Annotated in this window: 58 protein-coding genes and 1 pseudogene (1 of these 59 only partly in view); 51 read left to right on the top strand and 8 right to left on the bottom strand. The window is 43.2% G+C overall.

Going from position 1 to position 57671, the window contains the following annotated elements; all coding sequences use genetic code 11:
- Window positions 1-420 precede the first annotated feature (420 nt).
- The 5 genes from CVV21_01490 to CVV21_01470 all read left to right on the top strand — a co-directional run bounded on the left by CVV21_01490 (window position 421) and on the right by CVV21_01470 (window position 3610).
- On the top strand, window positions 421-1410 hold the full coding sequence (locus tag CVV21_01490) for a hypothetical protein (GenBank protein ID PKL93046.1): 990 nt from the start codon (window positions 421-423) through the stop codon (window positions 1408-1410).
- A gap of 106 nt (window positions 1411-1516) precedes the next feature.
- Window positions 1517-2176 (top strand): hypothetical protein, encoded by a 660-nt coding sequence (locus CVV21_01485; protein ID PKL93045.1) that lies wholly within the window; start codon window positions 1517-1519, stop codon window positions 2174-2176.
- The gene (locus CVV21_01480) at window positions 2118-2573 is read left to right on the top strand and encodes a hypothetical protein (protein PKL93044.1); all 456 of its coding nucleotides are present in this window, start codon (window positions 2118-2120) and stop codon (window positions 2571-2573) included. The genes CVV21_01485 and CVV21_01480 overlap by 59 nt, the downstream gene beginning before the upstream one ends.
- A 57-nt stretch (window positions 2574-2630) precedes the next feature.
- Window positions 2631-3140, top strand: coding sequence for a hypothetical protein (locus CVV21_01475; protein PKL93043.1), 510 nt, complete (start codon window positions 2631-2633; stop codon window positions 3138-3140).
- Window positions 3141-3142: 2 nt separating this feature from the next.
- Entirely contained in the window at window positions 3143-3610 is a 468-nt protein-coding gene (locus CVV21_01470) for a hypothetical protein (GenBank protein ID PKL93042.1), read from the top strand.
- Window positions 3611-3665: 55 nt separating this feature from the next.
- Here the strand turns inward: CVV21_01470 and CVV21_01465 are convergent, their stop codons facing one another.
- On the bottom strand, window positions 3666-4412 hold the full coding sequence (locus CVV21_01465; GenBank protein PKL93041.1) for a hypothetical protein: 747 nt from the start codon (window positions 4410-4412) through the stop codon (window positions 3666-3668).
- 1 nt (window position 4413) lies between these two features.
- Here CVV21_01465 and CVV21_01460 point away from each other — a divergent pair, with 1 nt between their 5' ends.
- The 13 genes from CVV21_01460 to CVV21_01400 all read left to right on the top strand — a co-directional run bounded on the left by CVV21_01460 (window position 4414) and on the right by CVV21_01400 (window position 20050).
- Window positions 4414-4977, top strand: coding sequence for a hypothetical protein (locus tag CVV21_01460; GenBank protein PKL93040.1), 564 nt, complete (start codon window positions 4414-4416; stop codon window positions 4975-4977).
- Window positions 4978-5713: 736 nt separating this feature from the next.
- Complete coding sequence (gcvT, locus tag CVV21_01455; protein PKL93039.1) at window positions 5714-6811, top strand: glycine cleavage system protein T; 1098 nt, start codon at window positions 5714-5716, stop codon at window positions 6809-6811.
- Between the two features lie 24 nt (window positions 6812-6835).
- Entirely contained in the window at window positions 6836-7222 is a 387-nt protein-coding gene (gene gcvH, locus CVV21_01450; GenBank protein PKL93038.1) for a glycine cleavage system protein H, read from the top strand.
- The gene (locus CVV21_01445) at window positions 7222-8553 is read left to right on the top strand and encodes an aminomethyl-transferring glycine dehydrogenase (GenBank protein PKL93037.1); all 1332 of its coding nucleotides are present in this window, start codon (window positions 7222-7224) and stop codon (window positions 8551-8553) included. The genes gcvH and CVV21_01445 overlap by 1 nt, the downstream gene beginning before the upstream one ends.
- Before the next feature lie 31 nt (window positions 8554-8584).
- Window positions 8585-10024 (top strand): glycine dehydrogenase (aminomethyl-transferring), encoded by a 1440-nt coding sequence (locus tag CVV21_01440; GenBank protein ID PKL93036.1) that lies wholly within the window; start codon window positions 8585-8587, stop codon window positions 10022-10024.
- Window positions 10015-10812 carry a lipoate--protein ligase family protein gene (locus tag CVV21_01435; protein PKL93035.1) on the top strand — a complete coding sequence of 266 codons (798 nt, stop codon included), beginning with the start codon at window positions 10015-10017 and terminating at the stop codon, window positions 10810-10812. The genes CVV21_01440 and CVV21_01435 overlap by 10 nt, the downstream gene beginning before the upstream one ends.
- Before the next feature lie 13 nt (window positions 10813-10825).
- Window positions 10826-11656, top strand: a complete 831-nt coding sequence (gene lipA / locus CVV21_01430) for a lipoyl synthase (GenBank protein PKL93057.1) — start codon at window positions 10826-10828, stop codon at window positions 11654-11656.
- Window positions 11657-12515: 859 nt separating this feature from the next.
- Entirely contained in the window at window positions 12516-13475 is a 960-nt protein-coding gene (locus CVV21_01425; protein PKL93034.1) for a hypothetical protein, read from the top strand.
- 278 nt (window positions 13476-13753) lie between these two features.
- On the top strand, window positions 13754-15565 hold the full coding sequence (locus CVV21_01420) for an ABC transporter ATP-binding protein (protein ID PKL93033.1): 1812 nt from the start codon (window positions 13754-13756) through the stop codon (window positions 15563-15565).
- A gap of 440 nt (window positions 15566-16005) precedes the next feature.
- Window positions 16006-17442, top strand: coding sequence for a hypothetical protein (locus CVV21_01415; protein ID PKL93032.1), 1437 nt, complete (start codon window positions 16006-16008; stop codon window positions 17440-17442).
- Window positions 17443-17458: 16 nt separating this feature from the next.
- The gene (locus CVV21_01410; protein ID PKL93031.1) at window positions 17459-18124 is read left to right on the top strand and encodes a hypothetical protein; all 666 of its coding nucleotides are present in this window, start codon (window positions 17459-17461) and stop codon (window positions 18122-18124) included.
- A gap of 62 nt (window positions 18125-18186) precedes the next feature.
- The gene (locus CVV21_01405; GenBank protein PKL93030.1) at window positions 18187-19029 is read left to right on the top strand and encodes a hypothetical protein; all 843 of its coding nucleotides are present in this window, start codon (window positions 18187-18189) and stop codon (window positions 19027-19029) included.
- 16 nt (window positions 19030-19045) lie between these two features.
- Window positions 19046-20050 (top strand): hypothetical protein, encoded by a 1005-nt coding sequence (locus tag CVV21_01400; protein PKL93029.1) that lies wholly within the window; start codon window positions 19046-19048, stop codon window positions 20048-20050.
- 200 nt (window positions 20051-20250) lie between these two features.
- On the opposite strand, the gene CVV21_01395 is transcribed toward CVV21_01400, so the two are convergent.
- From CVV21_01395 to CVV21_01370, 6 genes are all read right to left on the bottom strand, one after another.
- A complete protein-coding gene (locus CVV21_01395) occupies window positions 20251-20631 on the bottom strand; it encodes a molybdopterin oxidoreductase (protein ID PKL93028.1) in 381 nt (126 codons plus the stop codon).
- The gene (locus CVV21_01390; protein ID PKL93027.1) at window positions 20628-21893 is read right to left on the bottom strand and encodes a pyridine nucleotide-disulfide oxidoreductase; all 1266 of its coding nucleotides are present in this window, start codon (window positions 21891-21893) and stop codon (window positions 20628-20630) included. The genes CVV21_01395 and CVV21_01390 overlap by 4 nt, the downstream gene beginning before the upstream one ends.
- A gap of 128 nt (window positions 21894-22021) precedes the next feature.
- Window positions 22022-22960 (bottom strand): hypothetical protein, encoded by a 939-nt coding sequence (locus tag CVV21_01385; protein PKL93026.1) that lies wholly within the window; start codon window positions 22958-22960, stop codon window positions 22022-22024.
- Entirely contained in the window at window positions 22953-24413 is a 1461-nt protein-coding gene (locus CVV21_01380) for an FAD/NAD(P)-binding oxidoreductase (protein PKL93025.1), read from the bottom strand. The genes CVV21_01385 and CVV21_01380 overlap by 8 nt, the downstream gene beginning before the upstream one ends.
- A 35-nt stretch (window positions 24414-24448) precedes the next feature.
- On the bottom strand, window positions 24449-25981 hold the full coding sequence (gene glpK / locus CVV21_01375; GenBank protein ID PKL93024.1) for a glycerol kinase: 1533 nt from the start codon (window positions 25979-25981) through the stop codon (window positions 24449-24451).
- A gap of 298 nt (window positions 25982-26279) precedes the next feature.
- Window positions 26280-26807 (bottom strand): hypothetical protein, encoded by a 528-nt coding sequence (locus CVV21_01370; GenBank protein PKL93023.1) that lies wholly within the window; start codon window positions 26805-26807, stop codon window positions 26280-26282.
- Between the two features lie 223 nt (window positions 26808-27030).
- On the opposite strand from CVV21_01370, the gene CVV21_01365 reads away from it, so the two are divergent.
- Window positions 27031-27426 (top strand): hypothetical protein, encoded by a 396-nt coding sequence (locus CVV21_01365; protein PKL93022.1) that lies wholly within the window; start codon window positions 27031-27033, stop codon window positions 27424-27426.
- On the opposite strand, the gene CVV21_01360 is transcribed toward CVV21_01365, so the two are convergent.
- Window positions 27416-29344 (bottom strand): hypothetical protein, encoded by a 1929-nt coding sequence (locus tag CVV21_01360; protein PKL93021.1) that lies wholly within the window; start codon window positions 29342-29344, stop codon window positions 27416-27418. The genes CVV21_01365 and CVV21_01360 overlap by 11 nt on opposite strands.
- A 223-nt stretch (window positions 29345-29567) precedes the next feature.
- Here CVV21_01360 and CVV21_01355 point away from each other — a divergent pair, with 223 nt between their 5' ends.
- The 32 genes and pseudogenes from CVV21_01355 to zwf all read left to right on the top strand — a co-directional run.
- A complete protein-coding gene (locus CVV21_01355) occupies window positions 29568-31253 on the top strand; it encodes a hypothetical protein (protein ID PKL93020.1) in 1686 nt (561 codons plus the stop codon).
- Window positions 31246-31665: a hypothetical protein gene (locus CVV21_01350; GenBank protein PKL93019.1), complete on the top strand. Its 420-nt coding sequence runs from the start codon at window positions 31246-31248 to the stop codon at window positions 31663-31665. The genes CVV21_01355 and CVV21_01350 overlap by 8 nt, the downstream gene beginning before the upstream one ends.
- A gap of 287 nt (window positions 31666-31952) precedes the next feature.
- Window positions 31953-32474 (top strand): hypothetical protein, encoded by a 522-nt coding sequence (locus CVV21_01345; GenBank protein PKL93018.1) that lies wholly within the window; start codon window positions 31953-31955, stop codon window positions 32472-32474.
- Entirely contained in the window at window positions 32467-32727 is a 261-nt protein-coding gene (locus tag CVV21_01340; protein ID PKL93017.1) for a hypothetical protein, read from the top strand. The genes CVV21_01345 and CVV21_01340 overlap by 8 nt, the downstream gene beginning before the upstream one ends.
- Window positions 32728-32752: 25 nt before the next feature.
- Window positions 32753-33973, top strand: a complete 1221-nt coding sequence (locus CVV21_01335; GenBank protein PKL93016.1) for a hypothetical protein — start codon at window positions 32753-32755, stop codon at window positions 33971-33973.
- Window positions 33970-34974 (top strand): hypothetical protein, encoded by a 1005-nt coding sequence (locus tag CVV21_01330; GenBank protein PKL93015.1) that lies wholly within the window; start codon window positions 33970-33972, stop codon window positions 34972-34974. Before CVV21_01335 ends, CVV21_01330 begins: the two co-directional genes overlap by 4 nt.
- Complete coding sequence (locus CVV21_01325) at window positions 34964-38224, top strand: CusA/CzcA family heavy metal efflux RND transporter (protein PKL93014.1); 3261 nt, start codon at window positions 34964-34966, stop codon at window positions 38222-38224. Before CVV21_01330 ends, CVV21_01325 begins: the two co-directional genes overlap by 11 nt.
- Window positions 38225-38556: 332 nt before the next feature.
- Window positions 38557-38742, top strand: a complete 186-nt coding sequence (locus CVV21_01320; protein ID PKL93056.1) for a YHS domain-containing protein — start codon at window positions 38557-38559, stop codon at window positions 38740-38742.
- Window positions 38743-38798: 56 nt separating this feature from the next.
- Window positions 38799-39005: a hypothetical protein gene (locus CVV21_01315; protein ID PKL93013.1), complete on the top strand. Its 207-nt coding sequence runs from the start codon at window positions 38799-38801 to the stop codon at window positions 39003-39005.
- 155 nt (window positions 39006-39160) lie between these two features.
- Window positions 39161-41395: a copper-translocating P-type ATPase gene (locus tag CVV21_01310; protein PKL93012.1), complete on the top strand. Its 2235-nt coding sequence runs from the start codon at window positions 39161-39163 to the stop codon at window positions 41393-41395.
- 85 nt (window positions 41396-41480) lie between these two features.
- Window positions 41481-41999 carry a hypothetical protein gene (locus tag CVV21_01305; protein ID PKL93011.1) on the top strand — a complete coding sequence of 173 codons (519 nt, stop codon included), beginning with the start codon at window positions 41481-41483 and terminating at the stop codon, window positions 41997-41999.
- Between the two features lies 1 nt (window position 42000).
- Window positions 42001-42507 (top strand): hypothetical protein, encoded by a 507-nt coding sequence (locus CVV21_01300; protein PKL93010.1) that lies wholly within the window; start codon window positions 42001-42003, stop codon window positions 42505-42507.
- Window positions 42508-42555: 48 nt separating this feature from the next.
- Window positions 42556-43695 (top strand): ATPase, encoded by a 1140-nt coding sequence (locus tag CVV21_01295; protein ID PKL93009.1) that lies wholly within the window; start codon window positions 42556-42558, stop codon window positions 43693-43695.
- Between the two features lie 149 nt (window positions 43696-43844).
- Window positions 43845-44006, top strand: coding sequence for a rubredoxin (locus tag CVV21_01290; protein PKL93008.1), 162 nt, complete (start codon window positions 43845-43847; stop codon window positions 44004-44006).
- A 3-nt stretch (window positions 44007-44009) separates the two neighbouring features.
- Window positions 44010-45158, top strand: a complete 1149-nt coding sequence (locus CVV21_01285; protein ID PKL93007.1) for an NAD(P)/FAD-dependent oxidoreductase — start codon at window positions 44010-44012, stop codon at window positions 45156-45158.
- Window positions 45159-45241: 83 nt separating this feature from the next.
- Window positions 45242-45760 (top strand): ferritin, encoded by a 519-nt coding sequence (locus CVV21_01280; GenBank protein ID PKL93006.1) that lies wholly within the window; start codon window positions 45242-45244, stop codon window positions 45758-45760.
- A 15-nt stretch (window positions 45761-45775) separates the two neighbouring features.
- Window positions 45776-46210, top strand: coding sequence for a transcriptional repressor (locus CVV21_01275; protein PKL93005.1), 435 nt, complete (start codon window positions 45776-45778; stop codon window positions 46208-46210).
- 50 nt (window positions 46211-46260) lie between these two features.
- Window positions 46261-46767 (top strand): thioredoxin-dependent thiol peroxidase, encoded by a 507-nt coding sequence (locus tag CVV21_01270; protein ID PKL93055.1) that lies wholly within the window; start codon window positions 46261-46263, stop codon window positions 46765-46767.
- A 19-nt stretch (window positions 46768-46786) separates the two neighbouring features.
- Window positions 46787-47968: an MBL fold hydrolase gene (locus tag CVV21_01265; GenBank protein ID PKL93004.1), complete on the top strand. Its 1182-nt coding sequence runs from the start codon at window positions 46787-46789 to the stop codon at window positions 47966-47968.
- Window positions 47969-47984: 16 nt separating this feature from the next.
- Window positions 47985-48473, top strand: coding sequence for a hypothetical protein (locus tag CVV21_01260; GenBank protein PKL93003.1), 489 nt, complete (start codon window positions 47985-47987; stop codon window positions 48471-48473).
- Window positions 48474-48488: 15 nt separating this feature from the next.
- A complete protein-coding gene (locus CVV21_01255) occupies window positions 48489-48869 on the top strand; it encodes a desulfoferrodoxin (protein PKL93002.1) in 381 nt (126 codons plus the stop codon).
- 47 nt (window positions 48870-48916) lie between these two features.
- Window positions 48917-49126 (top strand): annotated as a pseudogene (locus CVV21_01250) (hypothetical protein).
- A 114-nt stretch (window positions 49127-49240) separates the two neighbouring features.
- The gene (locus CVV21_01245; protein PKL93001.1) at window positions 49241-49816 is read left to right on the top strand and encodes a rubrerythrin family protein; all 576 of its coding nucleotides are present in this window, start codon (window positions 49241-49243) and stop codon (window positions 49814-49816) included.
- Window positions 49817-49909: 93 nt separating this feature from the next.
- Window positions 49910-51667, top strand: a complete 1758-nt coding sequence (locus CVV21_01240; GenBank protein ID PKL93000.1) for a 2-oxoacid:acceptor oxidoreductase subunit alpha — start codon at window positions 49910-49912, stop codon at window positions 51665-51667.
- A gap of 1 nt (window position 51668) precedes the next feature.
- A complete protein-coding gene (locus tag CVV21_01235) occupies window positions 51669-52529 on the top strand; it encodes a 2-oxoacid ferredoxin oxidoreductase (protein PKL92999.1) in 861 nt (286 codons plus the stop codon).
- Between the two features lie 24 nt (window positions 52530-52553).
- Window positions 52554-53012 (top strand): peroxiredoxin, encoded by a 459-nt coding sequence (locus CVV21_01230; protein ID PKL92998.1) that lies wholly within the window; start codon window positions 52554-52556, stop codon window positions 53010-53012.
- Window positions 53013-53025: 13 nt separating this feature from the next.
- Window positions 53026-53217, top strand: a complete 192-nt coding sequence (locus CVV21_01225; GenBank protein PKL92997.1) for a hypothetical protein — start codon at window positions 53026-53028, stop codon at window positions 53215-53217.
- A 12-nt stretch (window positions 53218-53229) separates the two neighbouring features.
- Window positions 53230-53574: a hypothetical protein gene (locus CVV21_01220; GenBank protein PKL92996.1), complete on the top strand. Its 345-nt coding sequence runs from the start codon at window positions 53230-53232 to the stop codon at window positions 53572-53574.
- A gap of 25 nt (window positions 53575-53599) precedes the next feature.
- Window positions 53600-54178, top strand: a complete 579-nt coding sequence (locus CVV21_01215) for a nitroreductase (GenBank protein ID PKL92995.1) — start codon at window positions 53600-53602, stop codon at window positions 54176-54178.
- 22 nt (window positions 54179-54200) lie between these two features.
- A complete protein-coding gene (gene tkt, locus CVV21_01210) occupies window positions 54201-56195 on the top strand; it encodes a transketolase (GenBank protein PKL92994.1) in 1995 nt (664 codons plus the stop codon).
- Window positions 56196-56210: 15 nt separating this feature from the next.
- Window positions 56211-57191: a 6-phosphogluconate dehydrogenase (decarboxylating) gene (gene gnd, locus CVV21_01205; GenBank protein PKL92993.1), complete on the top strand. Its 981-nt coding sequence runs from the start codon at window positions 56211-56213 to the stop codon at window positions 57189-57191.
- Window positions 57175-57671: the beginning of a glucose-6-phosphate dehydrogenase gene (gene zwf, locus CVV21_01200; protein ID PKL92992.1), read on the top strand. The gene runs 1066 nt beyond the window's last position; 497 of the gene's 1563 nt are visible here — the first part of the coding sequence; it begins with the start codon at window positions 57175-57177; the stop codon falls past the right edge of the window. Before gnd ends, zwf begins: the two co-directional genes overlap by 17 nt.

The raw sequence follows: 57671 nt of genomic DNA, 5'->3' as shown, positions 1-57671 counted from the left end.
CAGTTAATACAAATACTGTAAACGTTTTTATTAATCAAATAATTTTAAACACCTTGTTCTAAACGCCCTATCTGGGGTCTGGCCCCAGACAGGGCGTTTGTATTTCAGTAATTTCCACTTGCTGAATACCGTAGGAGGGTATAAAATAAAAAAGTGTTAAGCAATTGCCTGAATATGACCGGGAGGGAATCGGTGCAGGAAAAGGGTACGGGGAGAATAATACAAAATCCACGGAATAATAATATTTTTGTGAATGATAAATTTATGCTCCTGTACTTTCAACTCTCATGTATCAACTAAAATAATACGTTGGAGAAAAGTATCGGTTTCTTTTTGTTTATAATATAACAGCTATATGTAAGGTATTGCACAGGACCTGCCATATTTAAAGGTTGGTAGACATGCTTAAAAGGAGAAAAAATGAAAAAAAAGACTAAATATTTATTTTTGATTTGTTTTTTTGTATTAGCTCTGCCCCTGTTTCTTCTTGCCAACGGCGAAGCTGAGACATTTGAGGTTAAATCGAAGCATTTTGGATATTTAACATCTGTAGAATACAAGAAATTTAGTAAACAATTAATGGTATATTTTGAAGAGAAAGGTGATGCTTATAGGGTATCATTTAAAGAAGGGTGTGTTTATGGTCCTGGATCTATGGTTTATGGATTGGAAAATGTTGCACAAATATATCATCAGGCGGATGAAAATGAAAAGGACATTATAATTGCCGGACATTTTGATAAAATTTTTACTTCTGAAAAGGAAGAAAAAATAATTAAAAAAAATATAAGCGATTATGAAAAAATAAAGTCGTATTTGGCTGTCAGAATAGTTCCGAATGATTATTTAGAACGGATTGGAAAAGAGAACGCGATTTTCAGGGAAGATTTGACAGGTACGTATACGATGTTAGTTTTTGATTTACCGTCCAAATCAATGTCAATCAAACCTGAAAGTGCAAAAAAGTGGAAAAAGGATACTTCCGAATTGATAAAATCGGGAATAGAAAATACTATAATTAAATATCCGGCAGAAGTTTCAAAGCGGATAATATTAAATGATCTAGTGATGTGGTATTTACTTGGTGGTGAAATATTTACAACAACCAATATATTCAAATTAGACAGATACAAGGGTTGTGTAGGTAAGCATGGTGCGTTGGTTATTGTTCCGAACAGGCATGCAATAATCACATATCCTATTAATAATAAAGGTGTTTTAAAAGCGGTCAACGTATTAATTCCTATGGCTAAAAAAATGTATGATGAAGGTCCGGGTTCTATATCGTCTGAGTTGTATTGGTATTATAATAAGAAATTTGTAAGTCTGCCATTTGACACAGAAAAATCTGCATTTTATCCGCCGGCAGAATTTACAGCAATGCTGAATAAAATAACAGAAAATAAATAGTAGAAATTTGAAGAGAGATTAAAAAAACTCACATTGGGTCTAGACATAAGCAGGGTTTTTATATGTGAGGTATTGAACAAGACCTGTAATTAGACTGTTAAAAAACATGTTGACCAGAATATACAAAATGCATATAATTGTATGCAATAAGCATACAAAGGGGCGTTTTATGATAAAAGGAACGAAAGCTGAAATTTTAGGGTTGTTTTTTACCAATGAACAGCGGGAATTTTATATGGGCGAAATAGCACTGGCAGTTGGGAAAAAACCCGGCATGATTCGGCGTGACCTTGAAAATATGGTTAAAGAAGGCGTGCTGACAAGCGAATACAGGGCTAACGCAAGATATTTCAGACTGGACGCGGGTTACCCTTTTTATGCAGAAATGAAAAGTATAATATTAAAAACAACAGCCGCGCCGGGGGCTATAAAGCGGGTTATAAAAGGTATTAAAGGAATACGGTTTGCTTTTATATATGGCTCTTTTGCTTCGGGAAAAGAAAATATTATGTCTGATGTAGATCTTTTTATAATAGGGGATCCGGATGAGGATGAATTATTAAGGTCCATTGACGGGCTTGAAAAGAGGCTTAAAAGGGAGGTAAATTATAAATTAATGACTTATGATGCATTTATAAAAGATATCCGAAAAAAAGACGCTTTTTTGATGAATGTATACGAAGGGAAAAAGATAATCATAGAGGGGGATGAACATGAATTTAGAGAGGCTGTTGAAGGAAAACCTGGTAAAAAAGCAAAAACCTGATTTTAAGCAGATAACACAGCAGGTATTACGGGCGGAAAAAGATGTACAGACAGCGCAGGCAACAATAAAAACGGACAAAACATGGGCAATTACAATTGCTTATCACTCCATGATTCGCGCGGGAAGGGCGCTTATGTATTCCAAAGGGTATCTTCCCACTGCAAAATTTACGCATAAAACCATAGTGGAGTTTACAAAAGACGCTTTGGGGCAGGAACTTGATACTCTTGTGATTCGTTTTGAAAGGCTTAGAAAACGCAGGCATGAATTTATTTATGAATCAAAGAATCACGTAACTGATGAAGAGGCAAATGCGGCTATAGACACCGCCAATAAGATAACGGCAGAAGTAAAACGCCTGATAAGGGCGGCAAATCCACAGGCGGAGTTGTTTTAAAAAATATTAAGCCGGGAAGTGAAGTATTGTTTTATTTAAATTTTAAAAGGACCAAACATGAAACTTATAAAAGAATATTCTTACGGACAGAATGCGGGGACGATGATAATGATAGCTGTATTATTATTCGGGTTTGCGGCCGGCGCGGCGTGGCTGGGGTACACCGTTAAATCGGAGCTTGTTATACGCGTTGTAATTAAACTTAGCCCTTCCCAGGCAAGGGTGTTATATTACACCGCGGCGTCTGTCTGCGGACTTTTCGCGCTGCTTTCTTTAATCTCCGCGAAAGCGGGAATGGATGAAAAGAAAAAACTGATAGTATATGATGACAGGATTATTATAAGCGGAATTACTAAACCTGTTTCAATGTTTTTCAGGGAAATGGTGTCGGTGAATGAACGCAAAGTATCATCTACAAGGTTTATTGACATTGATATGGAAGACGGATATAAGGCCCTGATTTCAAATGTGAACTTTAAAAACACAGCTGAATTTGAAGATGCCATTGAATTAATTAAGACAACTTACAGAAATACCGTGAAAAAATCACTTCCTCCGACGTTTTAAAAATGAAAAAATCGGTTATGGTGAAAATACAGTTATATAAAGACATATTAAAACTTATAAATAAAACAGATAAGAAAATTGTAGTTGCCTGGGGATGTGATTGTGCTGCCAGGGTGCTCCCGTATTTTGAAAAACAATACCCAAATGACAGCCGCCCGCGGCTTGCAATTAAAGCCGGGCGCAGATGGGTGAAAACCGGTGTATTTAAAATGGCGGACATTCGCGGGGCATCGCTTGCATCACACGCGGCGGCACGTGAAGTAAAAGATAATGACCCTGCTCGCTGTGCTGCGCGCGCGGCAGGGCAGGCGGCAGCTGCCGCCCATGTTAAAACCCACGCAGTTGCCGCTGCAATGTATGCCGCTACTGCTAAAAGGGACGCGGCAAAACCGGATAATGGCGACAAAGCCGCCATAAAAGAACGTGACAGGCAGTATAAACATCTGCTGGATTTAAAAAAACATAAATAATATGAACCATTTTACCAAACAGAATAAATCTAATATTTAAAACCTCAACTGCGGTTTACAGCCCCTTCCACTGGCGGTACCACGCGTTAAGCAGCGGAACGAACTCGGACGTGGCTTTTTGCTGGCCCTCAACTGACGGATGGTCATCACCGGAATTTGTAGGGTAATAAAGGGTGTTCTGCGCGTTGTTAACTTCATGGGTTTCAACGCCGTTTACCAGCCTGTGGTGATTATCCGGATGTGTCAGCACATTATAATAATCGTAAACATAAACATTTCCGGCGGTATAATTTTTAAGCCATCCGTATTGTTTGTCAAAGAGCCAGCTTGAAAGCTGCCTTGTTGCGGCAGGGTCTGAAATAATCTGCATAGGCGGCGGCACTATCAGAATAAATAGTTTATCGGTATGCGCGGCCATGTAAGCAAGCAGCCCGTTATAAATTGCCTGTTCATCTGTTATATCGCTGCCAACTTCGCTGTTTGGATAGCATGATTTAAACATTATCACTTCATTTTCCCCTGCCGGTTCGGATATCGTGTTTGTATAGCAGGAATTCGTGTTCTCGGCAAATACAAAAGGCATAACTTCATTTCTGAACCAATCCGGCCAGTTAACTGTATCGGTTGAACTTCCCTGGTCATAGCCCGGGTCTGACCATCCGTAATTTGTATCGCTTACAAAATAATTATTCGCGTTTAGGGCTGTGCCAAGATCCCCGTATCCTGTCTCCAGCCAGTACTCTCCGGTACTGTGATGGATGAAAATCAGCTTAACCGTAGATGCGGGCGGGGTTGCATTCATTGTGGGTGAAACCGATATGCTGATTGTAGCGGTTGCAGTCTGTGTTACTGTGGCGGTTGATGTAATGGTTACGGTATTAGTGGCGGTAATAATTTTTGTTGTAGTAGCAGTAGCTGTAACAGTAAAAGTAACTGTAACAGTTGGTGATGGGGTATTAGTTACAGTAATAATTTTTGTCGTGGTAGCGGTAGAGGTAATGAAATTTGTTGCAGTGATAGTGGCGGTAATAATCTTTGTCGTAGTAGCAGTAGAGGTAATGATCTTTGTTGAGGTAACAGTTGGTGTTGAGGTGATAGTGGCAGTAACAACAGGTGATGAAGTGTTAGTAGAAGTAACGATTGGTGATGATGTATTTGTTGCAGTAACGACAGGTGACGAAGTATTAGTGGCAGTAATAATTGGTGTTGCAGTATATGTGCCGGCCGCAATTGTAGGTTGTTCAATTGAAGGTGCTGATGGATTTCTTTTTCCGGTACACGAAAAAACAAATACTGAAATTACAATAGCTAAAATAACAAATCTTATATGGTTCATAAATCCCCCTATATTTTTTTATCAATTTTAACTGCATCGGTTAAATTAATATGTGATTTACATCACCTGTATTTTATACCGTAATATATAGACTTAAATGAAACAATAAGTATTTTGTTTTTACGCGGTATGCGCGGTATCACATCCCTGCAAAAATAAAGAGATTAACCGGTTAAAGTATAAAATAACATAAAGAAAAATGTTAATACTGACAAACTACTTTCAAAACCAATAAAACCCTTTAAAATAAAGGGATAATTTTTGTAATTAATACAAAATAATTGATAAAAAATAAAAACCTAACAAAAAAACTTGATTTTTATTGCCAAATAAGTATAATTATTATAATCACTTTCAAATTTTCAAAAGTTCTTTAAAAGCAGAGCATTATATTCACAGGAACAATAAGTGTCGTCGCCTCACTCCTCTAAGATATACCCCCTTATATCAATGCCGCGAAAGCGGCACACGCCTTAGAATTGGGCGGCGACACTTATTGTTTCTTGATTAAACAAACTGAACACAGGGCTATATAATAGAATAGCGGCTTTTGAATTTTCCTGCAGCATATAGTGTCGCCGTCTCTTTCTAACTATAACCCCCTTATATCAATGTTGCCCGCGCAAGCGGGTACACGCCAAAAAAGAACGGCGACACCTAAAAAACCCGTTAATACATAACTGTATTAACGGGTTTTTTATTTCTTGACGCTTATCCCTGCCTGTTATAAAATAGCGTATCTTAATTTTAAAGGCGGACAATGTCACATGGCTAACGATAAAAAAACACCATTATTTGATGAACACGTACGTTTAAACGCGCTTATGGCGCCTTTTGCCGGGTACAGTATGCCCATTCATTACGGCTCCATTATCGAAGAAACAAAAATTACGCGCTCCGGCTGTGCCATATTTGACATAAGCCACATGGGCGAGATTATGGTACAGGAAGACCCTTCAAACTGCTCGCTTGACAGGGCAATTACAGTGCCTGTCACAAAGATGAAAGAGGGCGGCTGCAAGTACGGTTTTCTTTTAAATGAAAACGGAACCGCCATAGATGACCTGATAGTCTATAGGATAAAAAATGATGAATGGATGATAGTTGTAAACGCTTCCAATGAAGTCCGCGATTATGAAACCATAAAGTCAAGGCTTGCGCCATCCGCCAAAATACAGAATATCTCTGATGATTCGGCAAAGTTTGACGTGCAGGGCCCTGCGGCATATGACGTCATGAAAAAAATTGCAGGCACCGGCCTTGCGGAGCTTAAATATTTTACGTTTAAAAAATTCCCGTTATTGGGAGAAGACAGAATAATAAGCAGGACTGGGTATACCGGGGAACTGGGTTTTGAAGTTTACCTGAACAATAAAAACGCGGCAGCTTTCTGGAACGAAGCCGTAAAAAACGGCGCGGTGCCGGCAGGACTTGGAAGCCGCGACATATTAAGGTCTGAAGCCGGGCTTCCGTTGTACGGCGACGAACTGACCGAAGATATAACCCCTGTTGAAGCGGGGATGGAAAAATTTATTGATTTTGAAAAAAAGTTCATTGGTAAAGCGGCGCTTTTAAAGCAGATTGAAACCGGCGTTGAAAAAAAGCTGTGCGGTTTTAAAATAGACGGAAGGCGGACGCCAAGGCACAGTTCCCCAATATTAAAAGACGGCGCGGCAATCGGCACAGTATCAAGCGGTGTATTTTCGCCGCATTTAAACTGCGGCATAGGCATGGGATATGTTAAACCGCAGTACGCGGAAATCGGGACCACTTTTGAAATAGACCTTGGCAGGGGCACGGCAGCGGCAACAGTTGCACAAATGCCTTTTCTTAAAAGCGCTTCAATAAGGATGACACTTAAATAATTTATTAATTATCAGGAGGGTAAGATGAACGTAGCTGAAGGGTATTTTTACACAAAAGAACACGAGTGGGTAAAAATTGACGGAAAGAAAGCAAAAATAGGAATCACGGATTACGCGCAGCACAAACTTGGGGATATTACTTTCTGCGAACCCCCTGAAAACGGTTTTAATGTAAAACAGTTTGGCGTTATAACGGGAATTGAATCCGTAAAAGCCGCGTCTGATATTTATTCGCCAATATCCGGAAAAGTTGTAAGTTTTAATTCCGAACTGGAAGACAACCCCGGGCTTATTAATTCTTCACCGTTTGAAAAAGGGTGGATAGCAGAGCTGGAAATTTTAGACGCGTCAGAAACAAAAAATCTTTTAGACGCCGCGGCATACAGGCAGTATCTGTCAGGTCTTGAATAATGGCAGGTTTTACCCCGCATACAGAATCTGAAATAAAAGAAATGCTGCAGGCGGCGGGAGCCCCTTCAATAGAATCGCTTTTTTTCGACATCACTCCGGAACTTCGCGCCAAATCTTTTAACCTTCCAAAAGGTATAACCGAATATGAAGCTTTAAATGAAATGCAGGAACTTGCCTCAAAGAACACAACATTTACTGCGTCTTTTCTTGGCGGCGGATACTACGACCACTTTATCCCGGCGGCTGTGGATACCATAAGTTCGCGCGCGGAATTTTACACCGCTTATACGCCTTACCAGCCGGAAGCGTCGCAGGGCACTTTAAGGGCGGTTTTTGAATATCAGTCAATGATATCCGGCATTACGGGAATGGAACTTTCAAATGCATCATTATATGACGGCGGCACAGCAATTTACGAAGCTGTTAACATGGCGTTTCGCGGAAGCAGAAAAAAGAAGGTTATAATAGACGGCGGCGTTAACCCGCTGCACGTTAAAATGTTAAAAACCCACGCAAAAAATATCGGCGTGGAATTTATTGAAGCTCCGGCAGAAAACGGACGCACTGATTTAAAGGCGCTTGCTGCTATGATAGATAGTGACACGGCCGCGGTTGTCGCGCAGAACCCCAACTTTTACGGTTTTGTAAATGATTATTCGCCTGTCTTCGCGCAGGCCGCAAAACAGGGGGCGGCATCCATATTATCTTTTTATCCGGTATCGCTTGGAATTTTAAAGACGCCCGCGGAAATGGGCGCGGATATTGCTGTGGCAGAAGGGCAGTCTTTGGGGCAGCCGCTTTCATTCGGCGGGCCTTACCTTGGCATAATGGCGGTTAACAAAAAATTCATGAGAAAAATACCCGGCAGAATAGTCGGCGAAACCACAGATAAAGAAGGGCGCACGGTTTACGTGCTTACGCTTCAGGCAAGGGAACAGCATATAAAAAGGGAAAAGGCCACTTCCAATATCTGCAGTAATCAGGCGCTGTGCGCGCTGCGGGCTGTTGTGTTTATGTCGCTTATGGGAAAAGAGGGTTTTAAGAAACTGGCCCTTATAAACCTTGAAAGGGCGGAATACTTAAAGTCAAAACTGTCCGAAATATCGGGAATTGAAATAATAAGCGGAGCCACGTTTAACGAATTTTCAGTAAAATTAAAAAAAGACGCGCAGGTATTTTTCAGGGAAATGTCCGCAAAAGGTTTTATTGCCGGGCTGCCCGCTTCTGTATTTTTTCCGCATGATAAAAATACCATAATAATAAATGCCACGGAAAAAAAGACGCAAAACCAGATGGACATGTTTATTACGGCTGTTAAGGAATGCGTTTAGTTTAAGGTCAAACCCAAAAAGAGGATAAAAAATGAAAAACATATTTGAAAAAAGCGTTAAAGGAAGAATTGGTATTGACCCGGGAACCCCGGATATTAATATGGCCGGCCGGCTTGACCCTTCTTTATTAAGGCAGACAGATAATATGCTTCCGGAAGTGTCTGAACTTGAAGTGGTCAGGCATTACACAAACCTGTCGCGCCTTAATTATTCCGTTGACACCCATTTTTATCCGCTTGGGTCGTGTACCATGAAATACAACCCCAAAATAAATGAAGTGACATCCGTTCTGCCCGGCTTTATAAACGCCCACCCGATGCTGGCATATGTAAAAGAAGACGCGGTTCAGGGAGCGCTTGAAGTGATATATAAAACCGCGGAAATGATGTGCGAAATAACCGGAATGAAAAAAATGACCACCCAGCCGTACGCGGGCGCGCACGGTGAAATGACAGGTATTCTTTTAATGGCGCAGTATCACAGGGTGCACGGTAATAATAAGACGCACATAATAGTCCCCGAATCCGCGCACGGCACAAACCCGGCATCCGCGGCCGCGGCAGGTTATGAAGTGGTAACTGTACCGGTAAATGGCGCCGGCGGAATTGATTTAAACGCCCTTAAAGAAAAAATAAACGCGCATACTGCGGGAATAATGATGACGGTCCCAAGCACGCTTGGGGTATTTGAAAAAGAAGTGCTGGAAGTGTCCGCGCTTGCAAGAAAATTTGACGCGCTTATGTATTATGACGGCGCCAACTTAAACGCAATTATGGGAAAGGCAAGGCCGGGGGACATGGGCTTTGACATTGTCCACCTGAACCTGCATAAGACCTTTTCCACCCCGCACGGCGGAGGCGGACCCGGCGCGGGAATGGTGGGCGTGTCTGAAAGGCTTGCTGATTATGTGCCTGTGCCTGCCGTGGTAAAAACAAAAGATAATAAATATACCCTTGATTTTAACGTGCCGCAGACTATAGGTAACATCGCTTCTTTCTTTGGCAACTTTGGGGTGATGCTTAAGGCATATACATACATCACAATGCTTGGCAAAGAAGGGCTTATTGAAGTTTCTGAAAAGGCGGTATTAAACGCAAATTACATAATGGCAAAATTAAAGCCGTATTATTATCTTCCGTATGACCGCACCTGCATGCATGAAGCGGTTTTCAGCGCAAAAAAGCAGGTAATAAAAGGGGTTCACGCCCTTGATATTGCAAAGTCCCTTATAGACAGGGGTTTCCACCCGCCCACAATTTATTTCCCGCTTGTAGTGGAAGAGGCAATAATGATAGAGCCCACAGAGACAGAATCCAAACAGGATATAGACCTTTTCATAGAAGCCATGATAGAAATTGCAAAACTTGCGGAAACTGACCCTGATAAAATAAAAAACACGCCGGTAACCACGCCTGTGTCCAGGCCGGATGAAACAAAGGCCGCGAGGGAACCAAAACTTAGATGTTTTTAAAGGGTGATTTTTTTCCGTTTAAAGCCAATTCTCCATACGAGAATATGGCCATTGATGAATTCCTGATCTCCCGCTGTTTACAGTCAGGCGTGCCGCAGTTAAGGCTGTATTCGTGGAACCCTGCCGGCATTTCCCTTGGAAAATACCAGGACGCGGAAAAAGACATAAATATAGACAATTGCCTTGAAGATAAAATACCCATTGTCCGCCGGCTTACCGGCGGCGGCGCTATATATCACAGCAGTGAACTTACATACAGCCTTGTGTGTCGTGAAGAGGACATTGACTGCAAAGGGGAGCCTGTTAAAAAAACTTTTGAAAAATTAAATTCTTTTATTATGCTTATGTACAAAAAGTTTGGCCTTAATCCTGCTTACGGTGTTTACGCGCGGCCGGAAGAAAAGCAGGGCGAAAGGGCGGGGTTTTGTTTTTCGGGAACGGAAGAATACGATATAATAATTGACGGAAAAAAAATCGGCGGCAACGCACAGGCAAGGGTTAAAGGGGTTATTTTTCAGCATGGGTCTCTGCCGCTTGCCGGCAATGAAGAACACGAAAAATATTTTAAATGTCCGGTTGATGGCGGTAAATATACTTGTTTAAACGCGCTCTTAAAAAGGCAGGTTGCGCCGTTAGAAGCCGCGGCAAATATGGCGGCCGCTTTTATGGAATCTTTTAACTGCGCGCTGGAACCAGCGGACTTTACCCTAGAAGAAAAAAAAGAGATAATAAAACTGCTAACCGGAAAATACGCGTCATTTAAATGGAATATGGAAGGGAAACTTTAAAGTGGCTGAAATAATAAAACGCCCTGAATGGGCAAAGAAAAAAATAGATTTTAAAAACATGCACAGTACAGAAGCCGTGTTAAGCGGCATGAACCTTCACACCGTGTGCCACAGCGCGCGCTGCCCTAATTTATCCGAATGTTACGGCCGCGGCACCGCGACATTTTTAATACTTGGCAGCGCCTGTACAAGGCAGTGCTTATTCTGTAATGTAACAAAGGCAAATCCGCAGGAGTTGATTCCACAGGAGGCGGATAATGTAATAGAGGCCGCGAAAAAACTTGGTGTTAAATACCTTGTGGTGACATCGGTTACAAGGGATGATTTAAAAGACGGCGGCGCGGCAGTTTTTGCCGATATAATTAAAAAAGCACGTGCTGAGGGTATAAAAATAGAAGTGCTTGTCCCGGATTTTCAGGGCAATGTTGATGACATAAAAACCGTGGTAAATGCCGCGCCGGATGTTTTTGCGCATAATATAGAAGTGGTGCCGTCGCTGTATCACATAAGAAAAGCCGCTTCATACGAAAGAAGCCTTGAAGTTTTAAAAAAAGCAAAAGAATTTGGCGTAAAGAAAACAAAATCCGGAATAATGCTTGGGCTTGGCGAAACAGAGGCGGAAGTTTTAAAGACGCTTGATGATATCCGCGGGGCGGATGTGGATTATATTTCAATAGGGCAGTATATGCAGCCGGCAAAAGAAAATATACCGGTGGTGGAATATTTAAAACCGGAGAGGTATGAGTTTTTTGAAAAGGCGGCGATGGGAATGGGATTTGAACACGCCAAATCCGGAGTGTTTGTAAGAAGTTCTTATATGGCGGATACTTACGGCAAGAAGTAGGGTAAAAGAAGCGGCTCGGTATTTTGGTTTGGCATTGGTAGGCGCACCTTTTAAGGTGCGGCAGTTGTAGTTGGTTTATATTTGTATTTGCCGTGGTAGACGCGGGTCTTCAGCCCGCGGCAGTTGATTGTGATTTTTCCAACCCTCCAACCATCAAAGCATCCAAGCATCTGTTTTGCCTGACTTCCGTACCTCTGTCCCTCCGTGCATCCGTCCCTCGGCTCTTCCGTCCTTCCGTCCCTCTGCTTTACAGGGATTGGGTATATTTTTTCAGTGCGCGCCGCAAATTGGTAATCTTGCAGGCAAACAAGCCTGAAATCATTGGAGTGTTAACATCATTGGCAACCGGTAGCCCGCGGCACATCCGGATATGCCGGCGCACCATTACATCCGTCCTGCTGCATATACACTATACTTACGCGGTACGCACTGAAAAAACACCCCCAACCCCTGTAGGTGTTAATCTAATCTTCCAATTTCGAATTTTCAATATTTGTTCTATTTTTATCTTTACTTCCGTCCCTCGGCTCTTTCGACCTTCCGTCCCTATGCTTTACCGGGGTTGGGTATATTTTTTCAGTACGCGCCGCAAATTGGTAATCTTGCAGGCAAACAGGCCCGAAATCATTGGAGTGTTAACATCATTGGCAACCGTGAGCCCGCGGCACATCCGGGCACGCACTGAAAAAACACACCCAACCCCTGTAGGTGTTAATCTAATCTTCCAATTTCGAATTTTCAATATTTGTTTTATTTTTACTTCCGTCCCTCTGTCCCTTCGTCCCTTCGGTCTTATGGTATAATTAATTATTGATTACAAAAATACTAATTCGGCTAAAAACAGCGGGAGGTAATAATAATGAACAAACGCGAGATTGGCAAAACAGGAATTATGGTGTCTGAAATATCGCTTGGCTGCTGGACGCTTGGCGGGGATGTTGACAGCGGCGGTATGGGGTGGCACGGAGTTTCTGATAAAGACGCCGCAGAGGCAATTAATTATGCCGTTGATAAAGGCGTTAACCATTTTGACAACGCGGACGTGTATGGCAACGGCAAGGCGGAAAAGATGCTGGCATCCGCGCTTGGCGCAAAAAATAAACAGGTGGTTATTGCCAGCAAAGTGGGCTGGAACAAAAATGAATTTGAAAACGCGTTTGACGCGCGCAACATAAGAAGGCAGTGCGAACAGTCGCTGAAGAATTTAAAAAGGGACAGGCTGGATATTTATTATTTTCATAACTGTGATTTCGGAAAAAATGACGAATACCTTGAAGGCGCCATTGCTGAATTTCACAAATTAAGAAGCGAAGGCGTGATAAAAGCCATTGGGCTGTCCGGATATTCGGCGGGTGATTTTTTAAGGCTTGCACCAAGGATAAAACCCGACTGCATTCAAAGCTGGTGCAACATAATACACCCTGACTTTGTGGCAGAAGGGCCGGTAAGCAAAATGATGAAAGAAATGAACATTACTTTTGTGGCGTTTAATCCGCTGTCGCGCGGGTTATTAACAGGCAAGTTCAGCAGGGAAAACCCTCCGGTATTTGATAAAAACGATGTCAGGGAAACAATGGATGAGTTTAAGCCCGGTAATTTTGAAAAGTTAATGGACGGCGTGGATAAACTTAAAAGCAAATTTGGATCAGGCGGCGAAGCTCTTGTACGCGCGGCTTTGCAGTATATTTTGTATCATGAAACCGCGGCATGCGTAATTCCGGGATTCAGGAACTTACAGCAGGTAAAGATGAACCTGTCCGCCGCAGACAAAGGGCTTTCTAAAGAAGAGTTTATGTATATACGGGAAGCGTTCCTTTAGATGTTTGGAAACTTGGCAGTTCAGCAGCTGGGCAGATAGAAGGAGACCGTTTAGTTCTTACCAAACTTCTAAGCTGTTCACTAACACTTACGCTTAAAAACTTGCGTAAGCCCGGGGATTTCCGCTCGCATACTCGTTGCGAACAAACACCATGTACTTATGCCGAACTTCCAAGCTGACTTTTTTTGGTTCCATGGCTATGGAATTCGTTCCGTAAAAATGTTATTATATTGCTTTATTAAAGGTTTTAGAATATTGAAAAAAGAGGTAAGGCATAAATGCTTCAGGTAAACAATTTGACATTGGAATTCGGCGAACAGATGATACTGGATGACGTGACGTTTAACATCCACAGCGGCGAGCGCATAGGCCTTGTGGGAAGAAACGGCTCCGGAAAGACATCGCTTTTTAAACTTATTTCCGGGGAACTTAAACCGGACAGCGGAACGTTATCATTACCCAAAAACTACACAATAGGATATTTAAAGCAGCACCTTGATTTTACGCAGCCCACCGTGCTTTTAGAAGCGTGCCTTGGTTTAAGCGAGGATGAAAAAGACCAGGTCTGGAAAGCGGAAAAAATGCTGTCCGGCCTTGGGTTTTCTGAAGACGACCAGTTAAGGTCGCCGGCGGAATTTTCCGGCGGGTTTCAGGTGCGTTTAAACCTTGCCAAAGTGCTTCTGGCAGAACCGCACCTTTTAATGCTTGACGAGCCCACAAACTATCTGGATATCATATCCATCCGCTGGCTGGCAAAGTTTCTGCAGCGCAGGGAAAATGAACTTTTAATAATCACCCATGACAGGGAATTTATGGACACTGTCACCACCCACACCATGGCGATACACAGGAACAAGGTAAAGAAAATACAGGGTCCCACTGAAAAACTTTTCAGCCAGATAGCCGCAGAAGAGGAAATTTATGAAATCACAAGGATGAAAGAACAGAAGATAAGAAAAGAAGCGGAAGATTTTATAAACCGTTTCCGCGCGCAGGCCACCCGCGCTTCCATGGTGCAGTCGCGTATTAAAGCGCTTGATAAGATGGAAAAAAAGGACGAACTTTCAAACATCCAGGAGCTTGGCTTTAAGTTCAATTACAAAAATTTTGAAGCCAAGATGCCCTTAAGGGTAAAGAACCTTTCTTTTGGATATACGGAAGACAGGATGCTTATAGAAGACCTGTCAATTGACGTGGAAAAAAGGGACAGGATCTGCGTCATTGGAAAAAACGGCAAAGGCAAGTCCACTTTACTGCGCCTTTTAGCCGGCGAGCTGGAGCCAAAAGAAGGAACTATAAAGATGCACCCTGAATCCGGTGTGGGATATTTTGGGCAGACCAATATAGAAAGGCTTGATTCGTCGCTTACAATTGAAAGGGAACTTTCAAAAGTAAGGCCGGATTTAAAATACAGCGAAGTAAGAAAAGTATGCGGCGCCATGATGTTTTCCGGCGACCTTGCGCTAAAACATATATCCGTTCTTTCCGGCGGGGAAAAAAGCCGCGTATCACTGGGTAAAATACTGCTTAATCCGGCAAATATACTATTGCTTGACGAGCCCACAAACCATCTTGACATAGAGTCGTGCGATTCCATGGTGCTGGCGCTGGATAATTTCGACGGCGCTGTAATCATAGTAACGCACAGCGAACTTTTTCTGCACCACCTTGCCAACAGGCTAATTGTATTCAACAGGGATAAAGTTTCAGTCTTTGAAGGGTCGTATCAGGAGTTCCTTGATAAAGAAGGGTGGGAAGAGGATGAAAAGAAACCAAAGAAACAGAGAGTTGAAAAAGACAGCATAAAGCAGAAAAGCACGCGCGAAGAGCTGGAAAAACAGCAAAAGAGAATCGCGGCAAAGATAACCGAAGCGGAAAAGAAAATTGATGAAAATGAAGATTTTATGGAAGCGCTGAATATAAAGCTGGCTGATGCCTATACTAACGGCGAAAAAGACATAATTCAGCAGTTAAAAGCCGAATACGATGAGTTCCGCAAAAAAATGGACAACGGGTACAGGGAACTTGAAGTCATGATAGAAGAGATGGACAAAATAACATCAAAGCTAAAAGCCGAAGAACAGGCATAGTTTTTTTTGCAGCTCGGCAGCTCAGCGGCTCAGCAGCTCGGTTTAGATCCGGTAGGCGCGTCCCTTTAGGGCGCGGCACTTGGTTTGTTTTGGCATTGGTAGACGCGGGTCTTTAGCCCGCGGCAGTTGATTTACGTCTTGGTATTGCCTTTGCTGACTATCCAACCATCAGTTTTTCTTTATTCGGGTTATGTGTTTTTTTTAGTTCACGCCGCGAATTGGGATTCTTGCATCCAAACAAGCTTGAAATCATCAGAGAGGTTAACGTCATTGGCAATCGGGAACTTGCGCAACATCCGAATCTGCCGTCGCGGCATTAAATCCGTCCTGCCGCATATACAGCAAACTTGCGCGGCGCCTCTGATAAACATATGTAATACTATTTGACATAATATATCGGGGGATGATATATTCTTTAAAAATACATAGGGGGTTTTACAATGAGGGGTAAAAATACTTTTTTGTTTCCGTTTTTTGTTTTTATTATGCTTATGAGTATTTCCTGTGCCGGAGGCGGCAAAGGAGAAATGCTTTCGGATTACAGCAGTAATGGGATGTCGTTGATAAATATTAAACAAGTTAATCCGGAAAAACTTCTTAAGAAAATCACAGAACTTGATATAAAGATAAATTCTTTTAATGGTGATTTTAAATCCTCTGAATATAAAGAGATAATTACCGGGCTTGAAGAGGCGACGGAGCAGTATAAATCATATATGGATAGGGAAAAATTTGCTGATTATGAAAATGGCAAGTATTTAGTCCCTCCGATGACGGAACTTTCTGTAGAGGTAGATTCATTCTGCCTTGATCCGGGCAAGGCGGTTCCTGCTGAAAATGAGCCGTATGTGTTAGTGAACGGTGATCCGGACATACCGATGTTTAATGAAATAATGAAAGCGACTAACACAAGAATAAAAGCGGATAAAAATGTAAAACAAAATTTGCTGTGGAATCTTAAAAATAATGTCAGGTTTGAATTTCTTTCAGAAAAAGAAAAAGAACTGCTGCTGGAAATTGATCCGTTGGCATATCTTAAAATTAACAGTTATTTAAAGGATGCGGCTGCGGGCTATTTGAAGAGCATGATTCCCGGACTTGCACAGGCTGAAGGTGTGGCGGATTTTGTAAAGGGAACTGCGTATAAGTACGAAGAATATACAAGTGTTTTAAGACGTGCGGTATCTTCGGAATCTCTTCCTGATGTTATGGGGCCGGTAAAAGCTGACGGTTATGATCTGTTTACATTAGTAAAAGCTGACGGTTATTCAAAGATAAAGCTAACTTTTATTAATATGACAGAAGATGAAATACAGGTTAATTCATTTCTAAATCCATTTCGAATGGATGTTCAACCTTTAGCATTTGATCTGCCTGTAAAGCCGGACGATGAATGGAAGAAAAAACTTAAAGCATCTTTCGGTAAACTTGCTGCTGATTCTGTGGAAAAGATTCAAAAGATGAAGAAAAGGAATCTTGCTGAAGGTGACAGGAAAACAATTGAAGACAATCCTGAAATGATTGTGGATATATGGAAAGCTAATGAAGATCAAAAAAAAGCGTTTGAAATGACTGAAAAATTCTGTAAAGAAAATCCTGATTTATGCAGTAAGCAGAGGCATAACTGCATGGGAGACGCATTTAGACATGCGTTATGGAACGCTCTGATGGAACGTGATGTTGATGAATTTGCCGTTGAGATTGCTAATAATCACGAATTAAATCCGGGACCAGTCGAAGAAAAAGAGATGGATCTTTTTAATAATGAAAAAGGAAGGGAAATAGGCAGATTATTGCACGATGAAGGGATTAAAGATGATGAAGCATATTATAAAGCTGTCATTGATGCGGTTGAATCCCTAAAAACCCTGAAATAATAACGGAGTGTGGATAATGAAACAAATTTTGGCTTTATCAGCAGCAGGTATTGTTATTGGGTTTTCGCTTGTAATGGTGTTATATTCTTTTGTATCTTCTATACCTGTTAAAACCTGTGAAGTAATTCTTGATATTGATCTGACTACATATATAAAATTAATAGCAGGATTGATTGCCTCGGCTTTAATTGTATCTTTTTTGTTGTTGAGAAAGAAAAGAATAAGGGTGATTTTAATCGTAACAGCTGTTGCAGCCGCGGGGGCGGTTTTAGTTTTAGTGATTAATAACATTTCATCGGATGCGTTATTTGGCAAATATAACACTGAACTGGAAAACATAGCGAATAATATTTCGTCAGAAAAAACCGGAGCCGGTGTTTATACTTTTGATAACAATTTAGATTTTGATTACCTGATGGCTTTTCGCGGTACAAGGGCGGATAAAGAAGATATACTTGCCCTTATCGGTGATAAAAAAGCCGCTTATAAACTTGAAACTTTCAGTGAAGACAGCAGTTCGGTTATATTTAAAGCGGTAAAAGGCCCGTTTATTTTTAAGTATTTTGCCGAAACGGAGAATCTTGAAATGAAAAATGGCCTTCAGGTGTTAAAATGCGGGAAATTAATAAAATATAGGATAGATAAAGATAAATCAGTAAAGGTAATGACATTTATCGATTAAATCCGGGGTATGTATTTGTGCTATAATAACTATGGAAACAAATACATTCCCTGGAGGGTGCTATGCCTGAAGAAAAAAACGGGATTTATTTCAGGAAGTGGGGGGTAAAAAAATCTAAAGCTGTCATAATCGCGGTTCACGGAATGGGCGCTCATACTGACAGGTGGAAATTTCTTGCCGAATTCATGAACGCAAAAAAAATCGCGGTTTACGCTATTGAACTTAAAGGGTATGGGGTTTTGGCACAGGAACCCGGTTATGCAAAATCTTTTAAGGTATATTACAGGGACATTGCCGCCTTAAAAGCCATGGCAATAAGCGAAAATCCAAACGCGCCTGTTTTTATAATAGGCGAATCAATGGGCGGGCTTATAGCGCACATGAACCTTATTGAATACGACCAGAATTACAGCGGCGTCATAGAAGTGTCGCCTGCTTACATGGATAACATGAAAATGAGCCTTGGCTACAGGCTTAATATCTTTTTAAACTCTGTCATCAACCCCAAAAGGCCCTTTGCGATGCCGTTTAAAAGCGAAGAACTGACCCATGATAAAGCGGTTTTACAGTGGCTTAAAAAAGAGAAAAAAGAGCACCGTTTTGCCGCGGCAGGCCCCCTTAAAGAGATATTGTTAAAACAGATAAAGGCGGGGTTTAAAACCGGCAGTATTAAAATTCCCGCGCTGTTTTTAATAGCAGACCAGGATTATTTGATTAATACAAAATCGATGGAAAGCATATTCGGTAAAATTAAATCCGAAAAACGCCTGATTAAATATGAAAATACTTTTCACGCTTTGACGATAGAAAAAGACAGAAAGAGGATTTTCGCGGATATTCATAAGTGGATAACAGAGACCGCAAAAAAAAGCGGCGGTATTCAGAACACAAAGTGGAAAAATTAAAAATTTGGGGTTGAAAATGGGAAACAGCCTGATAGACGATAACGGCAAACCTGTTTTTGGATTTCATAAAGGCCCAATAAATAATCTTAACATCAGCCAATATGTGCTGCCGGGTAAATTTAAAATGCAGCCTGCCGGCAGAAAACTGATGGAAATCTTCCGCCATAAAAGATGGATTTTCACCGGAATATACAGCAGGGATTTTATTTTTGGCATGGCAATGGTACATGCGGGGTATCTGTCTGAATTATTCCTGTATGTTTTTAACAGAAAAGATAAAAGCATAAAGCAGTTTGATTTTATGATGCCGTTAGCGCTTAATACAAAATTTATCGGAAGCGCGGCTGATGGGCGGTTTACATTTAAAAATTCAGGAGCTGACGCGCAGGTTATATTATCCGAGAAAGAAGCGGCGGTTAAATGCGAAATTCATAACAGGGTTAAAATTGATATTATATTTGCACGCCTTTCCGACGGCCTGAATCTTGTCACAATGGAAGGTAATCAAGGCTTTAACTACACCATGAAAGAATGCGGAATGAAGGTTAAGGGCAACATTAATATTGACGGCAAAGAGTACGCGGTAAAAAAAGCCATATCTGCAGGCAGCATGGATTTTTCGTTTGGAATTTTACAAAGGCGGACTGTCTGGGATTGGGCGTCAGGGTGCGGAACAGATACAAAAGGGAATAATATAAGTTTTAATTTTTCACGCGGTATAAACAAAAACGGCCACTCTGAAAACGCGTTCTGGATTAACGGCAGGCGCTTTGACGCAGGCATTACAGAGTTCTGTTATGATGAAAAAAACATGATGAAAGAGTGGACGGTAAAAAATAAAAACGTTAGTATTGTATTTAAACCGGAAGGGCAAAGAGAGGCTGATATAAATATGTTTTTAATTAAAAGTGTGTATTCCCAGCCGTTTGGGATATTTTCAGGATATATAAAGGACGGCAAAAAGAAATATATTATTAAAGAAGCGTATGGGGTAACAGAAAAGCATGAGGCGAAGTGGTAGGAATAGCGAATTAAGCTATAGGCAGATAAGCACGAAAGATGAAACATAGCGGGTTAAGCTATAGGCAGATAAGCAGAAGCGAAAGATGAAACATAGCGGGTTAAGCTATAGCGAGACATCGTAATAATCCTTCGCTCATGTTTATTTGCTTAAATCGTTAAAGTGTTATGATGTTTAATCTTCCGCTATAGCTTAATTGCTTAAATAGCTAAGGTGCTATGTTTTTTTATTTCCCTTGCCGCCACCACATTTACCCCTGTTCCCAGGGCGTTTTCAAGAATTATCTGGTTTATTTTCACCGGGGCGTTTACTTTTATTGTCCTTAATGCATCCGCAAGTTCCATTATTTTGTCTTTAGGTATGGGGGATTCTGTCCAGACAGGGCATAAAGGCAGCTCCGCTCCTATTACCTCCACGGTTGTGGTAAGCGTGCGGCGCGGGTCGGTTATTTCTGTTTTAACATAATCAACGCCAAGCTTGCAGTTGTTGCCGGTAATTTCTGTTATGACGCCGCTGCCGTCAAGTGTTGTGGTTATTTCGCACCCTTTGGGGCACCTGATGCAGATGAATTTTTTTGTCATACCGCCCTCACTTTAAGGGCGCCGGATATACCTGCGGTTTTTTCCATGAAAAGTTCCGGGTTTATTTTAAGCGTTATCATCTCTGCCGGGCGCGCGTATTTTTCCCTGAAAGAAAGCACCACATTATTACCGTCTGTCAGTTCAATTTTGACAGGGGAAGGGAAATCTTTTGTGACCCTAAGTTCAATTAAGACAGGATGATTTGATAACTGTTTATTTATTGCCTGCGGCACAACTGTCCTTACATTATCACCGGGTGTAATTTTAATGGTATCAGTTAAAGAAGCGGTTTTTTCAGAGGCAAATAAAGCCGCGTTTCTGCCCGCGGTAAACCCCGCTTCAGAGACATAATCCACAAGGTCGTATATGGTGACAGCATTACCCGCGGCAAATATGCCCGGAATATTTGTCGCCATTTTTTCATCAACTTTCGGCCCGCCTGTAAGCGGGTCAAGTATAACACCGGCTTTTTTTGAAAGCTCGTTTTCAGGAATTAATCCGACTGACAAAAGCACGCTGTCGCAGGGAATAACCTGTTCTGTACCGGGAATCTGTTTTAAACTTTCATCAACTTTTATGGTTTCCACGGATTCAACCCTGTTGCTGCCGTTAATTGTTTTAATGGTGGTGGAAAGTTCCAGCGGAATATTAAAGTCCTGCAGGCACTGCACGTAATTTCTGCGTAAGCCCGCAAGGTAAGGCATAAGTTCCAGCACCTTTATGACATTATTACCTTCAAGCGTCAGCCTTCTTGCCATTATCATGCCGATATCCCCGGAGCCAAGTATCACAAAATTTTTACCAGGCATAAACCCTTCTATATTTACCATTCTCTGCACCATGCCCGCGGTAAAAACGCCGGCCGGCCTTGTGCCCGGGATTCTTATCTGAGCCCGCGTGCGCTCCCTGCATCCCATTGCCAATACTATCGCGCCCGCTTTAAATTCCATAAAGCCATTTTTACTGGTGGCGTAAATGACGCGTTCTTTTGTTATATCAAGCGCCATTGTGTCAAACAGCATCTCTATGCCAAGTTCCCGCGCCTGTTCGATGAAATTATGCGCGTAGGACGGACCCGGCATGTCTTTTTTGAATATGACAGAGCCAAAGCCGCTGTGAATGCACTGGGTTAAAATGCCGCCCGGTTCGTTGTTTCTTTCTATTATAAGCACGCGCGCGGCGCCTGTTTTCTTTGCCTCTATGGCGGCGGCAAGGCCCGCAGGCCCGGCCCCGATTACTATTACGTCATAAGTTTTTTCCATTTTATCCTTTTTTATAGCCGCAATTTTTAAGTTGCGGCATTTATTATATCTTAAAAGTTTAGTGATGTTTATAGTAAGTACAAATTATAATTTGCTTATGAATGAAACTGGTAATAAAATGAACAATTTCATCCGTCTATCCTGTTGTTTGAAGAGCGATTTATTGCAGTCTTTGAATGTCGTGGTTTTTTTTCTTCTGTCATAAATAATGAGATTATCACAGTAACTGCTATCCAAATAACCAATATTATAGGCACTCGTAACTGATTATATTCTTCGTAACCGTATTTATTATAAAGAATCAATACTCCGATAATTTGCATTATAATAAGAACGGGTAAAGAAATCAGATGGTTTAAAGTTACATTTTTTGGATGTAATGGCCGGTTTTCTATTCTTAGGTTCTGATATTGAATAAAAATGAACCATGCTATAGACATGTAATAAACTGCTACAAACAATTCCCAGCATAAAGGACAAAAAATATCCTTGAATGTAAACGGAATGAAGATAAATAAAAGTATAATAACAATAGCAACAAAAGCATTTCGTATATTGCGAAGTGATTTTTTTAGTTTTCTAAATTTAAAAAAATCTGAAAATATTTTTTTGGGATTGTTAAATACAGTTTTTATTCTGTTGTTGTAATTAATGCCGTGCTTAAAATATCCTGATTCTATAATAAATTTTTCTAATTCGGGCGGGGTAATATCGATGAAAGGGATATAGAAATTTTTCTTTGAAGTTTTTGTAGAAATGTAAAACCAGGTATGCTTTATCGAGATTTGAATAATATCTTCCCATTTGGTAAATGATGGTTTTAGCTTCGTATAATTTAAAATGCCTTCGTTATTAATTATGAAAGCGGGTTTATTGGCAAAAAACAGGCGAAAAAGAAGTGTTAATATATAGCCTGCAATAATTACAGATGTTGATATTAGTACGAGTTTGTTGAGCGAGAAATTAATACGGGAAACAGTGAAATAAGATATTATAAGTCCGAAAAAACAAACAACGAGGCGGGGGTAATAGTTGAATTTGATTAACAATTGTTTTTGTTTAGCCATTTAATACGTCCTTGGTTTTTCTGAAAACCAGATTACTGCCTTTGCCTTTTTTTGTGACCTCTGTTTCGTCAATTCCAAGTTCGCGGGCAAGTATCTGTATTACGCGGGGATAATCAAAGGCGCCCTGGCAGCGGCCTGTGCCAAGCCATGTCCTGCGTTTAATCCCGTCATACGTGCGCGCGGGGATTGGGGAGTGTATGGCGTCTATAATTTCGCCTTCTGTTACTTCTTCGCACCTGCAGACTATTCTGCCATAAGCGGGGTTCTGTTTAACAAGCGCGGCTTTTTCCTCCAAATTCATCCTGTGAAAATGGGGAAAAGGTTTTCTTACCGGGTTCCATGATTTTTTCTCTATAAAACTTTCTCCGCCTTCTTTCATAAGTTCAATTGCCTTTAACGCAATTGCCGGCGCGGAGGCAAAGCCCGGCGACTCTATCCCGCATATATTTATAAAACCTTTTATCTCATCAGGCCTTTCAATGATAAAATCCCTGTCGCCGCTGCCTTTGGCGCGGATGCCTTCGTACATTGCAATCGCGTTACGCTCGTCAATTGTAGGGATAAGTTTTTTTGCCCCGGAAATTATTGCAGCCATGCCAAAAGCCGTGGTTGATGTGTCTTCTTTATCAGACGCGGGTTCATTGTCAGGGCCTATTAAAATATTACTGTGGGTTGTGACGGATACAAGTGTGCCTTTGCCAAGGCCGGACGGCACAGGGAACAGGACATTGTTAATCTGAAATTTTGCAGCGTCAAAAACAAGATAGCCGCCTTTGCGGGGGATGATTTTAAAATCTTTTCTTATTCCGGCTTTGTGCGCGACCTCATCCGAATAAAGCCCTGCCGCGTTTACTGCCCATCTGCAGGAAAAATCGCCTTTATTTGTATGAATACCGGTTATATTATTACCTTCAAAAATAAAACCTGTAAATTCAGTTTCAAACAGATACTCTGCGCCGTTGGTTACCGCGTTTTCTGCCGCCGCAAGCACGGCGCCGAAAGGGTCTATTACCATGGCGGTAGGCGACCACAGCACACCGGAAATCAAAGGGTTTATTAAAGGTTCTTTTTTTAAAAACTCGCTGCCGCTTATAATCTCCAGCCCGGGAATGCCGTTTGCCCTGCCGTTTTCAAGAAGTTTATCAAGCGCGGGAAGTTCCTCTTCTCCTATCGCCGCGACACAGCTGCCTGTTTCTTTGTGCATGATTCCAAGTTCGGGCGCAAGGGTGTGCCATATTTTATTGCCTTCGGCGTTCATAACGGCTTTTACAGAGCCGGGTTTGGGGTCATAGCCCGCGTGAATAATGGCGCTGTTGGCGGAAGAAGGGCACATACCCACATCTGCCTGCTTTTCTACGACAAGTATGGACAACTCATACCGGGACATATAGCGCGCGATAAGCGAACCGACGATGCCGGAGCCGATTATTATTACATCATAATTTTTTTTCATCTGTTCCTTTTAATAATGGTTTTATGGCGATAAAATTAAACCCAGCCCTTGCTTCGCTCCACAGCTTTTTTCCATTCTGAAAAATATTTTTCACGTTTTTCCGGATCCATCCTGGGTTTCCACTCTTTCGACAATGCCCAGTTTTTGCGGATTTCATCTTTGTTTTTCCAGAACCCGACCGCAAGCCCTGCCGCGTAAGCCGCGCCAAGGGCTGTGGTTTCCGCCACTTTTGGAAGTATAACGTTTACGTCCAGTATGTCCGCCTGAAACTGCATTAATAAATTGCTTGCGGTCATGCCGCCGTCAACTTTTAATGATGTTAACTTAATTCCGGAATCTTTTTCCATAGCTTCAAAAATTTCGCGCGCCTGAAAATCCACGGCTTCTAAAACCGCCCTGGCTATCTGCGCCCTGCCGGTAAAATGGGTAAGGCCTATTATAAGCCCGCGCGCGTCGCTGCGCCAGTGCGGGGCAAACAAACCTGAAAAAGCTGGAACAAAATAAACCCCGCCGTTATCTTCAACTGATTCGGCAAGCTTATCTATTTCCGGCGCCGAAGAAATTATGCCAAGTTTATCGCGGAACCACTGCACCAGGGAGCCGGCCACGGCAACAGAACCTTCCAGCGCGTACACCGGTTTTTCGCCCTCTATTAAATATCCCGCTGTGGTAATAAGCCCGTTTGAAGATATTATGGGTTTATGTCCTGTATTTAAAAGAAGAAAGCACCCTGTGCCGTATGTATTCTTTGCGTCGCCTTCGTCATAACACGCCTGGCCAAAAAGCGCGGCCTGCTGGTCGCCAAGGCAGCCGGTGACGGGGATTGAAGCTTTAAAAACACCGTCAGGTTTTGTCGCGCCGTATGCTGACGCGGAAGAAGAAGGGCAGATTTTTGGAAGCAAACTGTCCGGCACGCCCAGCTGGTACATCATTGACTTGTCCCATTTAAGGGTTTCAATGTTCATAAGCATGGTGCGGCTTGCGTTGGAAACATCGGTGGCATGGACGCCGGTTAAGTTCCAGATTATCCACGTGTCCATCGTGCCAAAAATGGCGCTGCCTGACTTGACCGCGTCTGCAACTTTGGGGACGTTATCAATAAGCCATTTTATTTTTGGGCCCGAAAAGTAGGTTGCAAGCGGAAGGCCTGTTGTTTTCTGAAACCTGTACTGGCCGGACTTGGCGTCAGTTGATGCCACGTCAACAGAACCCGCCTTTGATAATTGTTCGCATATTTCAGCTGTCCTTAAATCCTGCCAGACTATGGCGTTATAAAGCGGTGTGCCCGTGGTTTTATCCCATATCACGGTTGTTTCACGCTGGTTGGTAATTCCAATGGACGCAATTTCTTCCGGTTTTATTTTTGATTTTAAAAGGGTTTGTTTAATGCATTCCTGCGTGTTTTCCCATATCTCCGCCGCATTATGTTCCACATAACCTGCCTGCGGGTAAATCTGTTTGTGTTCAATCTGGTGTGATGATACGGGTTCGCCGTTTTTGGTGAAAAGGATAAAGCGGGTGCTTGTGGTTCCCTGGTCTATGGCGCCTACATATTTTTTTTCGGACATTTGACCCTCCAAAAATATCTTTAATTGATTATACAAAAGGACAGGGGATATATAAAGGTAAATAATGCGCAGCTCGGCAGCTCGGCAGCTGGGAAGCAACTGCGCGAGGGACGGAGGGTCGGTTTGGAAGTGGTAGGCGCACCCTTCAGGGTGCGGTAGTTTGTTTTGAAAGAAAGCGTATTAAGCAATAGGCAGTTAAGCAGAAGCGAAAGATAAGACATAGTTTATTAAGCAATCGTGACTGTTTAATGTAGTTTTCCGCTATAGCTTAATTGCTTAATCCGCTAAAACGCTATGTTTAAAAAAACACCTGCGTGATTTTTACCTTGTTATCCTTTGAAACAGATACGCCTGTCCCCACTTTTGTATAACCTTCGTTCATAATATTTTTCCTGTGCCCGGGGCTGTTCATCCAGCCGTCAATGGCTTTTTCTGAAACCGTAAACGGAGGGTCTATAATCGGTTTATGAATCCCGTCTTCCACCATTATTGCCTGATGCTCGTAAATGTTTTCACCGACACCGCGGCGGATGCCGTTTTTGATTTTCTTATCCGTATTAAAGCCGGCTTTTTTTGCCCTTGCAGTCGGGTCAAGGCCGTCAGGATTTACATGAGAAGTATAACTGCGTTTTACCATGTCGCGGCTGTGATTCAGGGCCACTAAAGTCAGTGTTTCGCTGTTTTGTAAGGGGGAAAGGCCGTGTTTAACCCTTTCCGCGTTTACCAGTTTAAATACCCGCGCTTCAATCATGCGCGTATAATCGTCCGCAAACAGGGCGGCGCCAAGGATTAAAATTAATAATGCTGAAAAAACGGTTCTTTTCATATAATCACCTCTATAAACATTATAATAGAATAAAAAGGGATAATAAATAAAAAAATCTGTTTAAATATGGTACGGTTGCTCATTTGCGCACCTGCGCTATTGTGCGCATAAAGTTGCACAATTTGATTCTATGAATACTCTGTAAAATAAGGTGTTTTTACATAAGGGATAACGGTATGTTTATTGCTTGTTTGCATAGTAAGAAAACATGGAGGAAAAAAAGATGAAAAAAGAAGAAATTAATGAAATGCAGATTGTAACCGGTGTAAGAAAGTTTCTTGATGCGGTATTTGTGCTTACAGATGAAAAAAACGGCTTTAATTCCAATGTATTAAGGCTTGAACTGCGGAAAAATGCCGTGGATATGTTTAAAAGCATTCTTGACGGATTTGAATCCGTTGATATTGCATACAAACTGCAGCAGGCGGTAAAAGTACGCGGGCTTTTGATTAAAGCGCAGTTTAAACTTTGTGAATCGCTTGAAGAAGGCGCCGTTAACAGGGAAAATTTTTACACCATGCTCAGTATGACGAAAATGTTAAAAAACAAACTTGAATTTTTCCGTGATAACCTTGAAGAAAGAAATATATTCAGAGGCTCAAGGCAGTTTATTTTATAAGGTGGTGGTACTTTTTTTCCACGTGTTTTCTTTTTACTTTTAAGGTCTGGGTAAGTTCGTCGCCTATGGAAAATTTCTTTTTAAGAAGCACAATGTTGGTGATGGCTTCCCAGGGTTTAAAGCCGCTTTCCCTGCTGATAAGTTTCTTAAAGTCTTTTCGCACTTCTTCTGACAGTTTGCTGTGCATAATAATTTCGCCGCTTTTATGCATCAGCTCTTCAAATGATATTTTCCATTTTTCGGTAAACTGTTTTAATCTGTCTTCGTTCACGGAAATAAAGGCTGTCAGCGCTTTTTTATCCTGGCCAAGCACAACCGCGTGTTCCACAAAATCCGATTCTTTAAGTTTTTCTTCTATCGGTTCGGGCTCCAGATTCTCGCCGCCGGACAATACAATAGTGCTTTTTGCCCTGCCTGTTATTGTATAATCGCCGCTCTCGCTTACATATCCTATATCGCCGGTATTCAGCCAGCCGTCAGCTGAAAGTATTTCCGCGGTGGCAGCTGGATTTTTATAATAACCCATCATTACCTGCGGGCCCCGCACGTGTAAAATGCCTTTTTCGCCGGGTGCCGCGGGCATACCGTTTTCTTTTAATATTTTTGCTTCTGTTTCATCCAGGGGAATGCCTATTGAACCAAGGGTATTTTTATACACGCGCCTTGTAATGGTGCCGGGGGCAGTCTCTGTCATTCCGTAGGCGTTTACAAGTTTTATTCCGACAGAGTTAAAGAAAAGGTCAACAGGCATGGGAAGCGACCCTCCGCCTGAAAAAGAAACCCTTAGATTTCCGCCCAAAGCCTGGCGCACGGGGGCGAATACTTTATAAGCCGCCATATACAGCGGATGAAGCAGTATAAGTTTTAGCCTGCGGAAAAAAGATGATACTAAAAGGGTTAAAGCCCCTTTCTTTTTAAAATATATCCTGTTGCCGCTTATGGCGTTTTCTGTTAACAGCTTTTTTTCCGAAAGATTAAGGAAAAAATAAAAAACAGCTTTTTTAACAGGGGAAGCTTTGTCCACTTTGCTGAGTATTTTTTTGTGAAAAGTTTCCCACACGCGGGGGACGGATGCTATCATCTGCGGTTTTTGTGATGAAAGGTCTTCCTGCAGGTCTTTTACGGAGGAATAAAAAGTGGTGACACCGCAGGCCGCGGTACAGTACTCGTAAGTCCTTTCGTATACGTGCCAGCTTGGCAGTACGGAAAGGGTGGTTTCCGCGTCGTCTATTTTGGAATCAAGCAGCGGGCTTAAGGCGCGCACGTTGTGCAAAAAATTTACCTGGGTTAACATTACCCCTTTGGGGTTGCCCGAAGTTCCGGAAGTGTAAATAATTGAAGCAATTGAGGATGGTCTTATTCTTTTTATAATTTCGTCCGCTTCTGCGGGGTTATTTTTAAGGATTTCTTTACCTTTTTCAAGCACATCGGAATAATATGTTATTTTTTCAGGGGGAAGATAATCAGGAATCTGTGTATCGGTTTTATCAACTACAAAGACACGTTCAATAAGGGCAAGTTGGGCTGGCGTAAAATCCATCAAAAGTTCGCGAAGGACAGCTTTATTTTCCATAATAAGAAAAGAAGAGTCTGAATGGATAAAGATTGTATGCAGTTCTTTTGGCGGCGTGTCAGAGCCGCGGGGCACGGAAACCGCCCCTGTCATAAGCAGGGCATAGTCGGTTAAAGACCATTCATACCTGTTGTCAATAAAGAATGACGCTTTTGCCGAGTTTTTTACGCCAAAAAATGAAAAACCCGCTGCAAGGCATTTAATGTCTTCAGCAAACTGCAGCCAGGTTTTTTCTGTAAAACCGGATTCTGCGTTTCTGTACCTGTGGGAAACTCTTGAAGGAAACTTTAGGGCATTTTTTAAAGGTATTTCACAAAGATTAGCGTAATTCAGTTCTAAGTTCATTTAACACCGTTTTCCGGTCTTTTTAGACGCATGATTTTAGAAGCGTTAACATACAAATATTAGCAGAATAACCGGCAAAAGTAAAATTATCTTTGAAGGGTAAAAACTTGCTTTGTTGTGTGCAGGTGTATATACTTCATAGCGTAAGGGGAGAAATCAAAGACAGGCGTATTCTTTTATAATCCCTGATTCTATACGGTTCCATATATTGCAGGGGGCGGGAATGGAAGGGCAGGAAAAAAACAGAGAGATAATTTTAAGCAGAATATTTAATCTTTCCCAGAGCGTAAGGCATGCCAAATTATCAGACGCGCAGGTATTGAAAGAAGACCTTGAAGAGCTTGCGGAACAGTGCGAAACGGGCCGGATGTTCAGAGTTCAGTCTATGGCGCGTGAAGCCGCGGCGCTTGCCGCAAAAGTTGCGTATGATCCGTCTTCCGCGGAAATGAACAGTTTTTCTGTACTGGAAGGAATGCTTGAAAAAATGAAAGAAGTGGCTTTTGGCGAACAGGCGGCATATAATCCCAATGAAGCGTCCGGCCTTGCATCATCCCTGATGCGGAATATCAAATACAGCCTGAATGAACTTGCGGGAATAAGCCGGTATTCGCGCAGCGATATGCCCACAGCTGTTATGGCCGCGGAATGGATACTTGACAGGGCGTTTGAAAACAAGCTTTCATGCGGTTCGGAACGCTGGAAAGCTATATTTGAACTGCTGCATGAGACATATGAAAAAAACACGGATACTTTTCAGGACGCGGCGCAGAATTTATTAAAAGGGGGGTACAGAAGCGATATTACAAAAGCCGTTGACAGGATAAATTTAAAACTAAAAAAGATTAATGAAAACCTTTCAAAAGAAAAAAACATTACAGAATCAATAATTGAATCAATGGGTGACGCCGTAATAGCGGTCAACAAGGAAACAAAAAAAGTAACCATGAACAGGGAAGCGGAAGAACTTATTTCTGCCAAAAGCGGGATAAATTTCAATGAACTGGCGGTAATACTTAAAAATGAATTTATGACCGACCAGTTCATAAAAGTTATGCAGTCAGGAAAACGGATAAAGGAAGAAATTACGATAATACAATCAGGCGAAATAAGGGTATTTATATGTATTTTCGCGCCCATGAAAGTTGCAGGAGCTAAACTTGCAGGCTGCGTGGCTGTACTGCATGAAATAACAGATAAAAAAAAGATGGAAGAGATGAAAAATGAATTTATGAGCATGGTAGCGCACGAACTTAGGACGCCTTTGACCCCCATACTGCTTTACAGCGACCTGATGCTTAACAGGAATCCATCCCAGGAAAAAATCAAAGAATACGCGGCAGTAATTTACAGGGAGACTAAAAGGCTGGGCGCGCTTATTAATGACGTGCTTGACCTGTCAAGGATAGAATCCGGCCGCGGCCTTGTGGCGGCCTTTGAAAACGCGGACGTTTCTGAAATAGTCAGGGAGACCGCTTCAATGTATATGAACGCCTCTGATAAACACAAAATAATAATCAGAGGATGTGAAAAAGAGGTAATGGCGGAAATTGATAAGGCAAAGATTACGCAGGTTGTTATTAATCTTGTTTCAAATGCCATTAAGTATTCGCCAAAGGGAGGGGAAGTAAAGGTGGAACTGAAAGATAATAAAGACAGTTTCATGATAATTGTAACCGATGAAGGGATAGGAATTTCCGGCGAGAACCTAAAGAAACTGTTTCAGAAATTTTTCAGGGTTGAAAGCGGTGAAGGGGGAATAATCAGCGGGGCGGGTATCGGGCTTGCCATAAGCAAAGGGATTATAGAACTTCACGGGGGAGAAATAAAAGTAAAAAGCAATCCGGGAAAAGGCAGCGAATTTGCATTTTCAGTACCTAAAATCAGAAAAGGGGGCAATAATAATGGGTAAAAGAGTGATAGTACTGGCGGAAGACGAACCGACAATCAGGGACGCGGTAAAGGAAATACTGGATGATAACTTTGAACTGCATATGGCGGAAAACGGGAAAATACTGCTGGAAATTTTAAAAAAAGTAAAGCCGGATGTGATACTGCTTGATGTGATGATGCCGGTGATGGGCGGAATTGAAGCGTGCAAGATAATAAAAAATGATGAAGACACGTCAAAGATACCGGTTATCTTTCTTACCGCGAAAGGGCAGATAACTGACGTAGAAAAAGGATTTAAGGTGGGCGCGGACAGTTACATAGTAAAGCCTTTCAGTGCAGGCGTGCTTATGCAGAAACTGGATACCATTCTATCAAAAGTGGAAGTAAGAAAACGTATGCAGGCAGAGAACAGCAACAGTACTGAACAGTAAAAAGGTAAGGTTTAAGAATGTGCAGTGTATATTCTTAAATCTTAACCGGCGGCATGTTATTGATATGTAAACATTTCGCGGAAAAAGCAAAGTTTTGTATCTGTTAAAAGGGCATGCCATTTTTCTGCCACAAGACTTTTTGTTAAAACTTTAAAGTTTATTAACTGTGGATATTGTAATGCGGCAGCAAGGGGGGCATAAAATTAATTTCATTTTAACCGCAGGTTTTTTCTTTTCTTCACGTTTATACAGGTGAAGGACAAAATAAAGGATTTAAGGAGCGTTTCATGGAACACAAAAAAGCCTTTTTAAAAATCAGCGCTTTTATGGACAAAGAACTGAATAACGCGGAGTCTAAAGAAATAGCAGAACACATTATTACCTGTGAAACATGCAGGGCAGAGCTTGAAAACCTTAAAAGGGCACAGGAAAAACTGCTGTCTGTAAAGCATGATACCCAAATAGACCCGTATTTCAGGCAGAAACTGTATTCAAAACTTGAAACTCCGCCAAAGGTAAAAGCACCTTCGTTTAAGTGGCTGCCCGTGCCTGTGGCATTGTCTCTTTTTGTCCTTATATTTTCCGCTTTAATGCTTTTGTCACCCGCGGTTTACGGGGTGACGTCAGATAAAACATCGGGGATGGTAAAAGAAATAGCGGTAGGTTCAATAATACCGGGCAGCGTTTTAAATTTATTTGCGCCGGCAAACTTTATTGATTTTTGTAATAAGTGTTCTGTGATGATGTGTGCCTGCTGTGAAGAAAAAGGAATTACAAACTGTCCTGTAAAGGGGTGCAAACATGAGTAGAAGCAGATTTGCGGTATTTGCGTTGGTCGCGGGGATTGTGTCGTTTTTAAATCTTTTGGGGCTGGAAAAAGCGCTTCTGGCAATTTTTATGGGTGTGTTCGCGCTAAAAGAAGTGGCGGCAGAAAATAAAGGCGGCAAGAATTTTGCGGTGGCGGGAATAGTGCTGGGGTGCGCGTACATTGTCACGCTTACAGTGATTGCAATTTTAAAAGGCCCGGAACTTATTCAAATGCTTTCGCAGAAAGCGATGTAATACCGGCAAAAAAAGGCGGGGTAAAATGAAAATTGGTTTTATGGTGTTGTCAGTTTTAATAATGTGCGCAGGCGCGTACGCGCAGGTTACAGAGCAGCAGGTAATTGACGGCGCAATGGCCGGCCCGCAGGTAATTTCAGCGCGGATGGAATATGAGGCTGCTGACGCGTATTCGCATAAGGACCGGTTTTTGCCCAACCCCATGATATCTATTGAGTATATGAACGTTGCGGATACAACGCTTAATTTCACGGAATCAATGGAAAAGGAGGTGGCAATAACGCAGAGCGTGCCATTTCCGGTGAAATTATTTTTTAAAGCGGGCGCCGGTTCTGACAGCGCTAAAATGAAAAAAGCGTCGTATGAACAGGCGCTGCGGAAAACTAAAGCGGCGGCACGGACAGCTTACGTGAAATTTTACAGGGCGCAGATGGAACTTAAATTCGCGCGGGAATACGCGGATACTTTAAAACAGATTTCCGTACTGGAATCATCCGGATACAAAGGCGGCATGGACCCTTTGATGAGCGCGTCAGAAGCGGATATTGAATACGCGCTTGCTGTTCAAAGCGCGCAGGAAGCTGAACAGTCGGTTTTTACAGCGGCCGCCGGTATTTATAAAATTACAGGAAACACCATAAATCCGCCGGCTGATGAATCTGCAGAGCCGCCTGAAATTACGCCGTTAACCGGCACTGCGGGTGATTATGTGAAAGCGGCGCTTTTAAATTCCGCGGAACTGAAAATGGCGGAAGCGGAAAAAAACATGGCGTTAAATATGCGCGCCGCCGCGTTTCTTGATTACCTGCCGGATTTGAATATTACTTATAAAAAGAGCTTTGCGCCGGGAAACAAAAATTACAGCGTGATGCTGATGGCGGAAATTCCGATTTGGTTTTTAAATAACCAGCAGGCAATGATAGGCAGCCAGGGCGCTTTATATGACGCGAAGGAAAAATCTTACGAAGAGATGAAAAACGGCGTGGAACTGGAAGTAAAAAGTTTATACAGCGCGGCGTTAAATGAGCACAGGGCTATAAATCTTTATGATGGTGTCCTTATTCCAAAAGCGCAGGTGCGTGTAAAGGCCGCGGCCGCGGCAAGGAAGAGCGGCGCGGGCAGTTTTAAAGGGCTGCTTGAGGCGCAGAAAATGCTTCTTATGATGCAGCGCGACCACTTAATGCACATAGAAGGATATGTGATGAATTACGCCATGCTTTTAAGCATGTGTGATGAATATAAATGAAGGCGGGTGTAAAAATGAAAAAAATACTTTTCTTGGCGCTGATAATCGGCGCTGTTTTTTACGCGGTATCATGTTCTGATAACGGTGAAAAAACACTGTATACCTGCCCCATGCATCCGCAGGTAATTCAGGACCATCCCGGCAGCTGCCCCATATGCGGCATGGACCTTGTACCTGTTGAAAAAGAACAACAGCAGGGGGCAGAAAATCATTCAGCACATGAAGATGCACAAATGGGCTACGCGGCAATTACCGTATCCCCTGAAAAACAGCAGCTTATAAATATAAAATTTGACACGGTAAAAAAGCGTGTTTTGTCAGGGCTGGTTTACGCGCCGGGTGTGGTGGCGTATGACCCGGAACTTTACAGCGCGGCGTCTGAATACAGAAACGCGCTTAAAATTAACAGCGCGGAACTTGCCGAAACCGCGGTGCTTAAACTGCAAAGCCTGGGGCTGTCCGCAAAACAGATAAGTGAAATTCCGAAAAGCCCGGAGGATGGGGATATTTTTTCCAATATGTCGGTTTACGCTCAGGTCTATCAGAATGATATAAAAAAAATAAAAAGGGGAGCGGATGTCATTGTAACATCCGGGCAGAACCGGTTTGAAGGCGCGGTTTCCGGCATTGACCCTGTAATGAATCCGGATACCAGGTCTTTTAATGTAAGGATAAAACTGAATAAAGCCGGGGCAGTTTTAAAACCCGAAATGTATGTGGACGCCGGTATCATGACCGGCGGCGAAAAAGTCCTGTCTGTACCCGAAGAAGCTGTTATGAATACGGGAACCATGAATATGGTTTTTGTGGACGCGGGTGAAGGGCGCCTTGAACCAAGGCACATTACAACCGGCGCGGTGATGGAAGGATACATAGCGGTTGAATCGGGATTAAAAGAAGGCGAGCGTGTTGTGGTTAACGGTAATTTTCTTATAGATTCTGAAAGCAGGCTTAAAGCCGCGTTTGCCGGCATGGGAGCGTCACACGTACATGATAAATAAAATAATAGAACTTTCAGTTAAAAACAGGCTTTTTGTCGTGCTTGGAACCGCAGTTATGGTGGCGCTTGGAATATGGTCGGTTAAAAACGCGCCGCTGGACGCAGTTCCCGACATGACAGATACCCAGGTTATAGTTTATTCCACATGGGATCGGCCTCCGCAGATAATTGAAGACCAGGTGACGTATCCTATTATATCGGCCCTGCTTGGCGCGCCAAAGGTGAAAGACGTGCGCGGGTTTTCCGATTATGGGTTTTCATACGTGTATGTCATATTTGAGGACAACACCGATGTGTACTGGGCGCGGTCTCGCGTCATTGAATATCTTTCTAAGATTCAGCAGCAGCTGCCGCAGGGTGTAAAGACAGAACTTGGCCCTGACGCGACAGGCGTGGGATGGGTTTATCAGTACGCGCTTGTGGATGAAACCGGCAGCCATTCAAATGAAGAGCTGCGCGCTTTTCAGGACTGGCATTTAAAGTACGCGCTGCAGTCCGTCAAAGGCGTGGCAGAAGTGGCATCCATAGGCGGGTTCCAGAAACAGTACCAGGTGATAGTGGATAAGAACGGCATGTTATCAAGGAATATTTCAATTTCAGATGTGGTGGAAGCGGTAAAAAATTCCAACGAATCCGCGGGCGCAAGGCTTCTGGAATTTTCCGGCGCGGAATACATGGTGACAGCCGGCGGTTATATTAAGGATAAAAAAGACATTGAAGAAACGGTTGTAAAAGTATCAATGAACGGAATCCCCGTGCGCGTAAAAGACGTGGCACGGGTTTCGCTTGGGCCTGACATAAGGCGCGGCGTGTCCGACTATAACGGACTGGGAGAGGCGCCCGGCGGAATAGTGATAATGAGGTATAAAGAAAACGCGTTTGACGTGATAGCGCGGGTAAAGGAAAAAATGAACGGAATAAAACTTCCCGACGGCGTTAAAGCGGTTCCTGTTTATGACAGGTCTGAACTTATAAGGCGGGCTGTTGACACGCTAAGAAACAAACTTATTGAAGAAATGGTTGTGGTCTCTCTCATAATCATAATTTTTCTTATGCACGCGCCTTCCGCCATGATTCCCATATTGCTGCTGCCCATTGCGGTGCTTTTGTCGTTTATCCCGATGAAGATAATGGGGCTTACCACCAATATAATGTCGCTTGGCGGCATAGCCATTGCAATAGGCGCTATGGTGGATGCCGCGATAGTTGTGACCGAAAACGTGCATAAAAAACTGGCGCGGTGGAAATCGGAAGGGGAGCAGGGCGATTATAAAGAGGTAATGCTGCATGCAATAAAAGAAGTGGGCGCGCCTTCGTTTTATTCCCTTTTAGTCATCGCGGTTTCTTTCATCCCCATCTTTACGCTTGAAGCCATGGAAGGAAAACTTTTCGCGCCGCTGGCGTACACAAAAAATTTCGCGATGTTCTTCGCGGCGCTGCTTGCCATAACGCTGGCGCCGGTGCTTGTAATGACGTTTATAAAAATCAACAAAAAAAAGAAGAAAAGTTTTGTGGACAAATATATTATCGGGGAAATTCATAACGAAGAAGACCAGCCCATATCAAAGTTTCTTTTTAAAATATACGGGCCTGCGGTAAAATTTGTTTTAGAACGGCCGAAAAAAATTATTATTGCCGCTCTGGCAGTCATGCTTGCGGTTGTGCCCGTGTTTTTTATGCTTGGCCGCGAATTTATGCCGCCTTTAAATGAAGGAAGCATCCTGTATATGCCCACAACCCTTCCGGGGATATCAGTGACAGAGGCGTCAAGGCTGCTTCAGGTGCAGGATAAAATATTAAAATCTTTTCCGGAGGTTAAGACAGTATTCGGCAAGGCGGGAAGGGCAAACACTTCCACAGACCCGGCGCCTTATTCCATGATGGAAACAACAGTTGTATTAAAACCGCAGAACGAGTGGGGCGGAAAAAAACAATGGTACAGTGATGACGCGCCGGAATTTGTAAAACCCGTGCTGCGGTTTTTCTGGCCGGAGCGCCGTACCTGGGAAGAATTGATAGCGGATATGGATGAAGCGCTGAAAATACCGGGGCAGGTGAACGCTTTTACAATGCCTATCAAAGGAAGGATAGACATGCTGACCACTGGTGTGCGCACTCCGGTGGGGATAAAAATATACGGCGATGACCTGTCTGTAATTGAAGAGCTGGGAAAACAGATGGAACCCCTGGTGTCCGCCATTAAAGGCACAAGAAGCGTTATTGCTGAAAGGACAGCCGCGGGTTATTTTGTGGATTTTGACATAAAAAGGCGGCAGCTGGCAAGGTACGGGCTTTCCATGAAAGATGTGCAGATGGAAATAATGGCAGCCATAGGCGGGGAGAATATTACCTGGACTATAGAGGGCAGGGAAAGATACCCCATAAACGTGCGTTACCCGCGCGACATGAGAAGCAGCATAGAAGGGCTGAAAAACACATATATTTCCACAATGACCGGAAAACAGATTCCGCTGTCTTTAGTGGCGGACATAAAAATTACAACAGGGCCCGGCATGATAAGGGATGAAAACGGAAGGCTTGCCGGTTACGTGTATGTGGATGTGGCGGGCCGCGATATTGGCAGCTATGTGAAGGAACTTAAAAAAACGCTTGGCAGCGCAATTAATCTTCCCGCGGGATATACGCTTGTTTACAGCGGGCAGTTTGAATCCATGCAGAGGGTTAAAAACAGGATGCTTATGGTGGTCCCGCTGACGCTTCTTATTATATTTGTTCTGATTTACATGAATACAAAATCATACGTGAAGACATTTATTGTAATGCTTGCGGTGCCGTTTTCCCTTGTGGGCGCGGTGCTGGTACTATACCTTCTTGGGTATAACATGTCAGTCGGGGTATGGTGCGGAATAATAGCGCTGCTTGGCGTGGACGCGGAGACCGGTATCTTTATGCTTTTGTACCTTGACCTTGCGTACAAAGACAGAAAAGATAAAGGGATGTTAAAGACTGTGGATGATTTAAAAGAGGCAATTCACCACGGCGCGGTCATGAGGGTAAGGCCAAAACTTATGACAGTGCTTACCATGTTTGTGGGCTTGCTCCCCATAATGTGGGCGGCGTCCCATGAAATAGGCGCGGATGTCATGAAACGCATTGCGGCTCCCATGGTGGGCGGAATTTTTACATCTTTTATAATGGAACTGCTTGTATATCCGGCAGTCTATCTTCTGTGGAGAAAAATGCAGCTGGATAAAGCAGAGTCAAAACCGGCAGAAATTACTGAAAATTAAAACAAAGCTTTAAAGAAACATAAAAACAAGGAGGAACAGAAATGAAGAAAATGATTGTAATTGCAATGGCAGTATTGTTAGCGGCGTCAACGGCGGTTTTTGCGGCAGAAAAAGGCGCAATGGACGCAAAATGCGCGGAGCACATGAAGATGATGAAGAAAGACTGCCCGATGAAAATGGCAGAAGGTAATAAAATGTGCGGGATGTGCGGACTTAAGGCGGATTTTAAGGTAAAGAACACAAAAAAAGGGGCTGTAATTGAAATAACTTCGGTTAAAGACGGGGATACAGCAGCGGCAATTCAGGAAAAGGCAAAAATGTGCGTGGAAATGATGAACGTGAAAACGGCTGCAGCTGCCACTGATGACGAAGAAGTAATCTGCCCTGTAATGGGGACAAAGATGAAAAAGTCAAAAGCGTATTCCAGCACGGAATATAAAGGAAAGATGTATTACTTCTGCTGTGCAGGATGCCCTGAAATGTTTAAGAAAGACCCGGAAAAATATATCAATAAATAATAAGCAGGAACAGGCAGGGGCGAAACCCCCTGCCTGACTTATTAAAGGAGGGTAAAATGGATATAAAGCTTAAAGTACAGGGAATGCACTGCACAGGGTGCGAGGCAAACATAAACGACGCGCTGGCAGAACTGGAAGGGGTAATAAAGTCAAAGGCGGATTTTAAAAAGGGCGAAGTGAGAGTGCATTTTGATGAAAAGAAGATAGATGAAGAGAAGATAAAGGAAGCGATAGAGGGAGCAGGGTACAAGGCAGAGGATTAGAAGATTGGAAGATTAGAGGATTGGAAAAACGAGCGGTTTAAGCTATATGCAGATAAGCATAAGCGGAACCCCGGCAATAAAGCGAGTCTGGTGTAATTGATGTTTCGTTCTTTATTGTAGAGCCGCAATATATTGCGGCTTGCTTTAAAAAAGTTATGGGATATGGGATAAAAACTGGAAGATTGGAAATTCGAAAATTAGAGAATTCGATTAATGGCCGGAGGGAGACAATGCAGGAAAAAGAATTCAGAATAAAAGGCATGCACTGCGCGAGCTGTGTAAGCGTTATAGAGCGCTCTGTTAAAAAACAAAAAGGTGTTGAAAATATTTCCGTTAACCTTGCGCTTGAAAACGCCTCTGTTAAGTACGACCCTGCGCTGATAAACGAAAAAGATATAGAAAAAGTAATAGAGTCGCGCGGATACAAAGTTATGAAGGACAGCGACAACAGAGACGCGCGAAAAGAGGCTTTTCTTAAATTCATATTTGCGCTGGCGTTTACCCTTCCTGTCTTCATATTAAGCATGTTTATTGCCGCGGGCACCATACCTTATCAGGCTTATATCATCTGGGTGCTTGCCACGCCGGTGCAGTTTATAACGGGGTTTGAATTTTATAAAAAAACATTTGACGCGTTAAAAAGTTTTTCCGCGTCCATGGACACCCTTGTGGCGCTTGGCACAAGCGCCGCGTATTTTTACAGCGTCTATCTGATACTGGCAGGGCACGGGCACCATCTGTATTTTGAAACGTCGTGCGTGCTTATAACCGTGATACTGCTTGGCAGATATTTAGAAGCTGCAGCCAAAAAAAAGGCCGCAGATTCAATACAGAAACTTATAGACTTTGCCCCTAAAACAGCGGTGGTCATAAGAAACGGAAAAGAGGAAACGATAATAATAAATGAAATTGAAAAAGGGGATATCATAGTTTTAAAACCCGGCGATAAAGCCGCGGTAGACGGCATCATCACGCAGGGAGAATCATCAATAGATGAAAGCATAGTAACAGGCGAGTCCATGCCCGCGGCTAAAAAGCCGGGGGATAAAGTTTTGGCGGGCTCTATTAATAAGGAGGGGGTACTGCAGTTTCGCGCGGAAAAGGTGGGTCTGGAAACCACGCTTGCGCAGATGATTGTGCTTGTGGAACGCGCACAGTCGTCCAAACCGCCTGTCCAGAAACTGGCTGACACGGTCTCTTCATATTTTGTGCCGGCGGTAATAATAATCGCGGCAGTTACTTTTATTGCCTGGATAATCACAGGTAATCCTTTTGAAACCGCCCTGTCCGCGGCAGTGGCTGTGCTGGTTGTGGCGTGCCCGTGCGCGCTTGGCCTTGCAACTCCCGCTGCTGTTATTGTGGCGTCCGGCCTTGCGGCTAAATCCGGAATACTGGTCAGGGACGCATCCGCGCTTGAACTTGCGGGGAAGGCAAAAAATGTGGTCTTTGACAAGACAGGGACCATTACAGAAGGCAAACCTGTAATTACGGATTTGGATACGTTTGGTGATAAGCAGGTTAAAAAAGAAGATGTAATAAATATATTTTATTATATGGAAAAAAATTCAGGACACCCGCTTGCTTTGGCCATAGTGGAAAATATTACGGGCAAAATAACGGGCAATTTAAATTTAACTGTGGAAGATTTTAAGAATTTTCCCGGCAGGGGCGTGGAAGGGATAATTGACGGGAAGAAATATTACATCGGGAACATGAAATTTATTGAAGGGGTGGGTGCGGATACTGCAGGCTGTGCCGGTAAAATAATGGAAATGGAACAGTCGGGCAAAACCCTTATGATACTGTCTGACGGAAAAAACTGCCTTGGGTTTGCTGCAGCGCAGGATTTGGTAAAAAAAGATTCATCTGAAGCGGTTAAGCTGTTAAAGGAAATGGGAATTACCGTCCATATTGTGACCGGTGATAATGAAAGGACAGCCGCAGCCGCCGGCAGGCAGACGGGAATAGTTAATATCACGGCCGCGGTTATGCCCGAAGGCAAGATAAAAGCCGTGGAAAATCTTAAGAAAAACGGCGTTGTAATTTTTGCGGGCGACGGCATCAATGACGCGCCCGCCCTTGCGTCCGCGGATGTGGGCGCGGCGTTTGCGTCAGGCGCGGACATAGCGTCAGAGGCGGGAAATGTGGTGCTTATGAAAAACAGCCCGCTTGATATTGTAAAACTGATTCAGATAAGCCGCCTTACGGTAAAAAAAGTTAAGCAGAATCTGTTCTGGGCTTTTATATATAATATAGTTGGAATTCCAGTTGCAGCGCTGGGATTATTAAATCCCATGATTGCAGGCAGCGCCATGGCGTTCAGTTCAGTTTCGGTTCTTTTAAATTCGCTGTCAATGCAGCGTTCACAGCGCAAAAAAATGCGCAGCTAATGCTGTTAATTGTTCTTATTTATAAGGTTTTTATTGCGGTATGATATTTGCTTTTATTCAGGTGAATATCATTAAGGAGGAAGAAATGCTGAAAACCGCAAAATATTTATTACTTTTGGCGCTGATCTGTTTTACAGGGTGCGCCACAATGCCTGATAAAAGGGTGCAGAATGTCATGACGCCTGAAGAAAAAAAGCAGGAAATTCAGGCGGTAAAAATAAGCAGAAAATTATGGCAGGCAGGGTCAATACTTGCAGGCTTAGGCATAGGGCTTTCATCGCAGGGTGATGCGGGAATGAAGACAGCGGTTACCTGCGCGCTTCCGGTAATGTTTTTAACAACCGCAAGTTTTGCCAATCTTGCAAGTTACGCGGAAGATGAAAAAGAAAGAAAGTATCTTTTTGATTTCACGGTTACGGGATTAATTGCGGGAGCCGTGACAGGAGGGCTGCTATACGCGGCCGTGGCAACCGGGCCGACAGCTTATAGGACATCCTACGACGCGATGATTATCCCTTTTATGGTAATAGGGTCGGCATTTGCTTTTCCGGCGCTTGGCGTTATTTGGGCAAACATTGAAAATCTGTTTACCGGGGGTAATTAAAATGAAAAAAATTACCGCGGTTATACTCGTGTTAATAATGGCGCTGAATATTGCCGGCTGCGTCAGCGTCCCCGAGAAAAAATATATGGACAGGCTGTCCGATGAAGATAAAAAAGAGGTTCAAAAGGGCATAGAATTTAACCGTTCCATGTGGCAGCTGGGCAGCCTGCTTACAGGCGCGCTTTTGTCAACTTACGGGATGAATGAAAGGGATATAAACGGAAACATAATTACATTTTCATTTTTGCCGCTTTCTTTTGCGGGGCTTACCTCGCTTTTTAACCTTCATACCTACAGGGAAAATGACGCGGAAAGAAACGCAATGTATATGGGTATGCTTGCCGGGGCAATTGCGGCAGTGGGGCTGTCTGCGTATTATATAAATGAAAACTTTAAGCAACCCAACCAGTTCAGCCTTCTGTCCATATATTCAATCTGGCTTGTCTTTCCTTTGTCCCTGTCCTGCGGCGGCCTTGGCGCCATGATAGGAAAACTCTTTAATGAATGAAAAAGCACACTTGACAAATAGTAATACTATTTGTATCATGTAGTTACTATGATAAAAAGAGAGTACTGGACAGGGCTTATTCAGAAATCATTAAAAACAAGGCCTATATTGTGGTTAAGGGGCGTAAGGCGTTCCGGAAAAACCGTACTTTGCAGGGCTGTTGAAGGGGCTAAGTATTTTGACTGTGAAATACCTGAAGTCAGAAAACTGGTATCCCACGAATCATTTCTAAAGGATGAAAACAGCGGATTAATTGTCCTTGACGAAGTGCATAAACTTGACAATCCCGCGCAGATTCTAAAAATAGCTGCAGACCATTATCCGAAAATTAAGATAATTGCGACAGGTTCATCCTCTCTTGAAACTATAAAAAAATTCAGTGATACGCTTACCGGCAGAAAAAACACAATAACATTGACACCCGCTACGTTTGAAGATTCACAGAATTTTGGAGTAACAGATATTAAAACCAGAATGCTTTTGGGCGGCCTGCCCCCTTTTTTGCTGCAAAAAGATAAGGCTGCCGGACATTACGCGGAGTGGGTGGATTCATACTGGTCAAGGGATATACTTGAATTGTTCAGGCTGGAAAAAAGGGAATCTTTTATTAAACTGGTGGAACTTATACTGAATATGAGCGGCATTATGTTTGATGCCACCAAATTCTCGGATATGTGCGAAGTGTCGCGGCATACAGTGAAAAATTATATGGCTATTCTTGAAACTACAGGTGTTGCCTGTGTTATCAGGCCGTTTGCGGGAGGCGGCAAGAGCGAGATAGTCTCAATGCCCAAAGTATATGGTTTTGATACAGGGTTTGTAACTTACGCCAAGGGATGGGACACTCTGCGCGGAGACGATTTTGGGCTTCTCTGGGAGCAGATTGTACTGAATGAACTTACAGCTGTAATGCAGGAGCGCGGGATAAATTACTGGAGAGATAAGGCGGGGCATGAAGTGGATTTTGTGGTAAAGCGCGCCAGAAATTGTGTGGATGCGATAGAATGCAAGTGGCAGTATTCTAAATTGAATGTTACGGCGCTTAAAATATTCAGAAAATTGTATCCTGAAGGCGTGAATTATGTAATTTCCCATGATATCAGCGTGCCCAGGCCGGCTGAAGTATCAGGTGTTAAAGTGAAGTTTATAGGTATTAATGATATCAGGGGTATTTTTGGGAAAGCGTAACGGGTTAATCCGTTATAAATACAGGCACATCAAAATGCAGGTGCGAAAAAACCCGGTAAATTAAAACTGTGTTTAATAAAATTATGTTTAATTGACTTGCAAAAACCTTATGATATAGTATTAATATAAACAAATTAGGAGGATTATCAATGGAAAAATGGACATGTGTAGTTTGCGGTTATGTGTACGACCCGGCAAAGGGAGACCCTGAACACGGTATAGCCCCTGGAACGTCTTTTGAGCAGCTTCCAAATGACTGGACCTGCCCGGAATGCGGAGCCGGAAAATCAGATTTTGAAAAGAACGCTTAAATTATGCGCGTTGTAATAATCGGCAGCGGCGCGGCCGGCGCTACAGCGGCTGAAGAAATAAGAAAAGCGGATGGTTCATGCGAAATCACGGTGATATCGGATGAAAGCTACCCTTATTATTCAAGGCCAAGGGTAATTGAATTTTTAACCGGAAAAGTACCGGAAGAAAAAATCTTTATTAAAAAATCCGAATGGTTTGCTGAAAATAAAATAGAACTTCTGCTTTCAACTTTTGTGGAGAAAATTGACACTGCCGCAAAACAGGTTAAAGCGGGCGGGGTTATGATTAATTACGACAAACTAATCATAGCCGCGGGCGCGTCTTCTTTTGCGCCGCCGTTTCCAGGGGCCAAAGACAAAGGCGTGTTTACCCTGCGAACCATTGATGACGCAAAAAGCATCATGCAGTACGCGCAGGGCAGGAAAAAAGCCGTGGTAATAGGCGGCGGGCTTTTAGGGATAGAAGCTGCCAACAGTTTAAAAGAGCACGGGTTAAAAGTTACAATAGTTGAAGTCTTTGACAGGCTGTTACCGCGCCAGCTGGACGGGCAGACTGCTGCCATCTTAAAGGAAAAACTTGAAAATATGGGATTAAATTTTATCCTGAACAAACAGACAACTGCTATTGAAGATAAGCAGGGTAAAAAAACAGTAAAATTCGCGGATGACAGTTTTGAAGAAACCGATATGGTATTGATATCAGCAGGAATAAGAAGCAATTTAAAAATTATCGAAGGCACCAATATTGATAAAATGCTTGGGATAAAAATAGACGGTTTTGGCAGGACAAATATGGATTCAATATACGCCTGCGGCGATATAGCGGAATTCAACGGCAGGGTGTATGGAATATGGCCTGCCGCGCGCGAACAGGCAATAGCGGCGGCTTCGCATATCACGGGCGGGAATGCGGAATATAAAGGGACTGTTATGTCCGTCAAACTTAAAGTTGCGGGAATAGAGCTTGCGTCAATGGGCGACATTTCGGGAGACGGCACGGAAGTTGAAGTGAAAAAAGAAAATGAGAATTTTAAAAAGATATTCATAAGGGATGATAAAGTGGCGGGCGCAATCCTTATAGGTAATACAGGGGATTACGTAAAGATTCAGAAAATGATTAAAGAAGGAAGTAATTATACGGACGCGCTTTAATAAAGGCTTGACAAAAAGGGGGATAAACGTTATATTTGTAATTAATACAATATTGTAATTAATACAAAAACGGAGGGTATCACATGAAAATCGGAACAAAGATGGAAGAGGCAATCAACAAACAGGTTAACGCTGAAATTTATTCGGCGTATCTTTACCTTTCAATGTCAGCCAAATGCACTGAAGTAAACCTTAAGGGTTTTGCCAACTGGTTTTACGTTCAGGCGCAGGAAGAAATGACGCACGCGATGAAGTTCTACCGTTTTATTCTTGAAAGAAGCGGACATGCTGTATTTCCGGCAGTTGAAAAAGTGCGCGATGACTGGAAATCGCCCCTGGAAATGTTTGAAGCGGCGTATGCCCACGAACAGAAAGTGACCGCACTGATTAATAACCTTATGGATATAGCAATCACCGAAAAAGACCACGCGTCAGCGTCCATGTTAAAATGGTTTATTGACGAACAGGTGGAAGAAGAGGCAAATTCATCGGAACTGGCAGACAAACTTAAATTAATAGGCGATTCAAAAGACGCGCTGTTCATGATAGATAAAGAATTGTCATTAAGGGTATTTGTAGATTCCACACAGGCAGGCGCGTAAGCGGGAGTTAAAAAAATGGAGACATCTGAAAAAACGGAAAAGGAAGTTGCGGCGCTCTTAAAAGAAAAAAAAATAAGGCCGTCGGTAATAAGGGTGAAGGTTCTTAAATACCTTCTTGATAACAGAAACCACCCTACGGCAGACCAATTGTTTAACGGCCTTGAAAATGAAATATCCACACTGTCAAGGACAAGCATATACAATACGTTAAAGACCTTTTTAGAAGAAGGCATTGTGTCTGAAATTACAATTGAAGACGGCATTTCCAGGTATGATGCTTTTACCGGAAAGCACGGACATTTTATCTGTGAAAAATGCGGCGGCGTAAGTGATTTTAATGTCAAGTGCGCCACCTGCGCGCCGGAAAGTTTAAAGGGTTATAAGGTCACACAGGAACACGTGTACCTTAAAGGTTTGTGTCCGAAGTGCGTAAAAACAAGGGGGAAATAATTTTGAAAAAAACATCAGTGAAAAAAGCGGTAAAAAGTTCAAAAAAAATTATAAAGAAAGCTGTAAAAAAAAGTGCCGGTAAGACCGCGTTAAAAATCGGAGATATCGCCCCCGCGTTTTGCCTTAAAGACAGTTCCGAGAAAAAAGTATGCCTTAAAAATTTTAAAGGCAAATGGGTTGTGCTGTATTTTTACCCTAAAGACAATACCCCCGGCTGTACGATAGAGGCAAAGGATTTTTCAAAGGAACTGTCGGAATTTAAAGAACTTAAGTGCGAAATACTTGGCATTTCCGGCGACAGCTGCGAAAGCCACAGAAAATTTATAAATGACCACAACCTTAAACTTACGCTTTTAAGCGATGAATCAAAAGAGATGCTGAATTCTTACGGCGTATGGCAGAAGAAAAATATGATGGGCAAAGAATACATGGGTGTGGCTCGTACAACAATGATAATAGATCCAAAAGGCAAAATTGCGGCCGTGTGGGATAAAGTGGCGGTTGTCGGCCATGCAATGGATGTTTTAATGAGATTAAGGGAAGGGCATATAAATTAAGAAAGGGAAGGTGGATAAGATGGCTGTAAAAAAGATAGCGCAGGGAATTAATTCGGTAGGGGCTGTTGACTGGGACAGAAAACTTTTTGATGAACTTATTCCTCTTCCGGAAGGCACAAGTTATAATTCATATTTTATTGAAGGTAATGAAAAGACAGCCCTGATTGACACGGTGGACCCGGTTAAGACGCATGAACTTTTTAAAAACCTTGATTCTTTGGGTGTGAAGAAAATAGATTATGTAATTGCCAACCACGCGGAACAGGACCATTCAGGGTCGCTGCCCGCGGTGTTAAAAAAGTTCCCGGGCGCGAAAATAGTGACAAATGAAAAATGCAAAGGGTTTTTAAAAGATTTCATGCCGGAACTTAACGACGGTGATTTTATGACTGTAGCGGATAAACAGGAAATATCCCTTGGCAGCAGGACGCTTCAGTTTTTCCTTACGCCGTGGGTGCACTGGCCGGAAACCATGATTACACTTTTAAAAGAGGATAAAATTCTTTTTACATGCGATTATTTTGGTTCGCACGTGGCTGTTTCCGATATATTTGACACGGCGCATACTTATACTTCCGCCAAAAGGTATTACGCGGAAATTATGTCGCCTTTCAGAAATGTAATTAAAAAGAATATGGAAATTGTACGCTCCATCAATCCGGCTATGATTTGCCCAAGCCACGGCGTGGTGCACACCGACCCATCTAAGATTATGTCATGGTATGACGAATGGATAAAGGACGACGTGAAAAATTACGCGCTTGTGCTTTATATCTCCATGCATCACAGCATGAAAGCCGCGGCAGAACACCTTGCCGATTCCCTTGCAAATAAAGGGGTAAGGACAAAACTGTATAACCTTTCAAATGCCGATATAGGCGAAATTGCAATGGATCTTGTGGACGCGGCAACTGTTATAGTGTGCGCGCCCACCGTGCTTGCGGGCGTTCATCCCGTTGCGGCCAATGTGGTGTACCTGTTTAACGCGTTAAGGACAAAGACAAAATTTTTATCCCTTATAACAGGGTGGAACTGGATGGAAAAAGCGCAGGAAGCGCTTGCGGCAATGGTGCCTAATTTTAAAGGCGAGCTGATAGCGCCGCTTAAAATTCAGGGATACCCCAAAAAAGCGGATTTTGAGGCTATAGACGCCATGGCACAGGCGGTAGTGGAAAAGCACAAAACAATTAATCTTATTTAAAAATCGGAGATAAAAAGTGAGCACTGTAAATATAAAAGATGTTTTTAAGGTGGCGATAAAGATAGAGGAAAACGGCAGAAGGTTTTATGAATACGCGGCGTCAATGGCGGGAAACAGGGACATAAAAGGCGTGATGCTGACGCTTGCCAAAGAAGAGGAAAAACACAAAAAGACATTTGAAAAAATGATGGCACAGCTTAAAGGCAGATATTCAATGTCAGAATTTTCAGAGCAGTACATGGAAAACCTTATGGTTTACATAGAAGAGAAGATTGTTTTTAAAAAAGATAAGTTTAATTCCGCGGCAGCTGAAAAAAAGATGGACAACATAATTCACGCCGTGGATTTTGCAATGGACAGGGAGCAGGATTCCATAACCCTGTATGAAGGCATTAAAAACATCGTAAAAAAAGAACACGCGGACATTGTGCAGCGGATAATAACAGAAGAACAGAACCACTTTTTAAAGCTTTCAATGGCTAAAAAACTATTGGAAAAAAAATAAAACAGGAGGAACAAGATGGCTGAAAAAATGGGGATTTATAAGTGTATGGTCTGTGGAAATGTTGTAGAGGATATCGTACCGGGAATAGGGGAACTTATCTGCTGCGGAGAACCGATGAAGCTTATGGATGAAAAAAACAAGGACGGCGCCGGCGAAAAACACGTGCCTGTAATAGAAGCGTCAGGCGACGGTGTGCTGGTTAAAATAGGGTCAGTACCGCACCCTATGGAAGCTGACCATTGGATACAGTTTATTGAAGTCACAGCCACTGACGGCTTTGTGACAAGAAAAGATTTAAACCCCGGCGACAAACCCGAAGTATTTTTCCAGATTCCGGTTGCCAAGATAGCAGTTGTAAGGGAATTCTGTAATAAGCACGGCCTTTGGGCGAAGTAAGGCGCAGCTAGGCAGCTAGGCAGCTAGGCAGCTAGGCAGCTGGGCGGCTGGGCGGCTGGGCAGCTGGGCAGCTAGGCAGCTGGGCAGCTGGGCAGCTGGGCGGCTGGGCGGCTAGGCAGCTAGGCAGCTAGGCAGCTGGGCAGCTGGGCAGCTGGGCGGCTGGGCGGCTGGGCGGCTGGGCGGCTTGGAAGGCTGGTTTAGGTGTGGTTGGAGCGAGCTTGCGAAGCGGAAATCCCGGCAATGAAGCGAATATATGAGCGAAGCAGGCGGGACAGTGTAATGGTATCGCTATAGCTTAAATGCCTATAGCTTAACCCGCTAATTTATTAAAAACAGGATTTTAAATTTCATAATTCACAAGGAGAACGGTAATGGGAAAACTTAAAGGTACACAGACAGAAAAAAACCTTCTGGCTTCTTTTGCGGGGGAATCTCAGGCAAGGATGCGCTATAACTATTTTGCAAGCGCGGCTAAAAAAGAAGGGTACGAACAGATTGCGGAACTTTTTAATGAAACCGCGGAGAATGAAAAAGAGCATGCAAAAAGATTTTTTAAATTTCTTGAAGGCGGAATGGTTGAAATTACCGCTATGTATCCGGCCGGTGTAATCGGCTCCACTTTGGAAAACTTAAAAGCGGCTGCCGACGGCGAACAGGAAGAACACACAGAGCTTTACCCGGGAGCTGCGGAAACAGCAGACAAAGAAGGGTTTAAAGAGATAGCTGCCTGCTACAGGAACATTGCAAAAGTGGAAGCGGAACATGAAGCACGCTACCGCAAGCTTGCTGCCAATATTGAAAAGGGCGAAGTGTTCAAAAAGTCACATGTTGTCAGGTGGAAATGCCGCAACTGCGGTTTTGTACATGAAGGAAACGAAGCTCCTGAAAAATGTCCTGCATGTGTGCATCCAAAGGCGTTTTTTGAAATTAAAGAATCAAATTATTAATATATATAAGGACGCGCGCCTCTTGGGGCGCGCGTCCTGTTTTAAAAGAAACGGTTTTTATAAAAAAGTAATAAAAGTAAAACGGGGGATATGATGAAAAAAAAGTCCGCTGATAATACGGTGAAACGCGAAGTGTCAATTGTCCTGTCAGGGGAAGCAGGCCAGGGAATCCAGTCAATAGAAACTATCCTTATTAAACTTATTAAACAGTCCGGGTATAATGTCTTTGCCACCAAAGAATATATGTCACGCGTGCGCGGCGGCGTTAATGCCACTATGTTAAGGGTATCGCAGGACAGGGCTGCGGCGCCTGTGGATAATACCGATATTTTTATTCCGCTTGAAAAAGAAGCGCTTGCAAGATACGCTTACAGGCTTGATAAAAATACAATTATAGCTGGCGATGCCGCGGTATTACAGGATGCCCGCGTCAATGACATTGCTTTTGGTAAAATTGCCGAAGCTCTTGGAAACCCGTTATTTTCTTCCATGGTAGCGGCAGGCGCGGCGTGCGGGATTATAGGGATAGGAAAAGAAACAGCGGATGAATTTATTCAAAAACTTTTCGGCAAAAAAGGCGAAGAGACCGTAAACGGAAATATAAAAGCTTTTGCCGCGGGTTATGAAGCCGGCGCGCAGACCGCGCTTAAAAATAATTTTAAAGTTAAAATAGATAAAAATATAAAAATACAGGATGAACTTATGCTGTCAGGCGCTGACGCGGTGGCTATTGGCGCAATTGCCGGCGGATGCAGCGCGGCTTTCGCGTATCCAATGACGCCGGGGACATCCGTGTTTACCGCGCTTGCGGAACATTCGCATAAAGCACAAATTGCGGTGGAACAGGCCGAAGATGAAATAGCGGCGATAAATATGGCGTTAGGCGCGTGGTACGCGGGGGCAAGGGCAATGGTTTCCACTTCAGGCGGCGGTTTTGATTTGATGACAGAAGGGGTATCGCTGGCGGGAATTACAGAAACTCCCGTGGTTATTCACCTGGCGCAAAGGCCGGGGCCGGGTACGGGTTATCCCACAAGGACAGAGCAGGGCGATTTAAACCTTGCGCTGCACGCGGGGCACGGTGAATTAGCACGCGTAATACTTGCGCCGGGCAATACCCTGCAGGCGTTTGAACTTGCAAAAGAGGCGTTTGACACCGCGGATAAATATCAGGTGCCGGTTTTTATTATGACAGACCAGTACTTTGTGGATACTTACTACAATATCCCGCAGTTTGAAGTGAAAGAAAATAAAAATCAGAATTATATAGTTGAGACAAAAGAAGGGTACAAACGCTACGCGCTTACAAAAGACGGAATTTCGCCGCGCGGCGTGCCGGGTTTTGGCAGCGGCTGTGTGTGCCTTGATTCTGACGAACACGATGAGGACGGAAGGATAACAGAAGACCTGTCCGGTATCGGGCTTAAAATGAAAGATAAAAGATTTAAAAAATTCGCGTTGTTAAGCGCGGCTGCCATTAAACCTTCCCTGTACGGCAATAAAAAATACAAAACGCTTTTTATATGCTGGGGTTCGCTTTTAAATATTGCGCTGGAAGCCATAAAAATTTCCGGCTTAAAAGACGCGGCAATACTGCATTACACTCAGGTATATCCGCTTCATAAAAGCACCGCTGATATAATCAGGAAGGCAAAAAAAGCCGTGATTATAGAAAATAACCAGACCGCGCAGTTTGCGGGGCTTATTAAAAAAGAAACAGGGCTGGATATTACCCAAAAAATACTGCGTTACGACGGGCTGGCTTTTTCCGCGGACGGACTGGCAGAAGAGATGAAAAAGAGTGTGTTGAAAACAAAAAAACCTGCCGCAAAAAAGAAAGGGAGGCGCTGACATGGCAAATTTATACGGCAAGGAGAATGTTGAAATAGCATGGTGCCCCGGATGCGGAAATTTTGGAATAAGAAATACAGTCTTAAATGCCTTAACAGAACTTGCCATCCCAAGGGAGAATTTAGTATTTGTATCCGGTATTGGGCAGGCTGCCAAAGCGCCTCAATACTACAATACAAGTTACTTTAACGGGCTTCACGGAAGGTCGCTTCCGCCGGCAGCCGCCATTAAAGCGGCCAACCCCCTGCTTAAAGTTATTGTAGAAAGCGGCGACGGTGATATGTACGGCGAAGGCGGCAACCATTTTATTCACGCCATAAGAAGAAATTCCGACATCACGGTAATTGTCCACGATAATATGGTTTACGGCCTTACAAAAGGCCAGGCATCGCCCACATCGCGCCCGGGGTTTACCACCCCCGTGCAGGTGGACGGCGTTTTTGAAAACCCGCTTAACCCTGCAGCGCTTGCCATATCGCTTGACGCCTCTTTTGTGGCGCGCGCGTCAGCGGGAGAAATGGACAGGACAAAAGAGATAATAAAGGCCGCGATAAACCACAAAGGGTTTTCCCTGGTGGATGTTTTTTCCGCCTGTGTTTCTTTTAACAAGGTAAATACCCACAGGTGGTTTAAGGAAAACACATATATAATAGAAGAAGGGTATGACCCCAAAAACAGGACAGAGGCGTTCAAAAGAAGCCTTGAAGAAGGCCCCTGGCCGCTGGGTATATTATATGTAAATGAAAACAAGCCGGTGTTTGAAGAAAAGCTTGCGCCGTATTTAAATAAAGACAATACCCCGCTGTATCTAAGGAAAAGGGAAACAAGCGTGGTAAGGGATATATTAAACACAAAGAAATAATGTGTTTACATAACGGAGGGCAAAATGTTAAAACCGGGCGATACGGCAGGGGATTTTGTTTTGAAAAACCAGTCAGACGTGGAAATTAACACCGCTGACTTTGCAGGAAAAAGGCTTCTGTTATCATTTCATCCGCTTGCGTGGACTTCTGTGTGCGCCAAACAGATGAAAACGCTTGAAGACAATTATGACGCCTTTGAAGATTTAAATGTTGTGCCGCTGGGGATAAGCTGTGACCCGGCGCCTTCCAAAAAGGCGTGGGCTGAATCCCTTGAAATAGAGCAGACAGACCTTCTGTCAGATTTCTGGCCGCACGGCGAAGTATGTAAAAAAATGGATGTATTCATAGAAAAAATGGGAATTTCCGGCAGGTTTAACATAATACTGGGGCCTGACAGAAAAGTTTTGTGGTCAAAAATATATCCGATAAAGGAAGTTCCGGACATTAAAGAAGTCCTGGAATTCCTAAAAAAAAGAAAATAGGGGAGGTAATAAAATGGACTGGGGACTTATCATTAAAGGCCTTGGACTTACAAGCGCGGTGCTTCTGATTATTGTTTTTATACTGGGTTTTTTCAGGATAAATATACCAAACAGGGTAAAACTGCATAAAACGCTTGCCATTGTTCTTTTGTGTACCGCGCTTATTCACGGCGGAATAGTAATTTATATGACCCTTAAAGGGTAAAAGGAGGAAAAGATGAAAAAATTAATTATGTTTGTCATTGCGTCTTTACTGGTAATCAGCGCAACGGTATCCGCGCATTCGCCTTCGGGAATATCCATGGAATATGACCTTACGGAAAAATCCGTAAAGGTAAACGTAATGCACACAAGCAAAGACATTACAAAGCATTTTGTTGACGAGATTATTCTTTCGGTTAACGGCGTAAAAAAAATAAGCCAGGAAACAACCGTGCAGACGGATGACAAAAGCCAGCAGCTTATATATGTTATTCCGGAACTTAAAAGCGGTGATAAAATAACGGTTAAGGCCGTATGTTCAAAATTCGGGGATTTAACAAAGGATTTAAAGGTAAAATAAAAAGCGTTTTAAAAAGGGGCATATTATGGATGTAAAAGGCGCGATAAACGCAAGGCGGGCGCACAGGGCGTTTGACCCTGTGGAGATTTCCGATGAAACAATAAAGCAGCTTGCTGATGCGGCGTCCCTTGCCCCTTCATGTTTTAACAATCAGCCTGCAAAATTTATCTTTGTTAAAGGTAAAGAACAGCTGGAAAAAGCAAAGACGGCTTTAAACAAAGGCAATGAATGGGCGTATAAAGATTCCATGATTATAGCGGTGCTTGCTAAAAAAGATTTTGACTGCGTGATAAAAGACAGGCTGTATTACCTTTTTGATACGGGAATAGCGGTCGGCAATTTAATGCTGCGCGCCGTGGAACTTGGCCTTGTGGCGCACCCAATTGCGGGGTACTCGCCGGAAAAAACAAGGGAAGTGCTTTCTATACCGGATGAATTTGAAGTGATAACGCTGATTAACGTGGGTAAAAAAGGAAACGACATATCCGCCCTGTCTGACTGGCAGAAAGAACAGGAAGACAACAGGCCGGCGCGCCTGCCCGCGGAAAACAGGTATTCAATTGATACATATAATGAAAAGTTAAATGTAAAACCCGCGCGGTGAAAAAACCGGCAAGGGGGCTAAAGTGAAAATAACAGAAGAACTTTCAATAAACACGCTTCGCATGTTATCAGTTGATATGGTGGAAAAGGCAAAATCCGGACATCCGGGCATGCCTTTGGGCGCGGCGCCCATGATATATACCTTATACTCCAAATTCTTAAAGCACAATCCGGCTGACCCAAAATGGGCGGACAGGGACCGTTTTATCCTGTCAGCGGGCCACGGCAGCGCGCTTTTATATTCGCTTCTTCATCTTTACGGATACGGTATTTCATTGGATGACCTTAAAAATTTCAGGCAGTGGGAAAGCATTACTCCCGGACACCCGGAATACAATCTTACGCCCGGGGTTGAAGCCACAACAGGGCCCTTGGGCCAGGGGTTTGCAATGGGTGTGGGAATGGCAATCGCGGAAAAAAAACTTGCCGGATGTTTTAATAAAAAAGGGCATAATATAATAGACCATTATACTTATGGCATTGTGTCAGACGGCGACCTTATGGAAGGGGTTGCTTCCGAAGCCGCGTCCCTTGCCGGCACCATGAAACTTGGAAAAATAATATACCTGTATGATGACAACGGGATCTCCATAGAGGGCGACACTGATATTTCTTTTACGGAAAACGTAAAGGCAAGATTTGAAGCGTACGGATGGCACACTAGTATAGTGGCTGACGGCAATAATACATATGACATTGAACAGGCGATAAACGAAGCACGGCGGGAAAAAAACCGCCCTTCGCTTATTACGGTAAGGACACATATTGGTTTTGGTTCTCCCCGGCAGGATACAGCGCAGGTGCACGGTGAGCCGCTGGGAAAAGAAAATGTGATAAAGACAAGACGGTTTTTTGGCTGGCCTGAAGAATCTGATTTTTACGTGCCAAAGGAAGTATCGGATAATTTTACGGAGCTTGCAAAAGCAGGTATTCAATCACAGCGCGAATGGAATGACGGGATTGACGCTTACAGGTTAAGTTTCCCCAAAGAACAGTGGCTGCTGGATAAATATTTAAGCGGCAGTGTTAATGAAGTCCTTTTAAAAAATCTGGAATTTTTTCCGGAGGGTGAAAAAATTGCCACGCGTACGGCATCCGGAAAAGTAATGAACATTATTGAAAAATATATGACGGAATTTATGGGCGGGTCTGCGGATTTATCACCTTCCACAAAGACAGAGTTAAAAGGGCAGGGCAGTTTTGGTATTTCGGGGATGTGCAGCCGCAATATACATTTTGGCGTGCGCGAACACGCGATGGGCGCAATTATAAACGGTATGGCTCTGCACGGCGGTATAATTCCTTACTCCGCCACATTTCTGATATTTTCCGATTACATGAGGCCGGCTATAAGGCTTGCGGTGCTTATGAAAACGCATTCTATATTTGTATTTACGCACGACAGCATAGGGCTTGGCGAAGACGGGCCAACCCATCAGCCGGTGGAACAGCTGCCGTCGCTGCGTATGATACCGGGGCTTACCGTAATAAGGCCGGCTGATGCCAATGAAACCGTTGCCGCATGGTACACGGCGGTAACTCAAAAGATACCGTTCGCGCTTGTGTTCACACGGCAGGACCTGCCTGTGCTGGATAACGAAAAACATAAAGTATTTGAAAACGCGCAAAAAGGCGGTTACGTGCTGGAACATGGCGGGCAGAACCCGGACGTACTGATAATAGCCACGGGTTCAGAAGTTCATCCCGCGTTAAAGTCCGCAGAGCTTTTAAAAAGCAGTAATATAAAAGCAAGGGTGGTTTCACTGCCGTCCTATGAAATATTTTTAAGGCAGCCGGAAGTTTACCGTGAATCAGTAATACCTTCTCATTTAACAAAACGTATTGTTGTGGAAGCTTCTCATCCGGCATTCTTTAAAGGGCTTGCAGGCAGTGATGGTGTTGTTATTGGAATTGATAAGTTTGGCGCGTCCGCGCCGGGCGGCACGGTAATGGAACAATACGGCATGACAGCAGAAAATATAGCGGCAAAAGCAATTGAGATTTTTAAAAAGAAATAATATACGGAGGATAAAATGAAACTTGCTGTAATAGGCCTTGGCAGAATGGGGTTAAACATGGCGCTTAGGCTTGCACGCGGCGGCCACAGCGTCACGGCGTATAACCGCACGCCGGAAAAAACAAAAGAAGCGCAGAAAGAAAAAGGGATACAGGGCGCGTATTCGCTTAAAGAGGTAATAGATTCGCTTGAAGCGCCGCGCGTGGTGTGGCTTATGCTGCCGGCGGGCGACGTGTCGCAGAACCACATAGATGAATTAAAGGTAATAATGAAAGCGGGAGATATAATAGTGGACGGCGGAAATTCGCATTACAGCGGCGACATAAGCCGCGCGGAAGAACTGAAAAAATACGGCATAATGTATGTGGACGCCGGCGTATCCGGAGGCGTGTGGGGTTTAAACTGCGGCTACGGCATAACGGCAGGCGGCAGCAAAGAGGCGTTTAAAATAATAGAGCCCGCGTTAAAAACGCTTTCCCCGGAAAAAGGGTACCTGTACTGCGGTACTGCGGGCGCCGGCCATTACGTAAAAATGGTGCATAACGCGATAGAGTACGGGATGATGGAAGCATACGCGGAGGGGTTTCAGATATTAAAAGCTTCGCCTTACGCTGACGGGTTTGACCTAAAAAATATTGCCGGGGCGTGGAACCACGGAAGCGTTATAAGGTCGTGGATGCTGGGGCTTTTGGAAAATTCTTTTGAAAAAGACAAAGACCTGTCATCTATTCAGGGATATGTGCAGGATTCCGGCGAAGCGCGCTGGGCTTTAAAAGAAGCGGTGGATAACGGCGTTGCAGCGGATGTGATTGCGGCATCGCTGTTTAAAAGGTTTAATTCAAGGCAGAAGGACGTGTTTGCCAATAAAATAACCGCGGCTTTACGAAATGAATTTGGCGGCCACGAAACTGCCGGCATAAAGGCGGATGTGAAAACAGATTCGCCTTCGGCAGGCGGTGTAAAACATTCCGGGGGCAATAATGAAAAGCCAAGATGATACGATACAGGTAAACGTAAATGCGCAGGCTCATGCCCTGTGCGAAATTCAAAAGGGGTTAAAATGCGGCGTAATAATACCCGGCGCGTCAGGCGATTTAACTTACAGAAAGCTTCTTCCTTCATTATATAATCTATACGCGGCTAAAAGGCTGCCGGAAGAATTTTTTATTTTGGGGTATGCCAGGACGGTTATGGATAATGACACATTCAGAAAAACCGCCAAAGACGCGGTGTTAAATTCAAAAAAAATTGTTAATGATATACGGCTAAAAAGTTTTCTGGACAGGTGCAATTACATTTCCGGCGGTTATGATGACAAAGAGGCTTTGTTAAATCTGAAAAAACGAGCGGATGAACTGGCTGTGGAATTTAATACCGGGGGCAACCTGATAGTGCATATGGCCACTCCTTCGGAATTTTTCGGAAAAATTACAAAATGCCTGTATGAAGCGGGGCTGATAAAAAAAGACGGGGATGA

The sequence above is a fragment of the Candidatus Goldiibacteriota bacterium HGW-Goldbacteria-1 genome, from assembly GCA_002839855.1.
GTDB lineage: Bacteria > Oederibacteriota > PGYV01 > PGYV01 > PGYV01 > PGYV01.
This window is presented reverse-complemented; position numbering and strand designations above follow the sequence as displayed.

Excerpts from the sequence above, each read along its gene's own strand:
- CVV21_01490 (PKL93046.1), top strand. The coding sequence starts at position 421 with ATGAAAAAAAAGACTAAATATTTATTTTTGATTTGTTTTTTTGTATTA.
- CVV21_01485 (PKL93045.1), top strand. The coding sequence starts at position 1,517 with ATGTTGACCAGAATATACAAAATGCATATAATTGTATGCAATAAGCAT.
- CVV21_01480 (PKL93044.1), top strand. The coding sequence starts at position 2,118 with ATGAACATGAATTTAGAGAGGCTGTTGAAGGAAAACCTGGTAAAAAAG.
- CVV21_01475 (PKL93043.1), top strand. The coding sequence starts at position 2,631 with ATGAAACTTATAAAAGAATATTCTTACGGACAGAATGCGGGGACGATG.
- CVV21_01470 (PKL93042.1), top strand. The coding sequence starts at position 3,143 with ATGAAAAAATCGGTTATGGTGAAAATACAGTTATATAAAGACATATTA.
- CVV21_01465 (PKL93041.1), bottom strand. The coding sequence starts at position 4,412 with ATGAATGCAACCCCGCCCGCATCTACGGTTAAGCTGATTTTCATCCAT.
- gcvT (PKL93039.1), top strand. The coding sequence starts at position 5,714 with ATGGCTAACGATAAAAAAACACCATTATTTGATGAACACGTACGTTTA.
- gcvH (PKL93038.1), top strand. The coding sequence starts at position 6,836 with ATGAACGTAGCTGAAGGGTATTTTTACACAAAAGAACACGAGTGGGTA.
- CVV21_01445 (PKL93037.1), top strand. The coding sequence starts at position 7,222 with ATGGCAGGTTTTACCCCGCATACAGAATCTGAAATAAAAGAAATGCTG.
- CVV21_01440 (PKL93036.1), top strand. The coding sequence starts at position 8,585 with ATGAAAAACATATTTGAAAAAAGCGTTAAAGGAAGAATTGGTATTGAC.
- CVV21_01435 (PKL93035.1), top strand. The coding sequence starts at position 10,015 with ATGTTTTTAAAGGGTGATTTTTTTCCGTTTAAAGCCAATTCTCCATAC.
- CVV21_01425 (PKL93034.1), top strand. The coding sequence starts at position 12,516 with ATGAACAAACGCGAGATTGGCAAAACAGGAATTATGGTGTCTGAAATA.
- CVV21_01420 (PKL93033.1), top strand. The coding sequence starts at position 13,754 with ATGCTTCAGGTAAACAATTTGACATTGGAATTCGGCGAACAGATGATA.
- CVV21_01415 (PKL93032.1), top strand. The coding sequence starts at position 16,006 with ATGAGGGGTAAAAATACTTTTTTGTTTCCGTTTTTTGTTTTTATTATG.
- CVV21_01410 (PKL93031.1), top strand. The coding sequence starts at position 17,459 with ATGAAACAAATTTTGGCTTTATCAGCAGCAGGTATTGTTATTGGGTTT.
- CVV21_01405 (PKL93030.1), top strand. The coding sequence starts at position 18,187 with ATGCCTGAAGAAAAAAACGGGATTTATTTCAGGAAGTGGGGGGTAAAA.
- CVV21_01400 (PKL93029.1), top strand. The coding sequence starts at position 19,046 with ATGGGAAACAGCCTGATAGACGATAACGGCAAACCTGTTTTTGGATTT.
- CVV21_01395 (PKL93028.1), bottom strand. The coding sequence starts at position 20,631 with ATGACAAAAAAATTCATCTGCATCAGGTGCCCCAAAGGGTGCGAAATA.
- CVV21_01390 (PKL93027.1), bottom strand. The coding sequence starts at position 21,893 with ATGGAAAAAACTTATGACGTAATAGTAATCGGGGCCGGGCCTGCGGGC.
- CVV21_01385 (PKL93026.1), bottom strand. The coding sequence starts at position 22,960 with ATGGCTAAACAAAAACAATTGTTAATCAAATTCAACTATTACCCCCGC.
- CVV21_01380 (PKL93025.1), bottom strand. The coding sequence starts at position 24,413 with ATGAAAAAAAATTATGATGTAATAATAATCGGCTCCGGCATCGTCGGT.
- glpK (PKL93024.1), bottom strand. The coding sequence starts at position 25,981 with ATGTCCGAAAAAAAATATGTAGGCGCCATAGACCAGGGAACCACAAGC.
- CVV21_01370 (PKL93023.1), bottom strand. The coding sequence starts at position 26,807 with ATGAAAAGAACCGTTTTTTCAGCATTATTAATTTTAATCCTTGGCGCC.
- CVV21_01365 (PKL93022.1), top strand. The coding sequence starts at position 27,031 with ATGAAAAAAGAAGAAATTAATGAAATGCAGATTGTAACCGGTGTAAGA.
- CVV21_01360 (PKL93021.1), bottom strand. The coding sequence starts at position 29,344 with ATGAACTTAGAACTGAATTACGCTAATCTTTGTGAAATACCTTTAAAA.
- CVV21_01355 (PKL93020.1), top strand. The coding sequence starts at position 29,568 with ATGGAAGGGCAGGAAAAAAACAGAGAGATAATTTTAAGCAGAATATTT.
- CVV21_01350 (PKL93019.1), top strand. The coding sequence starts at position 31,246 with ATGGGTAAAAGAGTGATAGTACTGGCGGAAGACGAACCGACAATCAGG.
- CVV21_01345 (PKL93018.1), top strand. The coding sequence starts at position 31,953 with ATGGAACACAAAAAAGCCTTTTTAAAAATCAGCGCTTTTATGGACAAA.
- CVV21_01340 (PKL93017.1), top strand. The coding sequence starts at position 32,467 with ATGAGTAGAAGCAGATTTGCGGTATTTGCGTTGGTCGCGGGGATTGTG.
- CVV21_01335 (PKL93016.1), top strand. The coding sequence starts at position 32,753 with ATGAAAATTGGTTTTATGGTGTTGTCAGTTTTAATAATGTGCGCAGGC.
- CVV21_01330 (PKL93015.1), top strand. The coding sequence starts at position 33,970 with ATGAAGGCGGGTGTAAAAATGAAAAAAATACTTTTCTTGGCGCTGATA.
- CVV21_01325 (PKL93014.1), top strand. The coding sequence starts at position 34,964 with ATGATAAATAAAATAATAGAACTTTCAGTTAAAAACAGGCTTTTTGTC.
- CVV21_01320 (PKL93056.1), top strand. The coding sequence starts at position 38,557 with ATGAACGTGAAAACGGCTGCAGCTGCCACTGATGACGAAGAAGTAATC.
- CVV21_01315 (PKL93013.1), top strand. The coding sequence starts at position 38,799 with ATGGATATAAAGCTTAAAGTACAGGGAATGCACTGCACAGGGTGCGAG.
- CVV21_01310 (PKL93012.1), top strand. The coding sequence starts at position 39,161 with ATGGGATATGGGATAAAAACTGGAAGATTGGAAATTCGAAAATTAGAG.
- CVV21_01305 (PKL93011.1), top strand. The coding sequence starts at position 41,481 with ATGCTGAAAACCGCAAAATATTTATTACTTTTGGCGCTGATCTGTTTT.
- CVV21_01300 (PKL93010.1), top strand. The coding sequence starts at position 42,001 with ATGAAAAAAATTACCGCGGTTATACTCGTGTTAATAATGGCGCTGAAT.
- CVV21_01295 (PKL93009.1), top strand. The coding sequence starts at position 42,556 with ATGATAAAAAGAGAGTACTGGACAGGGCTTATTCAGAAATCATTAAAA.
- CVV21_01290 (PKL93008.1), top strand. The coding sequence starts at position 43,845 with ATGGAAAAATGGACATGTGTAGTTTGCGGTTATGTGTACGACCCGGCA.
- CVV21_01285 (PKL93007.1), top strand. The coding sequence starts at position 44,010 with ATGCGCGTTGTAATAATCGGCAGCGGCGCGGCCGGCGCTACAGCGGCT.
- CVV21_01280 (PKL93006.1), top strand. The coding sequence starts at position 45,242 with ATGAAAATCGGAACAAAGATGGAAGAGGCAATCAACAAACAGGTTAAC.
- CVV21_01275 (PKL93005.1), top strand. The coding sequence starts at position 45,776 with ATGGAGACATCTGAAAAAACGGAAAAGGAAGTTGCGGCGCTCTTAAAA.
- CVV21_01265 (PKL93004.1), top strand. The coding sequence starts at position 46,787 with ATGGCTGTAAAAAAGATAGCGCAGGGAATTAATTCGGTAGGGGCTGTT.
- CVV21_01255 (PKL93002.1), top strand. The coding sequence starts at position 48,489 with ATGGCTGAAAAAATGGGGATTTATAAGTGTATGGTCTGTGGAAATGTT.
- CVV21_01245 (PKL93001.1), top strand. The coding sequence starts at position 49,241 with ATGGGAAAACTTAAAGGTACACAGACAGAAAAAAACCTTCTGGCTTCT.
- CVV21_01240 (PKL93000.1), top strand. The coding sequence starts at position 49,910 with ATGAAAAAAAAGTCCGCTGATAATACGGTGAAACGCGAAGTGTCAATT.
- CVV21_01235 (PKL92999.1), top strand. The coding sequence starts at position 51,669 with ATGGCAAATTTATACGGCAAGGAGAATGTTGAAATAGCATGGTGCCCC.
- CVV21_01230 (PKL92998.1), top strand. The coding sequence starts at position 52,554 with ATGTTAAAACCGGGCGATACGGCAGGGGATTTTGTTTTGAAAAACCAG.
- CVV21_01225 (PKL92997.1), top strand. The coding sequence starts at position 53,026 with ATGGACTGGGGACTTATCATTAAAGGCCTTGGACTTACAAGCGCGGTG.
- CVV21_01220 (PKL92996.1), top strand. The coding sequence starts at position 53,230 with ATGAAAAAATTAATTATGTTTGTCATTGCGTCTTTACTGGTAATCAGC.
- CVV21_01215 (PKL92995.1), top strand. The coding sequence starts at position 53,600 with ATGGATGTAAAAGGCGCGATAAACGCAAGGCGGGCGCACAGGGCGTTT.
- gnd (PKL92993.1), top strand. The coding sequence starts at position 56,211 with ATGAAACTTGCTGTAATAGGCCTTGGCAGAATGGGGTTAAACATGGCG.